This window comes from Adlercreutzia rubneri, from assembly GCF_009755265.1.
Taxonomy (GTDB): Bacteria; Actinomycetota; Coriobacteriia; order Coriobacteriales; family Eggerthellaceae; genus Adlercreutzia; species Adlercreutzia rubneri.
Genome location: NZ_WPOO01000021.1, coordinates 1 through 41,524 on the forward strand (window position 1 = coordinate 1; position 41,524 = coordinate 41,524).

At 64.5% G+C, this 41,524-nt stretch carries 35 protein-coding genes, 1 tRNA gene and 1 pseudogene; 7 read left to right on the forward strand and 30 right to left on the reverse strand.

Features of this window, described 5'->3' with window-relative positions; translation table 11 throughout:
• From GO707_RS12445 to GO707_RS10120, 7 genes and pseudogenes are all read right to left on the reverse strand, one after another.
• Nucleotides 1–194: pseudogene (locus GO707_RS12445) on the reverse strand (hypothetical protein); the annotation flags it as partial.
• 1 nt (nt 195) lies between these two features.
• On the reverse strand, nt 196–2,706 hold the full coding sequence (locus GO707_RS10095; RefSeq protein ID WP_114540312.1) for a type I restriction-modification system subunit M: 2,511 nt from the start codon (nt 2,704–2,706) through the stop codon (nt 196–198).
• A gap of 248 nt (nt 2,707–2,954) precedes the next feature.
• Nucleotides 2,955–5,591: an alanine--tRNA ligase gene (alaS, locus tag GO707_RS10100; RefSeq protein ID WP_114540311.1), complete on the reverse strand. Its 2,637-nt coding sequence runs from the start codon at nt 5,589–5,591 to the stop codon at nt 2,955–2,957.
• A gap of 66 nt (nt 5,592–5,657) precedes the next feature.
• The gene (locus tag GO707_RS10105; RefSeq protein ID WP_114540310.1) at nt 5,658–7,091 is read right to left on the reverse strand and encodes an AI-2E family transporter; all 1,434 of its coding nucleotides are present in this window, start codon (nt 7,089–7,091) and stop codon (nt 5,658–5,660) included.
• A 21-nt stretch (nt 7,092–7,112) separates the two neighbouring features.
• Entirely contained in the window at nt 7,113–8,009 is an 897-nt protein-coding gene (locus GO707_RS10110) for a DUF948 domain-containing protein (RefSeq protein WP_114540309.1), read from the reverse strand.
• Nucleotides 8,010–8,265: 256 nt separating this feature from the next.
• On the reverse strand, nt 8,266–9,579 hold the full coding sequence (locus tag GO707_RS10115; RefSeq protein WP_114540308.1) for a replication-associated recombination protein A: 1,314 nt from the start codon (nt 9,577–9,579) through the stop codon (nt 8,266–8,268).
• A 536-nt stretch (nt 9,580–10,115) separates the two neighbouring features.
• Nucleotides 10,116–10,928, reverse strand: a complete 813-nt coding sequence (locus GO707_RS10120) for a UTP--glucose-1-phosphate uridylyltransferase (protein WP_114540307.1) — start codon at nt 10,926–10,928, stop codon at nt 10,116–10,118.
• Nucleotides 10,929–11,026: 98 nt separating this feature from the next.
• On the opposite strand from GO707_RS10120, the gene GO707_RS10125 reads away from it, so the two are divergent.
• Nucleotides 11,027–12,085: an FAD:protein FMN transferase gene (locus GO707_RS10125; protein WP_114540323.1), complete on the forward strand. Its 1,059-nt coding sequence runs from the start codon at nt 11,027–11,029 to the stop codon at nt 12,083–12,085.
• A 114-nt stretch (nt 12,086–12,199) separates the two neighbouring features.
• The gene (locus tag GO707_RS10130; RefSeq protein WP_114540306.1) at nt 12,200–13,123 is read left to right on the forward strand and encodes a MarR family winged helix-turn-helix transcriptional regulator; all 924 of its coding nucleotides are present in this window, start codon (nt 12,200–12,202) and stop codon (nt 13,121–13,123) included.
• A gap of 150 nt (nt 13,124–13,273) precedes the next feature.
• Here the strand turns inward: GO707_RS10130 and GO707_RS10135 are convergent, their stop codons facing one another.
• The 3 genes from GO707_RS10135 to GO707_RS10145 are packed head-to-tail and all read right to left on the reverse strand — an operon-like array spanning nt 13,274 to nt 16,476.
• A complete protein-coding gene (locus GO707_RS10135) occupies nt 13,274–14,020 on the reverse strand; it encodes a hypothetical protein (RefSeq protein WP_227070072.1) in 747 nt (248 codons plus the stop codon).
• Between the two features lie 33 nt (nt 14,021–14,053).
• Nucleotides 14,054–15,904: an FAD-dependent oxidoreductase gene (locus GO707_RS10140; RefSeq protein ID WP_114540305.1), complete on the reverse strand. Its 1,851-nt coding sequence runs from the start codon at nt 15,902–15,904 to the stop codon at nt 14,054–14,056.
• Nucleotides 15,905–15,906: 2 nt separating this feature from the next.
• Nucleotides 15,907–16,476 (reverse strand): FMN-binding protein, encoded by a 570-nt coding sequence (locus GO707_RS10145; protein WP_114540304.1) that lies wholly within the window; start codon nt 16,474–16,476, stop codon nt 15,907–15,909.
• A 327-nt stretch (nt 16,477–16,803) separates the two neighbouring features.
• Between GO707_RS10145 and GO707_RS10150 the strand changes: the two genes are divergently transcribed.
• On the forward strand, nt 16,804–17,913 hold the full coding sequence (locus tag GO707_RS10150; protein ID WP_232325790.1) for a DUF5692 family protein: 1,110 nt from the start codon (nt 16,804–16,806) through the stop codon (nt 17,911–17,913).
• 359 nt (nt 17,914–18,272) lie between these two features.
• Here GO707_RS10150 and GO707_RS10155 read toward each other — a convergent pair whose 3' ends face one another.
• Nucleotides 18,273–19,040 carry a radical SAM protein gene (locus GO707_RS10155; RefSeq protein WP_335878784.1) on the reverse strand — a complete coding sequence of 256 codons (768 nt, stop codon included), beginning with the start codon at nt 19,038–19,040 and terminating at the stop codon, nt 18,273–18,275.
• Between GO707_RS10155 and GO707_RS10160 the strand changes: the two genes are divergently transcribed.
• Nucleotides 18,989–19,297: a winged helix-turn-helix transcriptional regulator gene (locus GO707_RS10160; protein ID WP_227070076.1), complete on the forward strand. Its 309-nt coding sequence runs from the start codon at nt 18,989–18,991 to the stop codon at nt 19,295–19,297. The two genes, GO707_RS10155 and GO707_RS10160, sit on opposite strands and share 52 nt — an antisense overlap.
• 184 nt (nt 19,298–19,481) lie before the next feature.
• Nucleotides 19,482–19,655 carry a hypothetical protein gene (locus tag GO707_RS10165; RefSeq protein WP_157012951.1) on the forward strand — a complete coding sequence of 58 codons (174 nt, stop codon included), beginning with the start codon at nt 19,482–19,484 and terminating at the stop codon, nt 19,653–19,655.
• A 335-nt stretch (nt 19,656–19,990) separates the two neighbouring features.
• Here GO707_RS10165 and GO707_RS10170 read toward each other — a convergent pair whose 3' ends face one another.
• From GO707_RS10170 to GO707_RS10235, 14 genes are all read right to left on the reverse strand, one after another.
• Nucleotides 19,991–20,833: a hypothetical protein gene (locus tag GO707_RS10170; protein ID WP_114540302.1), complete on the reverse strand. Its 843-nt coding sequence runs from the start codon at nt 20,831–20,833 to the stop codon at nt 19,991–19,993.
• On the reverse strand, nt 20,833–22,506 hold the full coding sequence (locus tag GO707_RS10175; RefSeq protein WP_114540301.1) for an HsdM family class I SAM-dependent methyltransferase: 1,674 nt from the start codon (nt 22,504–22,506) through the stop codon (nt 20,833–20,835). Before GO707_RS10175 ends, GO707_RS10170 begins: the two co-directional genes overlap by 1 nt.
• 127 nt (nt 22,507–22,633) lie before the next feature.
• Nucleotides 22,634–22,825, reverse strand: a complete 192-nt coding sequence (locus GO707_RS10180; protein WP_114540300.1) for a hypothetical protein — start codon at nt 22,823–22,825, stop codon at nt 22,634–22,636.
• Nucleotides 22,826–22,899: 74 nt separating this feature from the next.
• Nucleotides 22,900–23,667 (reverse strand): cytochrome c biogenesis protein CcsA, encoded by a 768-nt coding sequence (gene ccsA / locus GO707_RS10185; RefSeq protein WP_114540299.1) that lies wholly within the window; start codon nt 23,665–23,667, stop codon nt 22,900–22,902.
• A gap of 11 nt (nt 23,668–23,678) precedes the next feature.
• Nucleotides 23,679–24,437, reverse strand: coding sequence for a heme exporter protein CcmB (locus GO707_RS10190; RefSeq protein WP_227070078.1), 759 nt, complete (start codon nt 24,435–24,437; stop codon nt 23,679–23,681).
• Nucleotides 24,438–25,151, reverse strand: coding sequence for an ABC transporter ATP-binding protein (locus GO707_RS10195; RefSeq protein ID WP_227070079.1), 714 nt, complete (start codon nt 25,149–25,151; stop codon nt 24,438–24,440).
• 4 nt (nt 25,152–25,155) lie between these two features.
• Complete coding sequence (locus GO707_RS10200) at nt 25,156–27,492, reverse strand: heme lyase CcmF/NrfE family subunit (RefSeq protein WP_157012952.1); 2,337 nt, start codon at nt 27,490–27,492, stop codon at nt 25,156–25,158.
• 3 nt (nt 27,493–27,495) lie between these two features.
• Entirely contained in the window at nt 27,496–28,161 is a 666-nt protein-coding gene (locus tag GO707_RS10205; protein WP_114540296.1) for a cytochrome c maturation protein CcmE domain-containing protein, read from the reverse strand.
• Nucleotides 28,162–28,484: 323 nt separating this feature from the next.
• Nucleotides 28,485–29,759 carry an ammonia-forming cytochrome c nitrite reductase subunit c552 gene (locus tag GO707_RS10210; RefSeq protein WP_114540295.1) on the reverse strand — a complete coding sequence of 425 codons (1,275 nt, stop codon included), beginning with the start codon at nt 29,757–29,759 and terminating at the stop codon, nt 28,485–28,487.
• Nucleotides 29,760–29,907: 148 nt separating this feature from the next.
• A complete protein-coding gene (locus GO707_RS10215) occupies nt 29,908–30,798 on the reverse strand; it encodes a NapH/MauN family ferredoxin-type protein (RefSeq protein ID WP_227070082.1) in 891 nt (296 codons plus the stop codon).
• Nucleotides 30,799–31,000: 202 nt separating this feature from the next.
• Nucleotides 31,001–31,255, reverse strand: a complete 255-nt coding sequence (locus GO707_RS10220) for a chaperone NapD (RefSeq protein WP_157012953.1) — start codon at nt 31,253–31,255, stop codon at nt 31,001–31,003.
• A gap of 3 nt (nt 31,256–31,258) precedes the next feature.
• The gene (locus GO707_RS10225; protein WP_114540294.1) at nt 31,259–31,600 is read right to left on the reverse strand and encodes a hypothetical protein; all 342 of its coding nucleotides are present in this window, start codon (nt 31,598–31,600) and stop codon (nt 31,259–31,261) included.
• A 12-nt stretch (nt 31,601–31,612) separates the two neighbouring features.
• Entirely contained in the window at nt 31,613–34,153 is a 2,541-nt protein-coding gene (locus GO707_RS10230; protein ID WP_114540293.1) for a molybdopterin-dependent oxidoreductase, read from the reverse strand.
• Nucleotides 34,154–34,206: 53 nt separating this feature from the next.
• The gene (locus GO707_RS10235) at nt 34,207–34,833 is read right to left on the reverse strand and encodes a 4Fe-4S dicluster domain-containing protein (protein WP_114540292.1); all 627 of its coding nucleotides are present in this window, start codon (nt 34,831–34,833) and stop codon (nt 34,207–34,209) included.
• A gap of 355 nt (nt 34,834–35,188) precedes the next feature.
• Here GO707_RS10235 and pdxR point away from each other — a divergent pair, with 355 nt between their 5' ends.
• Nucleotides 35,189–36,580: a MocR-like pyridoxine biosynthesis transcription factor PdxR gene (gene pdxR, locus GO707_RS10240; protein ID WP_198161080.1), complete on the forward strand. Its 1,392-nt coding sequence runs from the start codon at nt 35,189–35,191 to the stop codon at nt 36,578–36,580.
• Between the two features lie 221 nt (nt 36,581–36,801).
• Here the strand turns inward: pdxR and GO707_RS10245 are convergent, their stop codons facing one another.
• The 3 genes from GO707_RS10245 to GO707_RS10255 form a co-directional block, all read right to left on the reverse strand.
• The gene (locus tag GO707_RS10245; RefSeq protein ID WP_181869732.1) at nt 36,802–37,422 is read right to left on the reverse strand and encodes a 5-formyltetrahydrofolate cyclo-ligase; all 621 of its coding nucleotides are present in this window, start codon (nt 37,420–37,422) and stop codon (nt 36,802–36,804) included.
• 158 nt (nt 37,423–37,580) lie between these two features.
• Nucleotides 37,581–37,656, reverse strand: a tRNA-Ala gene (locus tag GO707_RS10250).
• A gap of 68 nt (nt 37,657–37,724) precedes the next feature.
• Entirely contained in the window at nt 37,725–38,051 is a 327-nt protein-coding gene (locus GO707_RS10255) for a Veg family protein (protein WP_022739405.1), read from the reverse strand.
• Between the two features lie 291 nt (nt 38,052–38,342).
• Here GO707_RS10255 and GO707_RS10260 point away from each other — a divergent pair, with 291 nt between their 5' ends.
• The gene (locus GO707_RS10260; protein WP_181869731.1) at nt 38,343–39,332 is read left to right on the forward strand and encodes a C-terminal binding protein; all 990 of its coding nucleotides are present in this window, start codon (nt 38,343–38,345) and stop codon (nt 39,330–39,332) included.
• 427 nt (nt 39,333–39,759) lie between these two features.
• Here GO707_RS10260 and GO707_RS10265 read toward each other — a convergent pair whose 3' ends face one another.
• Together GO707_RS10265 and GO707_RS10270 are read right to left on the reverse strand one after the other, a co-directional pair.
• Complete coding sequence (locus tag GO707_RS10265; protein WP_114540288.1) at nt 39,760–40,440, reverse strand: cytochrome c3 family protein; 681 nt, start codon at nt 40,438–40,440, stop codon at nt 39,760–39,762.
• 183 nt (nt 40,441–40,623) lie between these two features.
• Nucleotides 40,624–41,524 (reverse strand): FAD-binding protein (locus tag GO707_RS10270; RefSeq protein WP_157012955.1); only part of this gene is annotated, 901 nt, incomplete at its 5' end.

Sequence of the window (41,524 nt, forward strand, 5' to 3'; positions counted from 1 at the left end):
AGAGCTTCGTTGACGTACGTCATCAAACCGCCTGTCCCGTAAACCGGAATCAAGCCTGGTTTCAAATGCTTGTAGTCTCTTCCACTGCGAACATCAACCACTTCCCCCAACCTACGCTGTTCCCAAGGGTCGCTGAATCCTTCGAAGCGGAGGGCGGGGACGAGGGCGTTTTCGGACTTACGCTGCTCTTCCATGTTACTCACCGCCCAAAAGCTTACGCAGTTCCGCGATGCCGAGCATGTCGAACTCGTCACCCACAAGCTGGCCGAGCATTGCATCCAGCTCTCTTTCGGCTTCGCTGATCTGCTCTGCCACATCGGCATAGGTGTCTTTGTATTTCTCTTCCAGCGCGTTCACTTTCTTGATAAGACCCTCAATAGACACTTGCGGCAGCGCGTTCAGATCATCCATGAGGGGCTCTACCCATTTGGACTCGAGCAGCTCGTACACCTGCTCGTCGGTCAGCGCCTCAATGGTCTCGCGGGTCTTCTCTTCGAGGGCCGACTCCTGAGCTTTGGCATCCTTCTTCAAGCTCTTTAGCTTCTTCTGAAGGGCCGCGAGCTCATTCCGCTTCGCCGCGATTTCCTCCTCGGCCAAATCGCACGAATCGTCGGCATCGCCCTCTTCGGCGTCCTCGCAGGGCAGCTCCTCTTGCAAGCTCTCGCACTCGCCATTCAAGTGGCTCATCTCATCCTGCAAATCACGCAACTGCTCGGCTTCCACACTCAAGAGCGCGTCTTGTACAAGAGAGAACGGCAGGATATGGCCCTTCCATCCGTCCTGCACCTCAACGTCTTTGCCGCTCTTCTTCTTGATGACGTATTCCGGATCGACCTTCCTCGCAGCGTCGAAACCTTCCGTTTGCAGCATTTCCAAATCGGCGGCAATAACGCCCCAAGCATCATCAAGCGCCTGATAAGCGTCATATTTATCAACCAGAGTAAACGGTTCCACGAGCTTGAACACCTCATCGGCCACCGCAGCCTCCGCGCTCGGTGCGTCCACCCGCTGCCAGTTGCCGATGAGCGTCGCCACGAGCTGACGGCGCAACCCAGAGAACTCTGCGTGGTAGCGGGCAACGTAGCCTTCGACCGCCTCATTCCCCTGAATTGCATCGGCTACGTCCTCGCACGCCATCCGAGCGCAATGGCCATTGTTGGCCGTAAACAGCGCCTCACGAAGGCCGGGAAGCGCCTCCCAATACTTGCTTAGGGCGTCAATTTCCTGAACCGGAATGCCGCCGAACATCGACGCATACAAGTCCCACGTTTCCGTAAGCTCAGAGGAATCCACGTAGCGCGGGATATTCAAGTTGTAATCGTTGGCGCGTATCTCGTCCTTTCCCACAAGGCGCGAGTAGCCCTCGATCGTCCGACGAGCCGTAACCGTATCGACAATGCGGCGGATATCCGAGGAGCGCAGCTGGTTGTTCTTCCCCACTTTCTCGAAGTCCTTCGAGGCGTCGACGATGAGCACGTCGCTCTCGTCGCGCTTCTGACGTAACACCATGATGATGGTGGGGATGCCCGTTCCGAAGAAGATGTTGGCCGGCAACCCGATGATGGCGGCGATCTTGTCGTTCTCGATGAGGCTGCGACGGATCGCTCCCTCCTCTCCCCCACGGAATAGGACGCCGTGGGGCAAGACGATGCACATGATGCCGGAGGGCTTCAGATGGTACAGGTCATGCAGCAGAAACGCGTAGTCCGCCTTCGAGCGAGGGGCGACGCCATAGGCGAATCGGATGTCGTTCTCCTTGCCCTCCGGCTCCCACCGCTGCGAGTAGGGCGGATTGGAAACCACCGCGTCCACGTAGAGCGGGTCGTAGGTGCCCGATGGATCCGAATCGTCGAAGTAGGGCCAGTCTTCTTCCAAAGTATCGCCGTTGCGCACCGTAATGTTAGACGGCTTGATGCCCCGCATGACGAGGTTCATGCGCGTGAGGTTGTAGGTGGACTGATTGAGCTCCTGGGCGTAGTAGGCGATGCCGTCCGCATCCCCCATGCGACGCTTCACCGCATCGCCGATGGTGATGAGCAGCGAACCAGAGCCGCTCGTGGGGTCGTAGATACGAATCGTGTCCTGGCTCCGCAAATGATGAGCGACGATATCCGCCATGAGCACCGACACCTCGTGGGGGGTGTAGAACTCGCCGGCTTTCTTGCCGGCGTTAGAGGCGAACTTCGAGATGAGTTCCTCGTAGATGTAGCCCAGCACATCGTAATCTTGGTGCGTGCTCATGGGGATGGTCTGAATGAGATGGACGAGATCGCGCACGGCTTTCGTCTGCGACCCTGTATTGTCGCCGAGCTTGCTCAGTCCCGTCTGTAGCGTGATGAAGATGCCGTCGAACACGTTTTTGTAAAGGGGGCTCACAAGGCGGCTGAAGGCCGAGAGTGCCTCGTACACCTGCGACACAGCGAAATCATTGCCGGCCTGGACCCAAGTGGAGAACAGGTTCTGATAGGAGATGAAATAGCCCAGATGATTCTGAGCATAGCCTACGGTCTCCTCGTCCTCTTCCACCAGCTGCTCCATATCAGCGGCCGTCATACCCTCGCCCAGGAAGAACTGCTCCTCCTTCTCGGAGAGGTACTTGTAGAAGATGAAGCCCAGAATGAAATCCTTGTACTCGCTCGCATCCACCTTGCCCCGCATGCGGTTGGCCGATTCCCAGATTTTCGCGGCGAGCTGTTGCTTGTTCATTCCGTTCCCTTTCGAATGGTGCACAGATCATTTCATTATAGCTAACGCTTTTATCACAGCGTTAGCATCAGTCGGAGCAACGCATCTGGAAGCGGCGCGGTTATACCGACATTTATACCGACATTTATACCGACACGATCAGCATTCAATGAGATTCTCTCAAGCAATGCACGGCTTGTATGTTCCGAAACGCAAAAGAGGGGCGAGGCAATGCCGCGCCCCTCATGCAGTCGCGCCCCTCCGCGCCGCTACAGGATCATGTTGCGGGCGATTTCCAGGGCGTCGTCGATGCCGTCGGGGTTCTTGCCGCCGGCCTGGGCCATGGTGGGCTTGCCGCCGCCACCGCCCTGGATGGCCGGGCCCATGGCGCGGATGATGGCGCCGGCATCGAATCCGGCGGCCACGGCCTCGTCGGTGCCGGCGGCCATGAGCACGGGCTTGCCGTCGTTCACGCCGGCCACCACCATGGCGCCGGGCGCGTCCATGCGGCTGCGCACGACGTCCCACATGTTGCGCATCTGGCCGCCGTCGCGGACCTCGGTGCGCGCGATGATGACGGGGTACCCCGCCGGCGCCAGCTGAACCTGGGAGAGCAGCGTCGAGAACATGTCGTCGCTCACCATGTCCTTGGCGCGCTTGGCCTTGGTGCGCATCTCCTTCAGGGCCTTCTGGTCGGCCGCCACGCGCTCGGACACGTCGAAGGGCGGCACGCGCAAGGTGGCCGCGGCCTCCTTCAGCTCGGCTTCCACCTTGTTCACGTAGGCGAGCGCGCCGTAGCTCGTCACGGCCTCGATGCGGCGCACGTTGGCGCCCACCGACGACTCGCTCGTGATCTTCAAAAAGCCGATCTCGGCGGTGTTGTTCACATGGCAGCCGCCGCACAGCTCGCGGGAGAGGTCGCCCGCCTCCACCACGCGCACGACCTCGCCGTACTTCTCGCCGAACAAGCCCGTGACCCCGGCGGCGCGGGCCTCTTCCAGCGACGTCTCGTAAATGGTGGTGGGCGTGGCGCTCATGATGTGCTCGTTGGCCTCGCGCTCCACCTCGGCCAGCTGCTCGGGCGTGCACGCCTCGAAGTGGGTGAAGTCGAAGCGCAGGCGGTCGGGGCCCACGTAGGAGCCGGCCTGCTTCACGTGGTCACCGAGCACGCGGCGCAGCGCGGCGTGCAGGATGTGGGTGGCGGTGTGGTTGCGCTCGATGGCGGCGCGGCGGTTCGCATCCACGCGAGCCACAACGGTATCGCCCTCGGCGAGCCCCGCCTCCTCGGCGCGCACCGCGTGCACGAACAGGCCCTTCTCGGGAGCCTTCGTGTCCAGCACGTAAAGGCGTCCCTCGCCGTTCTCGATGACGCCGGTGTCCCCCACTTCTCCGCCCATCTCGGCATAGAAGGGCGTGGCGGCCAGCACCACCTCGCCGGTCTGCCCCGGCGCCAGGGTGCCCACGCGCTCGCCATCGACGACGACGGCCAGCACGCGCGTCTCGGCGGCGGTGGCATCGTAGCCGATGAACTCCGTGGGGCCGAGCTCGTTCAAAAGATCGCTGTAGATGCCGCCGTAGGTGGACCAGGCCGCCTCGGCGTCCTTCGCGCCGGCGGCGCGGGCGCGCTCGCGCTGGGCCTCCATGGCGGCCTCGAAGGCCTCCATGTCCACTTTCACGCCGCGGCCTTCCGCGATCTCCTGGGTCACTTCCACGGGGAAGCCGTAAGTATCGTGCAGGGTGAAGGCCTCCTCGCCGGAGAGCACGTCGCCCTCAAGCTTGCCGAGGGCCTCCTCCAGGTAGGCCTGGCCCTGGCGCAGGGTGGCGCCGAAGCGGTCCTCCTCGGCCATGATGAGGCCGCGCTCCAGCTCGCGGTTCTCCACGATCTCGGGGTACACATCTCCCATGAGTCGCACGATCTCGTCCACGTACTCGTTGAGGAAATGCCCCTCGATGCCGATGAGCTGGGCCTTCATGATGGCGCGGCGCAACAGGCGGCGCAGCACGTAGCCGCGCCCCTCGTTGCCCGGCAGGATGCCGTCGGCGATCATGAAGGTGACCGAGCGGGAGTGATCGGCGATGATGCGCAGGGCCAGGTCGCACTCGGCATCCTCGCCGTAGGTCACGCCGGCCAAACGCTCGCCCACGGCCACCAGGCTGCGCAGCACGTCGGTCTCGTAGTTGGACTGCACGCCCTGCATGATGGCGGCCATGCGCTCGAGCCCCATGCCCGTGTCGATGTTCTTCTTGGGAAGGGGCGCCAAGGTGCCGTCCTCCTGGCCGTCGTACTGGGTGAACACGCAGTTCCAGTACTCGAGGAACCGGTCGCAGTCGCAGCCCGGCGCGCAGTCGGGGCTGCCGCAGCCGAACTCGGGGCCCTGGTCGTAGTAGATCTCCGAGCAGGGACCGCAGGGGCCGGTGGGGCCGGCGCGCCAGAAGTTGTCGTCCTCGCCGAGGCGCGAGATGTGATCCTCGGGCACGCCCAGGTTCTTCCAAATCTCAATGGTCTCGTCGTCGTCCTCGAACACGGTGAAGTACAAGCGCTCCGGCGGCAGCCCCAGCACGTTCACGGAGAAATCGTAGGCCCAGGCGCACATCTCTTCTTTGAAGTACGCGCCGAAGGAGAAGTTGCCGAGCATCTCGAAGAAGCTCAGATGACGGCCCGTGGTGCCGATGATGTCGATGTCGTTGGTGCGCACGCACTTCTGCACGGAGGTGGTGCCGATATAGGGCGCCTCCAGCTGCTTCTGCTGCAGGAAGTAGGGCTTGAACTGCACCATGCCGGCGCTCGTCAGAAGAAGCGACGGATCGTCGGGAATGAGCGAGGAGGAGGGCACGAGCTTGCAGCCCTTCTCCTGGAAGTAGTTCAGGTACTTCTCGCGAATCTCAGCGGTGGTCATGTAACGCATAGGTGTTCTATCCGTCCTTTACGGTCAACGAAAACAGTTGCAGCAGATTATAGCGCTCCTTGCGCGCTACTTTTTGGAAGACGACGTGTCATCATGGGAATGGCGCGCCGTCACCTTCCCATGGGCCTGCGAGCGCAGCTTCGGCAACTTGCGGCCGAACAGCGTCGCGTCGTCCAGCTTGATGGGCTTCATGGAGCCGGTGGTGACGCCCGGTGACGTGGCGTCCGACAGCGGGTTCACTTCCTCGTTGTCCGACGGCACGCCCTTGAAGAACACGCCGTCCTCGGCCACCAGGTGCCGGCCGGTCTTTTTCTCGAAGTAGTAGACGAACACCGATTTGGCCACGGCCACCAGCGGGATGGAGGCGAGCATGCCCACGAGCGACCCCATAAGACCGCTCATGGCGCCGCCGAGGGCCGAGCCCACCATCAACGCGATAAGGGTGAGAGCCGGGTGGATGTCCACCGAGTTCGCCATGATCTTCGGCGAGACGAAGGTGTAGACGAGCTGCTGGATGACCACGGTCCCGGCCAGGGCGATAAGGGCCACCAGCGGGCTCACGAAGACGGCAGCAATGGCCGCGAGCGCACCTCCCAGCCACGGGCCGATGATGGGGATGATGTTCATCACGCCGGTGATGAGGCCGAGCACGGCGGCGTTGGGCACGCCGACGACCTGGAACAGGATACCGCAGCCCACGCCGATGACGGCGCACTGCAGAAGCGTCCCCTTGATGTAGCCGCCCATGACGCGCGTGAAGGTGGCGTGGAAGAACTCGGCGTCCTCGGCGTGCTTGGGGCCGATGAGCCGGCGCGTCTCGCGGCCCATGGCCGGTAGCTCCATGAGAATCCAGAAGGCGATGACGAGCGCGAAGCCCAAGGCCATAAGGCCGTTGGCCAGCGTCGTGGAGAAGGCCACGATGCCGTTGGCGCTGCCCTGGGCGATGGAGGAGGCCCAGGATGCGGCCGACTTCTGCACCTCGCTGATGACGTTCTTCACCGTTTCGTCCTCGAGCATCGGGGCGTAGCGGGCATACAGGTCGTTGCCCCAAGCGATGACCGCATCAACATAGTGGGGCAGGTTGCTGACCAAGTCGTTGAACTGGGCGTTCAGGCCGAACATAGGCGAGAACAGCAAAAAGCCGATAAGAGCGAGCACGAGCGCCATGATGACATAGGCGATCGTGGTGCCCAAACCACGGTTGACGTGGTGCTTCTCCAGCCCGTTGACAATGCCGCGCAGACAGAAGACGATGATGACGGTCCAGATGAGGATGGCCACGGGCACCGACAGGATGTTCAGCAGGTAGACGATCGCCGCCAAAAGCAGGATGGCCGCCACCACGGCCCACAGGTCGAAGAAGCGCGTGCGGGCGCGGGCCTGCTTGGTGCGCGAGATGGCATTGGCGGCAGCGGTGGCCGCGGCGGCCGCGCTGCGCGGGTTGTTGACGGAAGCGGGCGCGTCGGCTCCTCCCTGCGATTTGGACGCGTCGGTGCTCATGGGAATCTCCTCGGACGCGAGCTACTGAACGGTGTAGGGGCTGTTCCCCATCGGGGCCGGCTTGGCCTGGGCCGCGGCGGCGTTGGGCGAGATGGCCGGCGAGGCTGCGGCTGCGGGATCGGCAGGGGCCGTCGCGGCCGGCGTGTCGGTGTCGGCGTTGGCGTTGGCCACGGCCGCGTCGGTGATCGTGCCGGCGGTACCGGAGAGCTGGTCTTCGAAGTCGTGGGCGCGTTCTTGGTTGGCCGCGTTAGCGGCCTTGACAGCGGCGCGGCGGTCTTTGCCCTCGGCGACGACGGCGCGGGCGACATCCCCCATGGCCGAGACGGCGTCGGCGACGGTCGCCCCGCGCTCGGGCGCGCGGCCGGCCTTCGCGGCGGCGCTGGCGTCGGCAGCGGCTCCCAAGCTCACGGACTCGTCGGAGGCGTAGCGCGGCTTGAACTTGCTGCGCAGCTTGCCCGTGAGCGAGTTCACCAAATCGATCGGGGCGCTCGTCACGGTATCCACGGCACCGGCGGCCTTCGAGACGGAATCGGTGATCTGGGTCACGTCTTCCAGAATCTGGTCGACGCGCATGAGTTCCAAATTCGCCGCGTCCACCGTGAGCGACAGACGCTCCACCAGCGGATCGACGCGGCCCACAGCGGGCTTGGCTTCCTCGGCGATCTCGTTCACGCGGGTCAGCAGCGGGTCGATCTGGTCAGTTACCAGGGCATCCACATGGGCGATGAGGGGATCAACCTGGGCGGTGATCTTCTCCACGTTCTGCAGCGTGGGCGTGAGCTCCTTATGGGCGTCGTCGATGGTCGAACGCGTCGAGCGGATGGTCAGCGCCAATTCCACGACGAACCATACGAGCACCGCGCCGACGAGCACGTAGACGACGGGCAGCGCGATGTCCACGATCCCTGCGAAATCCATGATGAGCCTCCTTATAATTCCGAAGACCTGACTATACCATTACTGGAGTCATTCTAATTAAGTTGCGCAGGGCCTCCACGGAACGCGTCCGCATAGTAGCCATTCCGTAAACGGAAGTTGACATCGTGTCACACGCGAGCGGCATCGCCAGCGGCACCCGCGCTGGGGCGCCCTCGCCGGCACGTCGCCCCAACACGATGCCTGGCTCGCTGCGCGGCGCCCGCAACGCGGCGGGCGCAACACGCCGAGCCGCGACTCAACTCCCCTGACGGTCGCGGGCAGCGGCGTCGGTGCGGTAAGCCTCCCAGCCGCGCTCGCCGGGTTGGTAGAAACAGCCGCGCTCAAGGCCCTCGGGCAGATAGCGCTGATCGACCCAGCCGGCCGGGTAGCTGTGGGGGTACTTGTACTCGCCGTAGTTTTCCAAGCCGGGGCGATGACGATCGCGCAGGTAATCGGGCACCTTGCGCACCGGGCCGTTGCGCACTTCGCGCAGCGCCGCATCGATCGCGGCCTCGGCGCTGTTGGACTTCGGCGCCAGCGCCAAGTAAATGGCGGCCTGGGCCAGGTTGATGCGGCACTCCGGGTAGCCGATGACCTCGGCAGCCCGGAAGGCGGCCTCGGCCACGAGCAGGGCCTGGGGGTCGGCGTTCCCGATATCCTCCGAGGCAGCGATGTACATGCGCCGGGCGATGAACTTCGGATCCTCTCCCCCGTCGATCATGCGGGCGAGCCAGTAAACGGCGGCATCCGGATCGCTGCCCCGCATGCTCTTGATGAACGCCGAGATGATGTCGTAGTGCATGTCCTTGTTCTTGTCGTAGGGCAGCGCGCGGTGGGGCGTGGCGGCCCGCACCATGGCCTCGGTGATGGCGACCGGCGCCTCGCGCGTGCCCGGAGCCACCATGCCGGCGGCCAGCTCAAGCGTCGTGAGCGCCCCGCGGCCGTCGCCGCCGGCCAGAGTGACGATGGCAGAAGTGGCCTCATCTTCCAGAGCATAGCAGCCGGCAAGCCCCCGATCGTCGGCCACGGCACGGCCCACCAACTCGGCGATCTCATCATCGGCGAGCGAATGCAGCTCCACGATGCGCGAGCGCGAGATGAGGGCGGAGTTCACTTCGAAAAACGGGTTCTCCGTGGTGGCGCCCACAAGCACCACAAGGCGATCTTCCACCGCGTGCAGAAGCGCGTCCTGCTGGCTGCGATTGAACCGGTGAATCTCGTCGACGAACAGGATGGTGCGCAGGCCTCCCATGACGAGCCGCTTCTCCGCCGCATCGATTTCCCGGCGCAAGTCGGACACGGTGCCCCCGATGGCTGATACCTCCACGAAGGTGGCGCGGGTCGACTCCGCAATGACATGGGCGAGCGAGGTCTTGCCCGTGCCCGCCGGCCCGAAGAGGATGACCGAGCTTAAGGCGTCGTTCTCGATGGCCGCGCGCAGCCAGCTGCCCTCGCCCACAGCCTCCGCCTGCCCGACCACCTCGTCGAGCGTGCGCGGCCGCATGCGCACCGCCAGCGGCGCCACGTCCCGCTTCCGATCATTTTCCATAGCAGTAAACAAAGTATCCATAGCCCGTAATGGTACCACGGAGCCCGCCAAAACAATAGAACAAATGTTTTTGGTCGTTCGTCCGATAAAAGAACGCTAGCGATGGCCCGAAGGGCCGAGCCCGCAACCGTGAACCCACTCAGAGGTGCGCCCAAGGAAGCCAGCGAGCGGCGGCGAGGCGCCTCAGATTGCCCCGCCTTCGGGTCAAGCGGCCTTCGTGCCGCGCAGCACCCGAAACAAGGGGCAAGATGGGGCGCATCGCCGCCGCGCAGCGTCGACAGGGCGTAATTGCGATGCAATTACGCCCGCAAAAAGAAGCGGCCCGGCGGAGGGGGCCGCCGGGCCAGAAGGAGGGGGGATGCGACTCTCGCGGAGCCGCTTTCTGCTTTAAAGAGACAAAGCAGGCAAGTGATCGGAGGGGTTGTCTCACTTGCTGACGTCAGTATAACAGCCACCCTTGAATTCCCTATGATGCACCCATGGTGAACTTGTGGATTCATAGGCTCATCGTTAAGTAATTCTTCACATTTTAGAAGAAACCTCACCAGCGGGAACGCCTATCCCTGCCGGCGGCCGAACAACACGTTGTTCGTCTCGAGCCAGCTCTCCACGGTGCCCGTGTCGAAGCCGTCGGCCGGATCCACCACAAGCGCATACATCTCCTCCTCGTCAAGCACCGCGTCCAGCGCGTCGGTGAGCTGAATCTCGCCGCCCATCCCCGGCTCCACATCGGCCAGCAGCTCCATCACGCGGGGCGAGAGCAGATAGCGACCGAACACCGCCAGGTTCGACGGTGCATCCTCAAGCGCCGGCTTTTCCACCAGCGAGTCCACCTTCCACACATCCTCGGCTACCGGGGCCCCGGCGATGACGCCGAAGCGGCTCACCTGGTCGTCGGGCACGGGCATGACCGCGATGACGCTGGCGCCGCCATGGGCGTCGGAAACCGCCTTCATGGCCGGCAGCATCTCATTGCCCGGCACGAGCACGTCGCCGAGCAGCACGTAGAACGCCTCGTCGCCGGTCTTGGCCGCCGCACAGCGCACGGCATGCCCCAACCCCAGCGCCTCTTCCTGGTAAACGTAGCTCACGGGCAGATTGCCGACGTACTCCACCGCGTCGGCGTAGGCGTCCTTGCCGCGCTCGCGCAGAAGCGCCACCAGCTCCGGGTTCGGCGTGAAGTGGTCCTCAATGGCCTTCTTCTCGCGGCTGTTGACGATCACGACCTCATCAGCGCCGGAAGCCAGACCCTCTTCCACCACATACTGTATGGCCGGACGATCCACTACCAGCAGCATTTCTTTGGGCTGGGCCTTGGTGGCCGGCAAAAAGCGGGTACCGAGCCCCGCCGCGGGAATGAGTGCCTTCATCGAGCGCCTTTCTCTTCGTTGTTCGCGTGCCGCCCATGATACTACAGATGACGCGCGCGTCGCCTCTCTCCTTCGCCGAGTTCGCTATACTGTCCCCCATGAGTAAAACGGACGCACATAGCCTCGACCCCATTCCCGACGAGCAATTCCTGGAGACGCACGACGCCGCCGAGGGCAAACCGGCCGGCGTGCGCTTTTTGGCCTTCAACACCGTCATCGACATCGAGGCCTACGGCGAGACGGCAGCATGTCAGACGGCCTTCGAAGAGGTCCGGGCGCTCTGCCGCCTCTACGAGCGCCTGTTCAGCCGCACGCTTCCCCACTCCGACATCGCACGCATAAACAGCGCGCACGGCCAGCCCGTGGCCATCGACCCTTTGACCTACGACCTGCTCGAGAGGGCGCTTTCCTACTGCGCGGAAAGCGAGGGCGCCTTCGACATTACCGTAGGCCCGGCGGTGCGCCTGTGGAATTTTCACGAGGGCACGGTGCCCGATGATGGTGCACTCGCCGAGGCGGTGCGCCACGTCGACTGGCACGCGCTCAAGCTGTGGAAGGCGGCGACAGCCCCAGCGGCCGAGAGCGACGCCGATGCCGCAACCGAGGCGGTGCCCGGGTTCGAGGCAGCGCCCGAACCCAAGGCCTGCTTCGCGCAGCTGGCCGACCCCGATGCCGCCGTGGACGCCGGCGGCATCGCCAAAGGATGGATCGCCGATGCGCTCGTGGCGGCCATGGAGGCCCACGGACTCTCGGGCACCATCGTGAACCTCGGCGGCAACGTGGCCGTGAGCGGCACCAAGCCCACAGGCGACCCCTGGCGCGTGGGCATCCGCGATCCGCGCGACCCCTCCCAGCTCATCGGCGCCGTGCCCCTGGTTGTGGGGTCGGCTGTCACGAGTGGCGTCTACGAGCGCTGTTTCACCGCACCCGACGGCACCTTCTACCACCACATCCTCGATCCGCGCACGGGACGCCCCGTCGAAACCGACGTGGCCGGCGTCACCGTCATCTGCGAGAAATCCATCGACGCGGAGGGCTTCTCTACCACCCTGCTCGCCCTCGGCCTCGAACGCGGACTCGCCCTCGCCCGTCGACACCCCGAAATTCTGCAGGCCTTCTTCATCGCCCCCGACGGCACTATCACCAACGCCCGCTGAGAGGGCTATGAAGTCTTTGTATCGGGCATGAATCGGCGCCCCCGCAGAAAGGCGCGAAGCGCTAGACTGATCGTTGCATCAATGAACTAACTTGCCGCGAGCGGAAAGGGCGCAATGGCCGAGGTCGCGAACAAATTCAACCTGGACTCCACGTACTTCGTGGCCTTCGAAATGGCCCATGAGGCCCTGCGCCGCGGGTTGGAGCAGGCGAGCGACCTGAACATCACCCAGTACCGCATTTTAACGAAGCTGATGCAGGCCTCGGCGCCCGTAAGCCAGGGGGAGCTCGGAAAGATTCTAGGCATGAAGCCCAATGTGGTGACCCAGGCCGTCGACGCCCTCGTCGCCCATGGGTACGCGACCCGCGAGGCTGGCACGACCGATGGCCGCACGCGGTTCCTCGCCGTCACCGACGACGGCGCCGAGCACGTCGCTGCCGTCAACCAGTCCCTGGTAGAGAGCTTGTACGCCACCTTCCCAACCCAAGATCCCACGTATCGCACCATTCTGGAAGCGGCGGTTGCCGCCGCAGCCCACATCGAACCCCCACTGCACGCCGGGCGCGCTCAGCGTTTCCCTGCCACGCGCTCGCTCGTATCCATCGAGCTCATCCGCGCCGAGACAGAGCGCACCCTGCGCGATGCCACGGGCGCGTCGCTCAACGAGTGCCGCATCGTCCAACGCCTCGGCGAGACGGATCATCCCGAACGCGTCGGAACCCTGGCAGAGCAGCTGATGATGTCGCCGGTGAACGCGGCGCGCGCCGTGGATCGCCTCGTGGGCCGCGGCTGGGCCAAACGCCTGAAGTCGCCTCACGACAAGAAGGCCGTGTACGTGGCCCTCACCGACGAGGGCGTTTACCAGGGATTTCTCATCAGCGCCACCGTGAACGAGCTGGCTGCCACCAAGCTGTGGGTGCGCCTGACTCCCGAGCAGAGGGACGCCATCGAGCGCGTGGGCCATGTGGTGGTGGCCGACCTGAACGCCCAGCGGCAAGCAAAGGAGCAGGCCGCATTCGACCTGCTCCAGGAAATCTAGTACGCGCTTTCAGGCGCTTTTTTCGAGTTGTTAGACTCGAGTTGCTAGAAGGTGAGTATCAAATGCCCATGTTTTGACGCTTCGCGGATCGAAAGAGAGGGAATCGCCCATCAACCAGCCTCCGAAAACTCTAACAACTCGAAATTCTTGTCACGAGGCGAGGCTCATCTTGTCCGCATAGACCTTCGCGCCGAAGAGCATGGCCACATTTGCCACGACATCCGCCGCGAACCAGCCGCTCAGCGCCGGCAGGCTAATGCTCGCCACGTTCAGGGCCGAGAACGTGCCGACCGTGAGAGCTGCGACGACGGCACCGCACAAAGCCACCGCCGCGATGAGCGAAAGCTCCAGGCTGTACCCTGCGCGCCAGCGAGCCACGCACGCACACACCACCATGGAGGCCGCCCCCAGAAGCGTGCCGAGGAAGGCGGCGAACCCGATGACGCCGACGACGATGATCGGCAGTCCCGGCAGCTTCGATGACATGGAGCCCACCTGCACCGCCGACAGAATACCGAGCACCACCACGACCAGACACACCAGCGCCACGAGCGCCGTCGCCCAGCCCCACAGGAATGCCGTCAGCGGACGGGGGCGCACCGCGGGAGCGCCCGCATCGCCCTCTGCCCGCGAGGCCAGCGCGCCGTAGAGCACCGCGCCGGCCGTCGACACGCAGAGCGCGAGACCGGCCGCGAACAGAAAGGCCACGAAAGCCGAGCCCGTGAGGATAGAGCAGATCACATCGAGCACCGGCACGCCTGAGGCCGAGATGTAGTCGAAGGCGAGCACGCCGGTGTCCCCGGCCACCGCAAGCCCGATGCGTCCCAGCAGCGCAATCACGAGCGCCATGGCATACAGCGCGAGAAACGGCCGCGCCATCGCTTTCATATCTTTCATAACGAACTCCTATCCGTACGCGCGCTCGCGCCCTTACGCCTGGCCGCCGTTGATCTCGTTCTCCACTGCAAAGGTACCGCACAGATACCCGCCGCAGAAGGCGAGCCCCACGTCCCCCATGAGCGATCCTAAGATCGGGTCGCCGATGTAGCTGTTCTCGCCGCAAGCGCCCCCGGCGGTGTGCCAGCCGGCGTACAGGCCGGGGATCACACGGCCATCGGTGCCCACCACCTGCATCTGGTCGTTGATGAGCAGTCCCGCCTTCGTGCCGTACAGGTTGCCGCCGATGCGGCAACCGTAGAAAGGCGGCTCCACAATAGGGTGCAGCCACTCGGCAGGCATGGGGTACAGAAAGTCATCCTCGCCGCGCTCGCAGGCGTCGTTCCACCGCGCCACGGCCCCGGTAAGCACGCCTTCGGCCAGGCCCAAATCGCGCTCCAACTCCTCCAGGGTGTCGCGGCGCTTCAGCACGTCGGCATCGATGGCGTCCTGCACACCGTGGTGCCAGTCGCGGTAGTGCTCGGGCACCTTCTCGATCTGCTCCAGGTCGGGCGTGAGGAGCTTGCGGCAGTGCTCCTGGGCGAAACCGGCCAGGTGGTCCTCGTAGTTCGCGTCGAAAACGATGTAGGAGCGGTGGCCTGGAGGGGTCATCTGGATGGTGGCGAGGTCGCCCAAGGCGTAGATGGCGTTCGCGCCGTCCTCGGCCACGCGGGAGTCCATGTAGCGCAGCCGGTTGCCGCAGCGGTCGATGGTCAGCCACGGCTGGCGCGAGAGCTGGGTCATACCGTCGTAGAGGAACCGCGCCCAGGTGCCGCCCTCGGCCTGCCAGTCGACCCCGCCGTCGAAGGAGGCGGAGCTGTTGAACCCGGACACGTCGGCGCCAACGCCCAGCCCCATGCGGAAGCACTCGCCGCGCTCGCCGGCCGTCAGATAGCTGGACGCGCAGCCCATGGCGGCCGTGGGGATGTACTTGTCGAGCAGCGCCTTGTTGTTGCAGAAGCCGCCCGCCGTGAGGATGACGGCGCGGTCGGCACGGATGTAGCGCTCGGTCTCGTAGTCCTCGTTCACCACGACGCCCACGATGCGGCCGCCGTCGTCCTGCACGAGGGCCACAGCGGGGCTTTGGAAGTGGAAATCGACGCCGTGGGCATAGCCGTAGTTGTACATGGCGTCGGTGGCGTCCTTCATCTTCAGCACGTGGTGGTCCAGCGTCGAGCGCTTCGGGGCCACGTACACCGGAACCTCGCCCAAACGCCAGTGCACACCGCAGTCGGCCATCCAATCCAGCGATTTGCCACCCTCGCAGGCGAGCCGATAGATGAGCTTCGGGTCGGCAGCGTAGTGGTACTCGTCCATGGCCCAATCGGTCAGCGCCTTGGGATCGAAGGGGTAGCTCGGGAAGGCGAACTTCTTCTCCTCCTGGCCCGAGTAGCCGCCCAAAATGCCGCACATGCCGGCCTCCTGGGCGTTGCCGCCGGGAAGCCCCATGGCCTCCACGCAGATGACGTCGGCGCCCAGCTGAACCGCGCGGGCCGCCGCGTTCAGGCCACCGCCGCCGGCTCCCACCACGCAGATGTCGCACTCGTAGTCCCAACGAGCAGGCAGGGCCCGGGGAGGGATGGGCGTGGCGTCGTCGGCGGGAAACGAGCTGGCGTTGTGCTCGCGGTAGGTGCCGTCGGCGGCGGTGGCGTTGGTGGCGGCGGAAGGCTCGGCGGTCACGGCCGCGGAGCCGTCGGCGGCCCAGTTGCCGCTGCGGGTCTCGGCGGCCGTGGCCGGCTCGACGGCGGCAACGCCCAGCATGGCAGCCCCGGCGGCGGCCACGACCGAGCCGGTCAGGAAGTCGCGACGGGAAAGGGCGCCAACGCCCGTGATGTTCTCGGCCATGGCTAGGCCTCCTTTCCGGTTGGGACGCCGGCCCCGTCGGCGCCGCTCGTTGCGGCGGTATCCTCGCTGCTCTGCGCTGCCGCGCCGCCAGTCGTCTCGGCGCCGGCGGCAATCTCCGCCTGGGCGAGCGCGTCGGCCACGGCCTGCTTCACCCCGGCGGTCGTAATGGTGGCCCCGGCGACAGCGTCGATGTCGGCGCCCTGGGCCGCCTCGATCATCTCGGCGTACAGCCCGTCGCGGATGGCCTCGTAGCCGCCGCGGCTCTGACTCTCCCCTTCCTGGGTCGTCTCCAAGCAGGTGATGCGCCCGTCATCCAGAAGCAGCGTCACCGTAATGGCGCCCTCCATGCCGCGCCCGCGCCCGACATACACCCCGTCGGCGTAGGCACCCTCGGCCCGGGCCGCACCATCGACCGCCACTTCGGCAGCCCAGGGATCGTCAGTGCGCAGGGCCAGCTGCTCCGCCGAGGCGGCATCCTTCGACCCGGATCCCTCGAAGGACGCCCCGCAACCGGAAAGCCCCAGGGCGAGAGCGGCCGCGCTGCAAGCGATGGCCGTCGTTGTTCGCTTCATGTTCCCTCCTATCATTCGGCTGTGCGTTCCAATTATTTCTTCGTAAAAGTTTTCTTTTTCTTTCTTCAATGAACTTTATTTGGGGAATCTTAGCAGTATTTTCCCCGCTTATCAATGCTTTATTGACTCTTTTACCAATTCCGTCAATTATTACCAACTTACAAAATTATGGATATTGACTGAAGAGTTCTTCACAGGTATGGTACTGCACAGCATCTATTTGATGCCCTGCGCAGCCGGTGCGAGTGGGTCAGCGAGGCCTCTTGTGCTCCACCCGCGGCGGGCTTCGCGGCAAGGAAGGCACCGATCCTTAAAGGAGGGATCACCATGTTATTCGACGTGTACGGCCCGAACGCCGGCTTCCAATGGCTCGGCCTGGCGATGGTGCTCATCGCGCTCATCCTGCTGAACGAGTTCGCCCGCCGCACCAAGGCCGGCGGCATCTTCATGTTCTTCGGCGTCTGCGGCGCCATGACCGTCTACTGCCTGGCCGTGGAGATCGGTGCGGCGTCCGGTGCCGAGTGGGCCGTGAACAACCCCACCCACACCGATATGAACAGCTGGTTCCACTACGCCAAGGTGTACGCCGCCACCGCCGGCTGCATCGGCTTCATGATGCTGAAGTACTCCTGGGGCAAGATCGGCCGCTCGCATTGGTTCAAGGCCTTCCCCTTCGTCATCGTGGCCATCAACATCCTCATCGCTGTGGTGAGCGACTTCGAGAGCGCCTTCCGCGCCTTCGGCACCACGTGGGTTTCCACCGAGGGCGTCACCCTGTACGGCGGTTGGCACAACGTGTTCAACGGCATCGCCGGCCTGCTTAATATCGCCTGCATGACCGGCTGGTTCGGCATCTATATCTCCAAAAAGCGCCAAGACATGCTGTGGCCCGACATGACCTGGGTGTTCATCATCGCCTACGACCTGTGGAACTTCTGCTACACCTACAACTGCCTGCCCACCCACTCCTGGTACTGCGGCATCTCCCTTCTGCTCGCGCCGACCATCGCCGGCCTTATCTGGAACAAGGGCGGCTGGATTCAGAACCGCGCCTTCACGCTTTCCATGTGGTGCATGTTCTGCCAGATGGTGCCCATGTTCGCCAACGACTCCGTCTTCGCCGCCGACTCGGTGAACAACCCGCAGGTGAACCTGGTCGTGTCCATCGTCGCGCTGGCGGCCAACATCGCCGCGCTGGCCTACATCGTCTACCGCGCCAAGAAGCTCGGCGTGAACCCCTACAAGCAGGAAGTGTTCGTGGGCACCAAGGACTTCCAGAAGGCCATGGAGCGCCGCGCCGACACCGCCTACCTGCTTGAGACCGAGCCCGCGAGCGCCACAGCCGCCGAGATCGCCGAGATGGTGGCCTACAACGAGCTGCCCGCGACCGGCACCCCTGGCTACGTCTACGTCGCCGTGGAGAAGGACGAGCAGTAGTCATTTGGTTGGCTAAGCTGGCATTCGACTAAGTGGCTGGCCAGGGAAACCAGCCTGGCCGCGGACGCTCGAGCAAGCCCATTTCCCAAAACAAGCTCATCCCGCAGAGGGGGGATCCGCAACGGCGCGGATCCCCCCTCTTCTTTTTCGCGTGAATCCCCCTCCTTTTCATTTTCGCGAAGTGAATGCCAGTTGGGGGCAGAAATGGTCAATGCCCGATTCGGAAAATGCCAGTTGAGGATAGAAATGGCCGGATAACCGCGATTTCTCGCGCCGCCTTTCGACCATTTCGGCCCCCAACTGGCATCTACGGCGCCCTTTTCGCGAATCACCCACGTCAGGACCTCTTCGCGAACCGCCTACAAATGCCGCAAGTTGACACGGTAGCGGCGCAGGCGCTCCTCACCAATGTCGGAGATGACGGCGTCGAGAGCCGCAAGGAGCCCCTCGCGCTGCTCGGGTAACCGACCGTGCAGCATCACCGGGTTGGACGCCCCCAGCATGGCGAACTCCACGGGAATATCCAGCTGGGCGACCAGCTCCTTCACCTCCTCATATTTCTCCACCTCGGTCGCCTCATGCCATCGTCCAGCTTCGATCTCTCGGTACAGCGCCGAGCTACGGTATATGGTGAGCAAATTCGCACCGATGAGCCAGGGGTTCGTCCGGTTGCAGACATCCGCCGTCGCCCGCGCCCCCGCCAGACCGCGCCCGGCGCCCGAGATACCCACCAGGTAGAAGAATGCGTAGGAGATCCCCGCAGCATCGAGCCGTGCACACTGTTTCGCGATGTCCTCGGCCCCGTAGCCCTTGTCCATGAACGCAAGGGCCTCCTCGTCACCGGTCTCGATGCCGATGGTGAGGCCGTCGAACCCAGCCGCCGCGAGCTCGGCGAGCTCCTCGTCGGTCTTTGCCGCCACATCGGTCACGCGGGAGAAGCACCCGATGCTCTTGCATTGCGGGAAGTAGGCGCGAACAAGCGACGCGATCTTCCGCAAATGCAGCGCCTTCAGCCCGAAGGGGTTCGCTCCCGCAAGAAATATCCGACTCGCGCGGGCGAAGACGGGGCGAGGAGGTGGAGCGCTGCAAGTCCGTCTCCACCATCCAGCGCATGATCGGCGGAAAATGGAAGATCGAGATTCTCTTCTATATCGCCCTTAAAGACGTGCGGCATTTCGGGCAGCTCAGGCGCTGCATCGGGAACATATCCGAGTCCACCCTTTCCAAGCAGCTCAGAGAACTGGTGGCCGACGGCTTCCTCACACGCACCGATTTCGGCGAGGTGCCCCCACGGGTGGAATACGCCCTCACCCCGCAAGGCGAAAGCTTCGTGCCCATTCTCCTCGCTCTGAAGCAATGGGGAGAGAAGGAGCTGGGGCTTTAAATGGGCAATCCGAGCTATCCGAACAGCTGGGTCGGCTCCTCTTTAATACCATCCCTGTTTACAGCTTCTAAAAACTTTTGAGAAGCCTACGCGCCAACTTCTCAAAAATTTTTAGAAGTTTGTATCTGGAGAAAGCCATGGACAACATTGCGGCCCTTGCGGCGGAGTCATCACAGAAGGCCGCTTGGAAGGATCGGCGTTCTCGCCCCAGACGCAAACACTCCTGGAAGGGATGTTCGACCGCCACCTGACGGAGGGTGGCTTCCCCGGCGTGCAGAATCGCCTCAACGAGGACCGTATCGAGACCGACGCCGGTCCCATCGATGTCGTTCCCGCGTGGAAATGGTTCTTGCGATAGGGGCAGATCGCGCCCAGCGCATGCGGGAGTCCGCGTGAGCCAGGACTGATTCAAGCGGGTCAAGGGGACGGTTCTCTTGACCCACGGGGGCAATCGTCGTGTGTGAGTCCAACGACCGCGGCCGGAAGCAAAAGGCGGCCAACCCTATTGGGCGGCCGCCTTGCGGAGGGCTCGGGTACCGCTGGAAGGAAGGAGGAGGAAGGGCGGCTCCGAGGAAGGTTTCGAGCTTTGCTCTGCCACTATAATACGGGAAAGCCCGCCTAGGCGTATCACCTAAACGGGCTATATTGCGCTCAGGCCCGCATGTCCCAACCAGGCGGTTCCAGAGCACTCCCCTACAGAAGACGCCGTTTCTCCCGTGCCAATTCGTGGCTCTCGGGCGCTCCCCGCAACAAGGTCAGATCGACGATCTCGCGGAAGAACGAGGTGGCCGACAGCTCTTCAGGCACTTTCTCGTTCAAAGGGGAGATCGCAAGCCGCCCGTCCTCCTCCCAATCGACGAGCATAAGACAGGTTGCATCGTAGGCATCGTCTTCCACGCGCAGCTTCTGAAGCATGGTAATGGCCTTCGAAAAATTCCGCGGTTCATCGACGATGGAGGAGTTCAAAAGGAAGAAAAAGCCGAGCGTGGCAAGCGGATGACGTCCTTTCAGATTCTTCGCATCGCCATAGGCCTCTTCGAAGCGGTTGGCGAGATTTTTGCCGAACGCCGAGCTCATGGTCTTCGTCGAGATGAGGATTTCAGGACCCGTCATCCAAGAGGATAGCCCCACATCGACCTGCTTGCAATAGGTCGACCCGAGCACGCTGGCGTTGGCGCTGGCAAAGCGAGGAAGGACCTCGCAGCATTTTTCCGCCGTTCGCGCATCCAGTGAGCCGATGAAACGCAGGACCGAAGGATCCAAAACCCGCGGCCGCACGAGCCGAGGCCACACCGATTGCGCATCGAAGCCAGCCGCGCGCAGCTCTTCGGCCACCCACATGTCCAAAGCCTTAGCCAAACTGCCGGATTGGGCGCTGCTCCCATCCCGCACCGCCACCGTGAGAAGCTTCTCCAACAGGGGTATTTCCAGAAGTGGCTCGCCGGCATCGGACCAATAGGGCCGACGCACGCTCGAGGTGCCCTGCGCCTCCCAGTACTCCACGATGGCGTCTTCGAACTTCTGATAGGAATCCATTACCCCACCTTCTTGAACTTAGCACGCTTCTTCCGGCGCAGGCGCATGAGCGTCGCACTTGATTTCATCTGCACGAAGCTCACCTCCTGCAGGGAAGTCCGAGGAATGAGCACGGCGTCCACCAGCGAGATCGCGCCATCGTAGTCGCGCTTCTCCAGAAGCTTTTCCACATAGGGGGCGACGGTCCGAAGATCGTCGGCGCACGAGGCCACCAACACAGGCGAGGGCACCGCCAGCATGCCGGCCTCGCGCGGCTCCAGCTTCAGCATGCCGCCTCCGTAGGCCCTCCCCGTTATCTCCGCGCCGAACATCGTAGCGGAGTTGAGGGAGGCAATGGGGAGAAGCGAACGCGCCGCCTCGCTTATCTCGGGATGGTAGAACAAGCTGTGGCAGGAATTCAGAACTCGCACCTTCGCGTCATTGGCGCAGATGCTGGGACCGTAAGCGTTCATATAGGTGACAAACGCATCGGGGACTCCCCCAACAGGCACGCGCCACCAGGGACTCCTCACCCGGCATTTGTAGGCATTCTGCACGCCGAGCTCCTCCCCGTAAGCAATGTAGCGCTGCGCTGCCTCAGAAGGATCAGCGCCAGGGCGAAAGAGATAGACCCCCGCGCCCCGTTCCGCGGCGGCTCCTTCGTCCTTTTCCGTATATGCCAAGCGGCGCAAGTGCCTCGAGCCCGGCGGGCAAAGGCGCAGCACGTCGTCAGAGGCGAACCCCCATTGCTCGAATTCGCTCTGATTCAGAACGAAGAAGCTGTTGTTGCCCGTCACGGCCCCCAGCGACAGAGTGCCCCATTGGGACAAAGAGACGAATTCGCCCGCGCCCGTAAGCCGGCCCAGCGAGGAAAGCGAGTCACTCGAGGCGAAAAGCCCCGACCAGCGCGCGCCTTCCGAAGGGGGCTGGTAGAGCGCCAGCTTGCCCGAGGCAAGATCGGCAATATCGTCGCACTGCTGCCAGGTAATAGACGAGCATGACCCCGCCTTCCAGCCATCGGCCAGAAGAAGGACGACCTCTTCTTGCACCTCGGGAAAAACCGGCTCGTCAAATGTTGCCAGACGCACCGACGAAAACGACGCCATGAGGAAGGACCGCAAAGGGGCCGCATAATTCACCGTGAGCAGTTCGGCGGGAAGAACCAGACCGAGGCGTCCTCCGGGCTTCAGGAAGGAAACTGAGTGGAGCACGAAGGGCATCCAGAGGGACGAGAGCGAGCTTACGGCAACACCGTGGCGCTCAGCGATGGCTCCGATGGCATCTTTCTGATCGGACGACAGCGACTGAAACCGCACATAGGGCGGATTGCCGATCACCACGTCGAAAGATGGATCGGGCGCAAGCCGAAGAAAATCAGAGACGACGATATTCGCGGAGCACCCTAAGGCTCCCAGTCGCCCGACGGCCTTCTCGGCACTGGCCTCGTGCACTTCACAGCCGACGACATTACGCTCGGCCACGGCAGATTTGCAGCCCAGCGACCGCAGGCGATCAGAGGCGGCGACAAGAAACTCGGCTTCCCCGCAAGCGGGCTCGAGCACGCGGTCGCCCGGAAAGCGAATCGCCCATCGAGCCACGAAGCGCGCTAGCTCGGGCGGCGTGAAGAAGGCGCCACGGGCCTTGCGCGTCCCCGGAGCGTCCTCTGCCGCACTCAGTGCCGAACCATAGGCCATGGTCTGTCGCCTCCTTTCCTGCACGGCATCTCATTGACTTGCCATTCTAGCGCAAAGAAAAGACCCCAGTGTACCCGAACAAGGACACCGAGGCCTTCTTCATGTTTTCTGGTTCAGCGAAAACGCGCTACTTGCTCTTCGCCTGCTTATCGGCAACGGCCTCTTCCAGAAGCGTAAGCTGCGCGGTCGCCTTCTTGGTGCCGCGGAAGATCATGAGCACGTACACGAGCAGGGCCACCCACAGAAGCGCGTAAGCCGCGATGATGTAGGGGGCGGAGGGCAGGATGGTGGAATAGATATCGGCAAGAATGGGATTCATGTTCGACCTTTCTCGTTGGTTGGCGACTCAAGCGGGATCCTTCGACTCGCTTCGCTCGCTCAGGATGACAAGGGCTAACGTTCGTCGTCGACGGTCTCTTTGAGCGCTTCAACGCGCTGGGTGAGACGCACCTGATTGAAGCGCGTGCGGTACAGCACGAAGCCCACGAGCAGCATGCCGAGAGCGCACAGGCCCACGCACATGCCCATCTCGGGGCTCATACCGCCCTCGCGCAGCACCACGGGGTGAATGGACGACGGAATGAGGCGCGTGATCATGAAGCAGATGGGTACGTCGATGGTGGCAATGATGGCCACAACCGCGGCGAAGGTGGCGCGGCGCTCGGGCTCGTCCACGGAGCTTCTCAGCACGAAATAGGCGATCACGATGAGCATCAGAATCAGATACGTCGTCAGCCGCGGCTCCCAGCTCCACCACACGCCCCACTCGAAGCGGGTCCACATTTCGCCGGTAATCATGGTGAGCACCACGAATAGCAGCGCAACTTCCAGGCAAATGCGCGAGCAGGTATCGAACCGCTGATTCTTCGTCATGAGGAACCGCACCGCATAGTAGCACCCGAAGCCGAGGGCGAGGAACGAGGTGATGGCCACGGGCATGTGGAAGTAGAAGATCTTCTGGGACAGGAGCATCTTCTGGGACACCATCACGTCCCCGATGAGCTCGGCGCCGTTCACCGCCGCACCCCCGACGGGGGCCACGTAGAAGAACGCCATGAGGAACCCGATGGTGCTCAGCACCGCACCCGCAATGAGCGCCGGCACCACCAGCTTGTCGGGCCACTGCCCCGCCTCGGGCAGCTTCAATTTCTTATCAGTCACTCAGTCCTCCTTTAGTTGACGACAAAGTCATACAGCACCCAGCTGGCCAGAATCATGATCACGTCGTAACCGGCACCGAGCGCCAGCGACGTGAAAAACCCGTCGGCGAACACATCTCCGCCCACGAGCGCGCAGGTAGTGGCCGACACGCAGGCGTACAGAAGCGGGAAGATCACGGGCACGAACAAAAGCGCCAGCATGACGTCCTTGCCACGCGTGGCCGCCGTGATGGTGGAGAGCATGGTGCCGATGCCGGCGATGCCGATGCTGCCCACGACGAGCGGCACCACGAGCAGCCAACCCGTATCAGCCGGCGCCGCGAAACTGGAGAAGAACACCCAGTACAACGGCACGGCGATCACTTCCACCAGCGCCAGGAATACCAAATTCGACGTCGCCTTGGCCAGAAAGATCACGCCTCGGTCGAGCGGGGCCAGAAGCAGGCCTTCCAAGCACCCGTTCTCCGTCTCCTTGGAAAACGAGCGGTTCAGACCCAGAAGCGAGGTGAACACCACGAGCGCCCACAGAAGGCCACCGGAAACCTCGAGGAATTCCGAGCCGGGACGAGCGAAAGAGAGCGCCACGCCAAACACCACGATGACGAGGAAGGCGTAGATGCCCATGGACACGATCATGTCCTTGGTGCGGAACTCCGCCTTCAAGTCCTTCGCGAGCAGCGTCTTGTACTGGGTGAATGTGGAGGGAGCTTTGCAGATGCAGCCACTCATCCCTCCGCGATCAGCCGCGCGGTATTCCGATTCGCGTTCCATCTAGCTCACCCCCATTCCCACGGTGGTGCGGTACAGGTCGGCGAACTCGTCGGGGCTCATTTGGTCCTTCTCGCCGAAGTGGACGACGCGGCCGCGAGCGAGCACGAGCACGTGGCTCGCGAGGGCCAGGCCCTTGTCCAAGTCGTGGCTCACCATGACGAACGTGCGGTTCTCGCGCACCGAGGCGATGAGCTCGTCAAAGATGTGCATGGCATGGGGATCGAGCCCCGAGTAGGGCTCGTCGAGCAGCACCACCGACGGGTCGTTCACGAGCGCCCGGGCGATGGAGACGCGCTGGGTCATGCCACGCGAGAACGTGCGCACCCGATCGAGCCGACGGTGCTTGAGCCCCACGGCGTCCAGAAGCTCTATCACGCGCTTCTGCGGGTCGGACACGCCGTAGAGCTTCGCGTACAGAAGGAGGTTCTCCTCGGCGGTGAGATCGGGATAGAGCATCGGATTGTGCGAGATGAGCCCGATGGCCTCGCGGACGCGCTCGGGCTCTTCCTTCACATCGATGCCCGCGAGCGTTATCGCGCCCTCCGTGGGCCGCGACAGCGTGGCGAGCATGCGCAGAAGCGTGGTCTTGCCCGCGCCGTTGGGGCCGAAGACCGACAGGAACGCGCCCTCAGGCAGCGCGAACGACACATTGTCGACGGCCTTGCGGCCGCCGAACGACTTCGTCAGATGATCGACGGAAAGCGCCGTTTCCACGGGACTACTCCCCTGCCTTCGCGTCAGCCTCGGCATCAGTCTCGGCCTCGGCCTCTGCCGCCGCGTCCGCATCGGCTGCCGCGTCGCCCTCGGCATCTTCCACGAGCGCCACCTCCTCAGACACCGTCTCCTCGATGATGCCCTTGCGGGCCGCAACGTCGCGCGAGGCCTTTCCGCGCTCTTTCGGCTCGGCCTCCGCCAACTCGGCAACGGGCACATCGCCCACGGCCGGGCCGCCGCGACGGCGCTCGGCGCGTTTGGCGAACAGCGGGATGAGACAGCCCACCATGAGCAGGGCAAAGCCCACCCACACGAACGAGATGAGCGGGTTCACGCGCACGTCCATGGAGAAGTCGCCCTCGTCGTTCACGCCGCGGTACGCCACGAACAGATCCTCCAGCGGGAACCCGATGACGCTCGCCTCCAGCTTCTGCTGCTGGGTGGCGCTTACCAGCTGCACGGCCGGGTTCACCGTGCCCACGAACTGGCCGTCCTTCGTCACGTCGAAGGTGAGCGCGTAGCGCACGTTGCCGTTGCCGAGCTCATCGATGGAGTTGCCCGTGTAGGTGAGCTGGAAGTCCTGGATGTCAAAGGTCTCGGAAACCGAATCGCTCTCCTCGTCGTAGGGCAGATACCCCGTGATCTCGGTCACGTACATGGACGAGCCGATGAGGCCCACCAGGATGATGGCCATGGCGGCGTGGGCCACCGAGCCGCCGAACAGGGCCAGGCGGCGGCGCAGCTTGGCGCCATCGACCCGTTTGAGCGAGCGGACGGCCATGAACAGCGCGTTGAAGAACAGAAGGCTCGCCACGGCGAAGCCCACCACGGCCAGGCCGTTGTAGTAGATGGGGTTGCCCTGCTCGAGCAGGCCCGAGGCCTGGGTGCCGCCCATGTCGATCATGGCCTGGTAGCTGGGCAGAAGGTACGTGACGAAGTAGATCATGAGCACGATGAACAGCACAAGCGCGCAGAGCGCCGGCACGCGGGCACTCCGCCAGAACGCCTTCTTGTCGGTGCGGCGCCAGCCCAGGAGCGGGCAAATGGCGAGCACGGTCAGGTAGGCTATGCCCAAGGGCCGGGCGATGGCGTTGTAGGTGCCGGCCGACAGGGACTGGCCGCCGAAGGGCAGCCAGCTCGGCAGGGCCGAGGACACCGTCATATAGGCCAGAAGCACCGCAAACACGATCATGATGAGGTTATTCACGTAGTAGGCCGCTTCCTTCGACATCATGGACTCGATGTCGTCGTCGGCCGCATCCGTCGCGCCGAAGCTCTTGCGGCGCACGATAAGGCCCACGATGCCGGCCAGAAGCGAGCAGATGACGAGCGCACCGAACATGACGAGCGAAACCGGGTCGCCCTCGAAGGCGTGCACCGACTGCACGAGGCCCGAACGGGTGATGAAGGTGCCCAGCACCACGAAGCAGAACGTCAGGCAGGCGCAGAACACGCTCCAACGCTTGAAGGCGCCGCGCTGGCGGTACACCGTGAACGAGTGGATGAGCGCCACGCCCACGAGCCACGGCAGAAGGCTCGCGTTCTCCACCGGGTCCCAGCCCCAGTAGCCGCCCCAGCCGAGCACCACGTAGGCCCACACGGCGCCCAGCCCGATGCCGACGCCCAAAAGCAGCCACGAGAACATGAGGTAGGGCGTCGAGCGGTTCACCCATTCCGTGGAATCGTCGTTGACGATGAGCGCCGAGATGGCGTAGGCGAACGGAATGGTGAGGCCCGCGTAGCCGATGAACAGCGTCGGCGGATGAATCGCCATGGCCCAATGCTCCAGAAGCGCGTTCATGGAGCGGGCCGAGGCCATGGCCGACAGCGTGCCGTCGCCAGTGAAGTAGCGCGCGTCGGTCGCGATGAAGGGCATGTTGCCCTCGGAGAACAGCAGCACCGACACGAAGGCCGTCAGCACGAGCGAGGAGATGGCGAGCGCGCCGTTATCGAGCGGGCGCGCATTCTTGCGCGTGGCGAACACGAGCACCGCGTTGAACACGGCAATGAGCCATGCCCAGAACAGAAGCGAGCCCTGGCGCCCCGCCCAAAGACCGGCGAGCTTGTAGAGCCACGCCTCGGGGGCCGTGGAGGTGGAACGGTTGTCCAGCACGTACTGGATGGTGTTGTCGCCCGAGAAAAAGCACCACACGAGCACGGCGCAGCACACCGTGAGCGCCGCGGCCACGAGAACCGCGGCCACTCTTCCGCCCCAGGCGAAGGTCTCCGAGCGTTCGAAGGAGCGCTTCTTGTAAAGGATGTGGGCCACGCCCAGGCACAGCACCGAGATGACGCAGCCGGCAAAGGCCACCAGCAGGCCGAGAAGTCCGATCATCGACATGGGCTAACCCTCCAGTGCGACATCGGTGGCGGCGAACTTGCCGTCGGCGCCGAGGGATCCCGTGAGCACCACGGCAGAGCCGTCGGACACCTCGTCGGACAGGGCACCCTCGAAGACGACCGGCATCGCCTCGCCGGTCTCCGCGTCGACCAGGATGAAGCGGTCGCCCTGGCCCGCGGCCTTAAGCGATCCGGCCCCCACGGAACCGGCCACCTTCACGACGTTGCCGTAGACGCTCTCGCCGTAGCCGAGCAGCTGTTCCACCGTAAGGGCGCTGTCGGCGTTCTCGTATTTCGAGGGGCACTTCGTCACCAGCTCGGAGCACTCGAGCACGCCCGCATCGTTGATCTTGCCCGTGCAGATGGCGGTCACGTCGTTGCCGAAGGTGGACGAGGCGGCGCCGTCGTAGCGCACCTCCAGCTGCGTCGCGGGGTCGCCCTCCGGGTCGTAAATCTTGAAGGTGAGCACGTCATTGCTCGTGGAGAAGGAATCCTGCACCACGTTGCCGGACACCTGCACCTTCTGGCCCGCCTGGGGATTCTCGGCGGCCTCCGCGATGCTCATGGTCGTGGCGGCGGTGTTGCCCCCCACGAATGCGAGCACCAAGATAAGCACGATGATGATGACGCCGGAGACGGCGATCATCCTCTTCTTCATCTTCGCGTTCATAGTCCTCCTGTTTCTAAGGTACCAAAGCGGTGTGGACCTGCCTCCCCGAAGGCCCGAAAAATTACCAACGGCCAGTATCGCCCAAGCCACGCAGAACCGCGCCTCAAATTCCACCGAAACCAGCAGATCAGCGCAATCGCCATAGTTTCGCAATAAGAAGGATTTCAGTCAGAGTTACGCATCGCCGAGGAACTCTCAGCTGCAAACGAAAGCGCGCACCGGGGGTGGGTGCGCGCCTTCGAGAGGTGCCGGCAGGGCGGTTCGGCACGATGCGGAACCTCGCGCCTCGCCGACGGACAGCCGGCGAGGCGCGGGATCGCCCTCTAGTAGGTCATGTTCAGCAGGGCGTAGCCAGCCTTCAGCTCGTCCTCGCACTTGTCGAGGTTCTCCTGGGCCAGACCCGGGTTATGGGCACCCTCGGAGTTCTCCACCATCACGTAGTCCCAGTAGAACTGTGCATGGCGGTGGATCTGGCGAGCCTGCTCCAGAGTGGCCTCGTCCAGGGAGTCCTTCTGCTCGGCCAGGGTCTTGATGTAGGCGTCCAGCTTGGCCGCCAGCTCGTGCTCGCGGTCGGTGGTCTCCTTCTGCCACTGGACGATCTGCCCAGGCAGGTCGGCATGGCAGCCCTCGCACTTCTCCATGATGGCCGGATCCTCGGTGGGGTTCACCAGGTTGTGGGAGCTGTACTCGGTGCCGTCCTCGGCCTTGGCGGGGGCCATGTGGCAGTCGGCGCAGGTGTAGCCCTGCTTGGCCATGGAGGACTGCGCGCCGCCGTAGATAGTCTCGAACTCGGGGTGCTGGGCCTTCAGCATGGGGGCGCCGGTCTCGGTGTGCTCCCAATCCTTGAAGCCCATCTCGTCGTAGTAGGCGAGAATGGCCTCGGCGGTCATGCCCTCGAGCCCCGTGTAGGGATTCGTGGTGGCCTTGGTCTCGGGGGCGAAGTAGTACTCGTTGTGGCACTGGCCGCACACCTGGGAATCGGTGGAGACCTTATCCACATCGGAACCCATGGAATTCACGAAGAACTTCTGGGTGACCGTGGTCTTCGTCGGGTCGTTCTCATGGCAGTTGTAGCAGCTGATGGGCTCGGTCATCTGCATGAGCACCTCGGCGAAGGGCTTCTGGTAGGCCGAATCGCCCTCGGAGTTCACCATGGCGGTGTACTGGGGCGTCTTGCAGGTGATGCAGTTGGCCAGCGTGTTCTCGTTCACGCGGGGCGTCTCGGCCACGGACTGCAGGCTGTAGGGATGCCCCGCCGCCTCGTCGTAGCCCTTGGCGAAGCCGTAGCCGGCGTACATGGTCACCAACTCCGGGTACTCGGTCAGGTAGTCCTGCTTGCCCTGGGGGCTGTTGGACTCGTTGGCCATATAGGTTTGGTACTCGTTGGGGTAGATGTCCTTCCAAGATTCCGCCACCACGACGCCGAAGGAATCGGGCTCGGGGGTCTCGGCGGGAGCCGCGGCCGCGGGGGCATCGCTTTCTCCCCCGGACGGTGCCGCCGCCGGTTCCTGGGCGGCCGGCGCGCAGGCGGCCAGCGCCGCGACGAGCGCCACGGTACCTGCCGCGACGGCCGCCGTCTTGAACGTCGATCGTTTCATGATCCCTCCTTTTGATCGCTTGTCTCACGGGCGGCCGCGCCCTGGACGGCCGCAACGATAGCCCAAGCTTACGCCGTGAATCCCGCCACCGAAAAGGGACAGTTTCGCTCATATTCATGGGGACAGCAACGATAAAGGAAGGGGACGGTTACACCTTGTTTACATCTTTCCTCGAAGCGTGCCGGCGGGGACGCCCGAGGCGGAAACGCAGGGCGGAAGTGGGGCATACGTCCACGCAGGCGCCGCAGGCCATGCAGTCGCCGGCACGCACGATGGCATCTTCCCCCGCCAGCGCCGGCGCGAGAATCACGGGGTCGGCGAGGCAGACGTGGGTGCACTTGTCGCAGTGGATGCAGGCGTCGTGATCGATGGCGACGTTCACTTGCCCCGCGCACCCGAGCACTTGGAAGGTGCCACCCAAGGGGCACAGTGCCCGGCACCACAAACGACGGCTGACGAGCAGCTCGGCGATAACGATGGCCAAAAGCGTGCCCGCACCGGCGAGGCCGCCGAAGACGAGGCCCTTGTTCACCGCGCCAATGGGCGAGATAAGCTCGAAGACGGGGAAGCCCACGAGAGCCGACAGCAGCACCACCGCCACCGCCACACCAATCTTCGCGCGCCGCGGCACCGTGCGCTCGGGCACTTTAATGCCAAGCCGCCGACGAGCCGCATCCACGCCCTCGCCGATGAGGTTCACCGGGCACACCCAGCCGCAGAAGGCGCGTCCGCGCACGAGCCCGTATACCACGACGACAAGCAGAGCGCCCGTAAGCGCCGACGCCGCCAGCAAGCTGCGCGACGCCACCGTCACCTCCAAGGCGCCCAACGGATCGAACAGCGGCACGCCGGCGACGCTCGAGGAGGACAGGCTGCCAAAGAAGACGCCCTCAGCCGGCGTCGCCACTTCCCCGTCGCCTCCCACGAACAACCCCGCCAGCCCCCATCCAGCCAGCATCGGCGGCAAGCAGAACAGCACCAGCATGCAACCCTGCACCACCCGCCGCACAACCGTTATCTTTCCCACGGATCGAGTCACAATTTTCTCCTCAACAATGGCAACGTGCAGAGGGAACACGGGGTGTTCTGACCGAGCGAGTTCCGCAGCGAACGAAACAGCCCAGTGGGCTGTTTCGCCGAGCGAGGACTGTCTGAGCGAATCAGAATACCCCGTGGTCCCGACCGGCGGAGAGCCACAAAGCGAATCAAGGTACCCCGTAGCTCCGCTTTTGGGCGACTATCTACCCGAGTGTCTCATCCTCGAAGTTCACGTACACAAGGTTCACGTTCAGCACTCCCGGAATCTGAATGAACCGGCTCGAAATCTCGTGCGAGGCGCCGGTGGAGGGAGCCTCGATGGTGACGACGATCTTGTACCCGCTCACCTCGTGCACCTCCACCCCCTCCATGGCCGAAAGCGCCCGCGCCACCTCGTCCACCGATTCCGGCCGCGCCTCCACCACCAGTGAGGAGATGACCACCTTCTCGTCTTCCATCCCCTACTCCTGGGCCACCGGATGGCAGGTGATGCACTCGGCGCGGGGGCCGTCGATCTCGTGAGTGGACGCATCCCCGCCCACGTAGTGGTCGGCAGGCAGCGGCGTGGCGGCCGCCAGGAACACCTCCACCTCGTCGCTGCCGCCGTGGCAGCCGAAGCAGCCGGCTGCGCCCAGGCTCTCGTAGCGGCCCTCGTGGCTCGCCGTCATGAGCGGCGGCTCCCCGGGATTGTAGGTGGCACCGGTGTCGGCCATCTCTTGGGCGCACCCGGCCAGCGCCGCGGCCCCCAGCACGCCGGTCAGCACGGCGGCGCAGATCATCTTCGACTTCTTCATGGTCCGCATGGGTACCCCTCCTTAAATCTTCTCGATGGAAACGCAGGTCTTCTTGAAATCGGGCTCTTTCGAAAGCGGGCAGTAGGTGTCCTGCACCACGAGGTTGATCAGCGTCTCCTCCGCGAAGAACGGCGCGAACACCATGCCCGCGGGCGGACGGGTGCGGCCGGCCGTGGACACCGTGATGTCGCAGGTGCCGAAACGCGAGGTGAGGCGCACGCGATCGCCGTCGGTCACGCCGAGGCGCTCGCAGTCGGCCGGGTTCATGTCCAGCAGCGCCTCGGGCAGCGCGCGATTGAGCTCGGGCACGCGGCGGGTCATCGATCCGGTGTGCCAGTGCTCCAGCAGACGGCCCGTGCAGAACCAGAACGGATACTCGTCGCTGGGTTCCTCCGCCGGCGGCTCGTAGGGACGGAACACCGCCGAGGGCTTCTTGTCGGCGGATTTGTAGAAGCTCACGCCGCCGGCCTTGTCGTGCTCGCCGTAGGTTTCCACGCCGTACTCATCGAAGCCGTCCTCCTGGGGGCCGTCGCAGAAGCGCCACAGCGTCGGCAGCCACTTCCCGTCCACCTCGCGCACGGGCCAGGTGAGGCCATGGTTGTAGATGTACTCCTCGTAGGGGGCCAGCTGCTTGGCCTCCATCTTCAGCTTCGCCTCGGCGTTGATGGCCTCGGCGTCCGGGTTCAGGCTCGGGTTGCTGAAGGTGCGGTACTCCTCCCAGATGCTCGAGCACACCTCGCGGTCGGTACCCTTGAAAGCGCCGGCCTCGGCGTCGTACCAGGCGCCGAACAGGTGGTCGAAGGCGTCCTCGCCGCCGATCTGCTCGCCGGCCAGCACGCGCTTGGCCACTTCCATGAGCATCCAGAGATCCCACTTGGCCTCGCCCGGGGCGTCCACGGCCTTCTCGAACACGGCCGTGCGGCGCTCGCCGTTGCCGAAGGCGCCCTCGCGCTCGACCCACATGGCCGCCGGCAGCACCACGTCGGCGTACTGGCAGGACAGCGTCGGGTACACCTCGGACACGCAGATGAAGGCGTCGTTGATGCCCGTGAGGTCGCCGCGTCCGAGGAAGCGAGTGAGGTTGGGCATCGACACGGCCCAGTTGTTGTGGGCGCTCCAGAGGAAATCGATACCGCCCTTGGAAAGCTCGCGGAACATCTTCACCGTGTGGTAGCCGGGTTTCTCGATGGCGTCCAGGTATCCGTTGGGCAAGTCCCAGATGGCCTCGGTGTAGCGGCGGTGATCCGGGTTCTTCACCACCAGGTCGGCGGGAAGGCGGTGCGAGAAGGTGCCCACCTCGCGGGCCGTTCCGCAGGCCGTGGGCTGGCCGGTCAGCGAGAAGGCGCCGTCGCCGGGACGGGCGTAGCGACCGGTGAGCAAGTGGATGTTGTAAATGCAGTGGTTCATCCAGGTGCCGCGGTTGTGCTGGTTCACGCCCATGGTCCAAAGCGAGAGCACCTTGCGGCTCTTGTCGGCGAACACCTCGGCCAGCTCCTGGATATCCTCGGCCGGCACGCCGGAAAGCTCGGAGGCGTACTCCAGGGTGTAGGGGGCCAGACGCGCGGCGAAGGCTTCGAAAGTGATGGGCTCCACATTGTCGACGGCCTGGCCGATGTCGCTCTTGTCGTAGCCGTCGTCGGTGGCGTTGCCGATGTTCTCGGTGCCCTGCTTGAACTGCACGTGGTCGGCCACGAAGTCGTGGTCGTACTTGTCGTTCACGATGAGGTAGTTCGCGATGGCGTTGGCGATGGCGATGTCGCTGCCCGGGCGGAAGGTGAGCACCTTGTCGGCCGAGGCCGAGGTGCGAGTGGTCATGGTGGTCACGTCGTAGTGGCGCACGGCCTCGTCGGCGAGCTTGCGGGCCGTCAGGCGCGAGTACAGCATGGGATGGGCCTCGGCCATGTTGGCGCCCCAGGTGACGAAGACGTCGGTCTCGTCGATGTCGGCGTAGCAGCCGGCCGGCTCGTCGGTCTGGAAGACGTTCATGAAGCCCACGACGGCCGAGGCCATGCACAGACGCGCGTTGGGGTCGATGTTGTTGGAGAGCAGGCCCGCCTTCCAGAACTTCGCCGTGCAGTAGCCCTCCACGATGGGCTGCTGGCCGCTTCCCCAGAACGCCAGGCGGCTCTTGTCGGCCTTCCACGTGTCGCGGAGCTTGCCCGCCACCAGATCGAGCGCCTCGTCCCAGGTGGCCTCGCGCAGGCCGTCGGGCGTGCCCTTGGTGGACTTGTCGTCACGGATGAGCGGGGTGGTCAGGCGATCCTCGCCGTACAGCGCGCCGGCCAAGTAGTAGCCCTTCACGCAGTTCAGGCCACGGCTCGAGCCGTTCTCCGGGTCGCCCGTGACCGAGATCACCTTGCCGTCCTTGGCCTCCACGATGACGCCGCAGCCGCAGCCGCAGAAACGGCACACGCCCACGGTCTTCACGGAGTCGCCGCCCGAGGTTGCCGCGTCCCCGCCGGTGCCGGCGAGCGACGAGCAGCCGGCCATGGTGCCGGCAGCGGCCGCCGAGGCGAGGGCCACGGCGGTGCTCTTAACGAAGGTGCGTCGAGTCAGTTCCATCTTGTTCCTCCCTTTCGGTCGAGGGCGCCGGACGCCCCGCCTTCGCGTATCTGCTAGGCCGCGCCGTTGCGGCGGGCCACGTAGGTTTCCTCTTGGGCGCCGGTGGGCACCACCACAATGGCGGGCGCGGGGTCGCTCACCGGGCAGCGCTGCTCGCACAGGCCGCAACCCGGGCACCCATCGGGCACCACCTGCGGCGCGAACACCGCGTGGATGTCGTCGCCCTCGCGGGGCCGGTAGTCGATGGTGATGGCCTCGTCGATGAGCGGGCAGGCGCGGTAGCACACCTCGCAGCGCATGCCCTGAAACGACAGGCAGGTGTCCTCGTTGATAACGGCCACACCCATACCGGCACCGCGGCGCTCGGCAGGCACCTCCAAAGCGCCCGTGGGGCAGACTGCCGCGCAGGGAAATTCCACGCACAGGCGGCAGGCCTGGGACCGCGCGTTCACAAAGGGCGTGGAAGCCTCGCGCCCCGCGTTCAGAGGGGCCGCATGAATGGCCTGGTAGGGGCACGCCTCAAGACAGCGGCCGCAACGCACGCAGCGCGCGGCGAAGTGCTCGGGCGCGCCGGCGCCGGGCGGCCGCAGCAAGGGCAATGGCGACGGCGCAGCAGAGGCGACCGCGCTCGCCGCGAAGACGCCCGCGGCGGCCAAGGCGGCGATTCCCGTCAAACGCATAGCCAAACCCTCTCTGTTGCTCGTGCGACCGACGCGCGGGCGGCGCAGTGTCGCGCCCTTCTCGCAGCGCCCCGGCGGTACCCTGCGGCATCCTTTCCGCAGCAATCTCACCGGCACTCGAGCGGCACCCTCCCGCAAGCCGGATTACTTCGGCGCACAGTCTAGATGGCAACCGTCCCCATCGCGAAGGGACAGTTGCCCGTTATTTCATGGGGACGGTTGAAAAACCCGGATGGGGACGCCTCCATGGGGCTTTCACATTTGCTAAGCTGTTGAGTCAGGAAATGAAGAACCGTCTGAGCAAATCAGAATGCTCGCGATCACGCCAAGAGGCGATTCGCAACCGGGAGGCCCCATGCACTTGGACGAGCACAGCGACACCCCCTTCTACCGCCAGCTGGAGGCCCAGCTGCGGGAAGGCATCGAGAGCGGCACCTACCCCACCGGCTCGCGCCTCCCCTCCATCCGAGGGCTGGCGTCCGATCTGGGCTGCGCGCGCAACACCGTCGAGCAGGCCTACCATCTGCTCGTGCAGGAAGGCTACGTGGCGAGCCGCCCCGGCAGCGGGTACGTCGTGCAGAACGTGACCTACCTGCAGCCGGACGCCTCAGCGCCCTCCTGCGCCGTGCTGCTGGGAGGCCCCCGGCGCAAAGCCCGCTACGACTTCACCTACGGCAACCTGGAGCCCGGCACCTTCCCCGCCGCCGCCTGGCGGGCCATCACCGACGACATCTTGCTGTCGGTGGAAGCCGCCGGCTGCGACGCCTACAACGACCCGTTCGGGGAGGAGAGCCTGCGCGCGGCCATTGCGTGGCGGCTGGTCACGCAGCGCGACATCGATTGCACCCCCGAGCAAATCGTCGTGCAGGGCGGCACGCAGACCAGCGTTCAGAACCTACTGACCCTCTTCGATGCCGCCCGGGACACCGTGGCCATGGAAGACCCCGGCTACGACGGCGTGCGCTCGGTCATCGAACGGGCGCGCTTCGCCATCAAGCCCTGCCGGGTGACCGACGACGTCCGCGTGTTCCTCTCCGACCTCGAGTCCTCGGGGGCGCGGCTGGCCTACCTCACCCCCTCGAGCCAGTTCCCCACCTGCCGCATCATGCCGACCGATGTGCGCGAGCGCGTGCTCGCGTGGGCCGAGGACGCCGACGCCTACATCCTAGAGGACGACTACTGCCGCGACTTCCGCTACCGGGAGCGCTCGCTGGCGCCTTTGGCCTCCATGGACGACCGGGGCCGCGTCATCTACATGGGCACGTTCTCGAAATCGCTCTCCCCCGCCCTGCGCATGAACTACCTCGTGCTGCCCACGCCCCTCCTTAAGCGGTGGCGCGAGGCCTTCGCCAGCTCGTACTCGCCGGTGCCCTGGCTCAACCAGCAAGTGCTCGCGCGCTTCATGACCGACGGCTCGTGGGGCCGCCACCTGCGTCGCGTGCAGACGAGAAACCGCCGCAAGTACGACGCGCTCACGGCGGCGCTGCGCGAATATATGGGCGGCAAGGTGGACGTACTGGAATGCGGCACGGGGCTGCACCTGCTCGTGCGCGTGCGCGACGGGCGCAGCCAGGACGAGCTCGTGGCCGCCGCTGCCGCCGCCGATGTGGCGGTGTATCCCACCAAGAAGTACTGGGCCAACCCCGCCCGCGCCGCCGAGGGCGTCGTGCTCGTGGGATTCTCCGCCATCGCCGAGGCGGACATCCGCCCCGGCATCGCCGCCCTCGCGCGAGCGTGGTTCGGGTAGGCAACGATAGCTGCTGTGGTTTCAGCCGCCACCCATAGCACGAGACGCCTTTTCGCCAAACATCTCCACCGATTTGGGCATTATGCCCCCTCGTGTTACTTCGTTTTGGCAAAAACCCATGTCGTGCTACGGGTTTTTGTCCGCTTTGAACCCATCAGCCGTAGCACGAGGCGTCTTTTTGTCGGAGTTCTTCTGCGATTGCGGCAAAAAGGCGCCTCGTGCTACGACCAACGTCCGAGAACAGCCCTTTCTGCCGGTTTCGCAACGTATGCACTGCCTTGTTCTAACGCAACGATATTGACGGGTGCATCATGGATGTCGCGCACGCTAAGCCGGTCTACCAGCTGGCAGGCGCGGATGAGACCGATGGAGGTGCCGGGGAAAGCAGGTAGGAAGGTGTCGTAGAAGCCGCCGCCGTAGCCCAAGCGGAAGCCTTCGCGGTCGAAGGCGAGACCGGGCACGAGGGCCACGGGACAGGCGAAGACGGCGGGGCGCACTTCACGAGAGGGGTCGTCAGGGGGTTCTTCCACGCCGAAGGAGCTGCGCACAAGGCCGTCGAAAGATTCCACTGCATACCAGCGCATCTCGCGCGTGCTCGGAACAACGCGCGGCAGGCACACGGTTTTCCCCGCCTCCCACGCGCGCTGAATGAGCTCGCGCGTATCCACCTCCGCGCCGAAGCTCAGGTAGGTGAATACCCCGTCGGCCGCCGCGAACTCCGGCAGCGCCGCCACATTCCGCGCAATCGCCTCATCGATGGCGCACCGCTCCCCCACGGAAAGCTCCTCACGCACCGCTTTGAACTGCGCCCGCATCAGCGCCTTGCCCGTTGTTGCATCCATCGACATCCCCTTCCGCTCGCCCCTCGTAGGGACGGTGCTTGCGCCGCCCTCCCAACTGCAACCCACTACCGCTCCCGACAAGGGGCGACCGAGGTCGCCCCCTACGGAGACAGCAAAACAAAGCGGGCCCCGGTCTCCCGAGGCCCGCGTCATTTCCGTGGTGGAGATGATGGGATTCGAACCCACGACCCCCACGTTGCGAACGTGATGCTCTCCCAGCTGAGCTACATCCCCACGAAGGTGTGCGCTTTCGCGCAAGGCAATAGTTTGCCCGATTTCGAAACGATTGTCAACCGTTTCGCTTAAGAGACCACACGCTCTTCCAACGGGTAATCCACCAGCTCCATCGACTCGTCCACGAACGGCGCGAACAGCGGCTCGCCGTTCTGGGACAGCTCAACCATGCCGGTGAGCACGTCGACGTACTGGTAAGACTGGCGAGCGGTGCGGCCGCGCTTGCGGTCGACCTCCATGATGAACAGCTGCGGATGAACCTGCGTCAGCACGCCTTCGCTTTCGACGATCTTCGAACGGCCCATGTTGGCGCGCACTTTCAATCGTTGACCGACGAAATCATTCAAGGTATCATGAATGCCATCGACGATCTTTGCCTGCTTGGCCAAATCCATTGACTAACTTCCTCACATGTTGGCGGTACAAGTACAGCCCCATATCATACCACGATTGTCAACCCCCGCAACTTTTTTCGGCCGCGGGAAACGTGACAGCCCTTAGCGGGCTCCCGCGTAAGCGCATACCACCGATTCTGACAAGTTTCGCGAACGCGAGATCCCCACGCCCATTCTTGGGGACATTTTCATTCAGTGAAGAGACACGCTCCGGAGATGCAATCACCTGAAGCACCGCTACAATGGCGCTCAAGCAATAGGTGTAGCGGGCAAGCATTCGGGAGGCATCTCATGGCAACGATCGTGATGGCGGACTTCGATTTCGATGACTGCGACTTTGAACGGAAGATGGTGGAAGCGGCCGGCATCCAGTTCAAGAGCTTCGACGATGCCCGCAACCGCACCCCCGCCGAGATCATCGAGCATTTGCACGGGGCCGATGGCGCCATCACCTCCTACGGGCGCTTCACCGCCGAGGTGTTTGCGGCGCTTCCCCAGCTGAAGGTGGTCAGCAAAACCGGCACCGGCGTGGACAACATCGATGTCGCGGCGGCCACGGCCGACGGATGCGCCGTGTGCAACGTGCCCGGCTACGGCACGGAAGTGGTGAGCGATCACGCCATCGCGCTTGCACTCGCGTGTTTGCGGCGCATCAACGAGATCGATGCCGACATGCGCGCCGGCATCTGGGACTTCCATCGCCGCCGTCCCTTAGGCCAGGTGCACGGGCGCACCTTCGGTGTGGTGGGCTACGGCAACATCGGCCGTGCGGTGGCCCGGAAAGCGCGCGGGCTCGGGTTCAACGTCGTGGTGTGGGATCACAAGGGAGTCCCGGGGCGCTTCACGCCGGAGGACTTCCCCTACGCGACCCTCGAGGAGCTGCTGAAGACCGCCGACGTGGTCAGCTTCCACACGGCGCTCGTGCCGGCAACCCATCATTTGCTGAACGCCGACAACATCAAGCTCATGAAAGACGACGCCATCGTGGTGAACACCTCGCGTGGCGCGGTCATCGACAACGACGCCGTGGCTGCCGCCCTTTGCGCAGGCGAGCTCTGGGGCGCCGGCATCGACGTGTTCGAGCACGAGCCGGTCTCGCCGGACGCCCCCATCATGCACGCGCCCCACACCGTGCTCACCTCGCACGCCGCCTACTGGTCCGAGGAGTCCGCCGTCGAGCTGCGGCGCCGCTGCACCCAAAACGCCATCGACGTCGTGCTCGGCCGCACCCCCGAGGCCTGCGTGAACCCCGAAGCGCTGCCCGCCGCGTTGGCGAAGTAAGAGGATTCTGGCGCGAAAATGCGGAATTGGTGCATACGCGCCCCGCTTTCGTCCGCTCATTATGTTCAGAATAGGCAAATAGGGGCCATTTCGCGCCACGTGGGGAATGGCCATGCACCAATTCCGCATTTTCGCGCCACGTGGGGAATGGCCATGCACCAATTCCGGCAGAATGCGCCAATATGGACGGAGCTTTCTGCATGCAGAAGAGCCCGGCCGCAGGCTGGACGCGGTCGGGCTGGAAGAGAAGCCGGGGAGACGGGAGGGAGTGCCGCCCTGGCGCGGGAAATGCTCGTTGGCGGCCGGACGCTGCAGGTGCCACTCACTGGCGGGCGGACGTTGCAGGCGCTACTCACTGGCGAACGGCCACGGCGAAGCCGCTCGCCACCGCGGCCGTCGGGAAGCGATCGCGATGGCTGCGAACCGCCTACCGCTCGCGCAGCTCGTGGCAGGTGCCGCACTCGAAGGTGCCGCGGTGGTGGCACTGGGCGCAGTACTTCATGGCGTCCTTGGGCAAGTCCTTCGAATGGTTGTTGTGGCAATCGGTACAGGTGGTCGGGTTCTCGTCGTGTTTCTCGCCGGCCGGGCGCTCGTGCGGATTCACCGTCGTGCCCTTGTCGTCGGTGAGCGCCGTGGAGTCGGCCGTCAGCGCCGCCACCTCGGACATCTCGCCATGACAGGCAATGCAGGTAGCCTCGTCCACGGTGACGACCGTGGCCTTGGTGGCCGGCTTGTCGCCCATGGCGATGCCGTCGTGCACCTCGGCCAGCACCGCCTCATCGGTATGGCAAGTGACGCAGGTCACGCCCTGGGCCTCGTGAGCTGTGCCCTGGGGGCAGGCGGAATCGGTCGCCGATTCGGCCTCGGCGGTATGGCAGGTGACGCAGTCGGACTCCATGGTCCAGTTCACCGGCTGGCCCGCCGCTGCATCGTCACTGGACGCCTCGCCGACGTTCTGCTCGGCGGCGGTACCCGACCCGGTGTCGGCCGTAGGCTGGCTCGGCGAGCAGCCCAGAAGCGTCGCCGTCAGGGCCGCCACGGCGAGCATGGCCAGGCAGACCGCTGCGAATACGAGACGGCGATGGCCCCGCTTCACTTCACATTCCATGGGATTCTCCTCTCATCTCGCGCACGGCTCGGCGCCGCTCGCAGGGAGGCGGCCGTCCTGCGCCTTCTCGCACGGGACGGCCGCCTTACTCACCTATCGGCCGAAAGCCGGCCGTTTTCCTCGCGTATCGGCCGAAGGCCGGCCGCCCGGGCGCGGACGGCCGTGGCCAATGGACCCGCAGCGCTACTCGGCGTCCCAGTTCTCCAGACCGGAGGCATGGCGGGCGGCGATGCGGCCCCACACCTGGTTCTCGGCGTTGTTGCCGCCGGTGATGCCGTAGGTGTGGCTCTGGAAGTTGCCGAAGCAGCCGGCCGCGTACAGGCGCGGGATGGGGTTCTGCGCCGGATCGAGCACCTGGGCGTTCTCGTTCTTCATGGGACCGCCCAGAGTGGAGCAGGAGCCGGGGTAGATGGACACGGCGTAATAGGGACCGTTATCAAGCGGCACCATGGTCTCGGCGGCACGATCGAAACGGGCGTCCTTGCCGGCAGCGGCGAAGCCCTGGTACTCCTCGAAGGTGGCCTTCAAGGTGTCCACGTCCATCAGCGGGTCGAACTCCTTGATCTTCTGACCGAGCTCCTCGATGGTGGCGCCGGTGAGGATCCAGCCGCGCTCCAGCTCGGCCTTGTTGTCCTGGCTCCAACCGTCCCAGTCGCGCACGGAATCGGGCAGGTCGCTCGCGAAGTTGCCGCACTCGAAGAAGTCGCCCTGGCTCGTGGACAACTTGCCGGCGTCGAAGCAGCTCTGGTCGAAGATGCCCCAAGAGGGAATGCGATCGAAGTCAGCGATGGCGTCGTCGAAGGACAGCAGGGTGTGCCAGCCGTTGTGCGGCGAGCCCATGTTGTTCTCGTTCACGAAGCGGCGCCCCAGGCGGTTCACGTTGAAGTAGCTGAAGCCGGGCATGAAGTACAGGATGGAGAAGTCGTACTCCGGGTCGCGGGTCCACATGGAGTACATTGTTAGCGCTACCGTAATAATCGCCGATTGGGCCCCCGCTTCCCGCCAATCGCGCCACCGCACAGGCGCCGATCGCGCTACCGGACTTTGGCCGGCGGCGCCCCCGGCGCCGCAAGGTGTAGGCTCC

Coding starts and splice junctions, on each gene's coding strand:
- GO707_RS10230 (WP_114540293.1), bottom strand. CDS start 34,153: ATGGAACTGACTCGACGCACCTTCGTTAAGAGCACCGCCGTGGCCCTC.
- GO707_RS10175 (WP_114540301.1), bottom strand. CDS start 22,506: ATGGCCTATGGTTCGGCACTGAGTGCGGCAGAGGACGCTCCGGGGACG.
- GO707_RS10235 (WP_114540292.1), bottom strand. CDS start 34,833: ATGCGTTTGACGGGAATCGCCGCCTTGGCCGCCGCGGGCGTCTTCGCG.
- GO707_RS10220 (WP_157012953.1), bottom strand. CDS start 31,255: ATGGAAGACGAGAAGGTGGTCATCTCCTCACTGGTGGTGGAGGCGCGG.
- GO707_RS10225 (WP_114540294.1), bottom strand. CDS start 31,600: ATGCGGACCATGAAGAAGTCGAAGATGATCTGCGCCGCCGTGCTGACC.
- GO707_RS10210 (WP_114540295.1), bottom strand. CDS start 29,759: ATGAAACGATCGACGTTCAAGACGGCGGCCGTCGCGGCAGGTACCGTG.
- GO707_RS10180 (WP_114540300.1), bottom strand. CDS start 22,825: ATGAATCCCATTCTTGCCGATATCTATTCCACCATCCTGCCCTCCGCC.
- GO707_RS10200 (WP_157012952.1), bottom strand. CDS start 27,492: ATGTCGATGATCGGACTTCTCGGCCTGCTGGTGGCCTTTGCCGGCTGC.
- GO707_RS10190 (WP_227070078.1), bottom strand. CDS start 24,437: ATGGAACGCGAATCGGAATACCGCGCGGCTGATCGCGGAGGGATGAGT.
- GO707_RS10140 (WP_114540305.1), bottom strand. CDS start 15,904: ATGGCCGAGAACATCACGGGCGTTGGCGCCCTTTCCCGTCGCGACTTC.
- pdxR (WP_198161080.1), top strand. CDS start 35,189: ATGCACTTGGACGAGCACAGCGACACCCCCTTCTACCGCCAGCTGGAG.
- GO707_RS10170 (WP_114540302.1), bottom strand. CDS start 20,833: ATGGATTCCTATCAGAAGTTCGAAGACGCCATCGTGGAGTACTGGGAG.
- GO707_RS10110 (WP_114540309.1), bottom strand. CDS start 8,009: ATGGATTTCGCAGGGATCGTGGACATCGCGCTGCCCGTCGTCTACGTG.
- GO707_RS10130 (WP_114540306.1), top strand. CDS start 12,200: ATGGCCGAGGTCGCGAACAAATTCAACCTGGACTCCACGTACTTCGTG.
- GO707_RS10105 (WP_114540310.1), bottom strand. CDS start 7,091: ATGAGCACCGACGCGTCCAAATCGCAGGGAGGAGCCGACGCGCCCGCT.
- GO707_RS10205 (WP_114540296.1), bottom strand. CDS start 28,161: ATGAACGCGAAGATGAAGAAGAGGATGATCGCCGTCTCCGGCGTCATC.
- alaS (WP_114540311.1), bottom strand. CDS start 5,591: ATGCGTTACATGACCACCGCTGAGATTCGCGAGAAGTACCTGAACTAC.
- GO707_RS10255 (WP_022739405.1), bottom strand. CDS start 38,051: ATGGATTTGGCCAAGCAGGCAAAGATCGTCGATGGCATTCATGATACC.
- GO707_RS10095 (WP_114540312.1), bottom strand. CDS start 2,706: ATGAACAAGCAACAGCTCGCCGCGAAAATCTGGGAATCGGCCAACCGC.
- GO707_RS10115 (WP_114540308.1), bottom strand. CDS start 9,579: ATGGATACTTTGTTTACTGCTATGGAAAATGATCGGAAGCGGGACGTG.
- GO707_RS10150 (WP_232325790.1), top strand. CDS start 16,804: ATGTTATTCGACGTGTACGGCCCGAACGCCGGCTTCCAATGGCTCGGC.
- GO707_RS10120 (WP_114540307.1), bottom strand. CDS start 10,928: ATGAAGGCACTCATTCCCGCGGCGGGGCTCGGTACCCGCTTTTTGCCG.
- GO707_RS10260 (WP_181869731.1), top strand. CDS start 38,343: ATGGCAACGATCGTGATGGCGGACTTCGATTTCGATGACTGCGACTTT.
- GO707_RS10125 (WP_114540323.1), top strand. CDS start 11,027: ATGAGTAAAACGGACGCACATAGCCTCGACCCCATTCCCGACGAGCAA.
- GO707_RS10265 (WP_114540288.1), bottom strand. CDS start 40,440: ATGGAATGTGAAGTGAAGCGGGGCCATCGCCGTCTCGTATTCGCAGCG.
- GO707_RS10135 (WP_227070072.1), bottom strand. CDS start 14,020: ATGAAAGATATGAAAGCGATGGCGCGGCCGTTTCTCGCGCTGTATGCC.
- GO707_RS10145 (WP_114540304.1), bottom strand. CDS start 16,476: ATGAAGCGAACAACGACGGCCATCGCTTGCAGCGCGGCCGCTCTCGCC.
- GO707_RS10245 (WP_181869732.1), bottom strand. CDS start 37,422: ATGGATGCAACAACGGGCAAGGCGCTGATGCGGGCGCAGTTCAAAGCG.